This window comes from Streptomyces sp. NPDC026092, assembly GCF_040638605.1.
GTDB lineage: Bacteria > Actinomycetota > Actinomycetes > Streptomycetales > Streptomycetaceae > Streptomyces.
Window position 1 is genome coordinate 1 of record NZ_JBEZYN010000032.1, and the last position, 55,184, is coordinate 55,184.

At 69.2% G+C, this 55,184-nt stretch carries 55 protein-coding genes and 6 pseudogenes (1 of these 61 running past the window's edge); 27 read left to right on the top strand and 34 right to left on the bottom strand.

Going from position 1 to position 55,184, the window contains the following annotated elements:
- A pseudogene (locus tag AB0F56_RS33720) lies at positions 1-98 on the top strand (HAD-IA family hydrolase); the annotation flags it as partial.
- A gap of 195 nt (positions 99-293) precedes the next feature.
- On the opposite strand, the gene AB0F56_RS33725 reads toward AB0F56_RS33720, so the two are convergent.
- Positions 294-449 carry a hypothetical protein gene (locus AB0F56_RS33725; protein WP_362016891.1) on the bottom strand — a complete coding sequence of 52 codons (156 nt, stop codon included), beginning with the start codon at positions 447-449 and terminating at the stop codon, positions 294-296.
- A gap of 378 nt (positions 450-827) precedes the next feature.
- Positions 828-3,023 carry a catalase/peroxidase HPI gene (katG, locus tag AB0F56_RS33730; protein WP_362016773.1) on the bottom strand — a complete coding sequence of 732 codons (2,196 nt, stop codon included), beginning with the start codon at positions 3,021-3,023 and terminating at the stop codon, positions 828-830.
- A 304-nt stretch (positions 3,024-3,327) separates the two neighbouring features.
- On the opposite strand from katG, the gene AB0F56_RS33735 reads away from it, so the two are divergent.
- The 6 genes and pseudogenes from AB0F56_RS33735 to AB0F56_RS33760 all read left to right on the top strand — a co-directional run.
- Positions 3,328-3,777, top strand: coding sequence for a Fur family transcriptional regulator (locus AB0F56_RS33735; RefSeq protein WP_362016775.1), 450 nt, complete (start codon positions 3,328-3,330; stop codon positions 3,775-3,777).
- 438 nt (positions 3,778-4,215) lie between these two features.
- The gene (locus AB0F56_RS33740; RefSeq protein ID WP_362016777.1) at positions 4,216-4,368 is read left to right on the top strand and encodes a hypothetical protein; all 153 of its coding nucleotides are present in this window, start codon (positions 4,216-4,218) and stop codon (positions 4,366-4,368) included.
- A gap of 455 nt (positions 4,369-4,823) precedes the next feature.
- Positions 4,824-4,997, top strand: a complete 174-nt coding sequence (locus AB0F56_RS33745; protein ID WP_362016779.1) for a hypothetical protein — start codon at positions 4,824-4,826, stop codon at positions 4,995-4,997.
- Between the two features lie 218 nt (positions 4,998-5,215).
- Positions 5,216-6,490 (top strand): hypothetical protein, encoded by a 1,275-nt coding sequence (locus AB0F56_RS33750; protein WP_362016781.1) that lies wholly within the window; start codon positions 5,216-5,218, stop codon positions 6,488-6,490.
- A gap of 35 nt (positions 6,491-6,525) precedes the next feature.
- Positions 6,526-6,981 (top strand): hypothetical protein, encoded by a 456-nt coding sequence (locus tag AB0F56_RS33755; protein ID WP_362016783.1) that lies wholly within the window; start codon positions 6,526-6,528, stop codon positions 6,979-6,981.
- 475 nt (positions 6,982-7,456) lie between these two features.
- Positions 7,457-7,584, top strand: a pseudogene (locus tag AB0F56_RS33760) (IS481 family transposase); the annotation flags it as partial.
- 63 nt (positions 7,585-7,647) lie between these two features.
- Here the strand turns inward: AB0F56_RS33760 and AB0F56_RS33765 are convergent.
- Positions 7,648-8,583, bottom strand: a complete 936-nt coding sequence (locus AB0F56_RS33765) for an AraC family transcriptional regulator (protein WP_362016785.1) — start codon at positions 8,581-8,583, stop codon at positions 7,648-7,650.
- Between the two features lie 91 nt (positions 8,584-8,674).
- Here AB0F56_RS33765 and AB0F56_RS33770 point away from each other — a divergent pair, with 91 nt between their 5' ends.
- From AB0F56_RS33770 to AB0F56_RS33780, 3 genes and pseudogenes are all read left to right on the top strand, one after another.
- Positions 8,675-9,607 (top strand): NADP-dependent oxidoreductase, encoded by a 933-nt coding sequence (locus AB0F56_RS33770; protein WP_362016787.1) that lies wholly within the window; start codon positions 8,675-8,677, stop codon positions 9,605-9,607.
- A gap of 29 nt (positions 9,608-9,636) precedes the next feature.
- Positions 9,637-9,789: pseudogene (locus tag AB0F56_RS33775) on the top strand (restriction endonuclease); the annotation flags it as partial.
- Positions 9,790-10,040: 251 nt separating this feature from the next.
- Positions 10,041-10,766: a dienelactone hydrolase family protein gene (locus AB0F56_RS33780; protein WP_362016789.1), complete on the top strand. Its 726-nt coding sequence runs from the start codon at positions 10,041-10,043 to the stop codon at positions 10,764-10,766.
- Here the strand turns inward: AB0F56_RS33780 and AB0F56_RS33785 are convergent.
- Together AB0F56_RS33785 and AB0F56_RS33790 are read right to left on the bottom strand one after the other, a co-directional pair.
- Positions 10,756-11,045, bottom strand: a pseudogene (locus AB0F56_RS33785) (Tn3 family transposase); the annotation flags it as partial. The gene AB0F56_RS33780 and the pseudogene AB0F56_RS33785 sit on opposite strands and share 11 nt — an antisense overlap.
- A gap of 272 nt (positions 11,046-11,317) precedes the next feature.
- Positions 11,318-11,875: a hypothetical protein gene (locus AB0F56_RS33790; protein ID WP_362016791.1), complete on the bottom strand. Its 558-nt coding sequence runs from the start codon at positions 11,873-11,875 to the stop codon at positions 11,318-11,320.
- 446 nt (positions 11,876-12,321) lie between these two features.
- Here AB0F56_RS33790 and AB0F56_RS33795 point away from each other — a divergent pair, with 446 nt between their 5' ends.
- Entirely contained in the window at positions 12,322-13,800 is a 1,479-nt protein-coding gene (locus AB0F56_RS33795; RefSeq protein ID WP_362016793.1) for a glutamate--cysteine ligase, read from the top strand.
- A 227-nt stretch (positions 13,801-14,027) separates the two neighbouring features.
- Here the strand turns inward: AB0F56_RS33795 and AB0F56_RS33800 are convergent, their stop codons facing one another.
- The 3 genes from AB0F56_RS33800 to AB0F56_RS33810 form a co-directional block, all read right to left on the bottom strand.
- A complete protein-coding gene (locus AB0F56_RS33800; RefSeq protein WP_362016794.1) occupies positions 14,028-14,549 on the bottom strand; it encodes a hypothetical protein in 522 nt (173 codons plus the stop codon).
- Between the two features lie 277 nt (positions 14,550-14,826).
- Positions 14,827-15,234: a transglycosylase SLT domain-containing protein gene (locus AB0F56_RS33805; RefSeq protein ID WP_362016796.1), complete on the bottom strand. Its 408-nt coding sequence runs from the start codon at positions 15,232-15,234 to the stop codon at positions 14,827-14,829.
- 733 nt (positions 15,235-15,967) lie between these two features.
- Positions 15,968-16,195 (bottom strand): hypothetical protein, encoded by a 228-nt coding sequence (locus AB0F56_RS33810; RefSeq protein ID WP_362016798.1) that lies wholly within the window; start codon positions 16,193-16,195, stop codon positions 15,968-15,970.
- Positions 16,196-16,265: 70 nt separating this feature from the next.
- On the opposite strand from AB0F56_RS33810, the gene AB0F56_RS33815 reads away from it, so the two are divergent.
- Positions 16,266-16,790 carry a hypothetical protein gene (locus AB0F56_RS33815; RefSeq protein WP_362016800.1) on the top strand — a complete coding sequence of 175 codons (525 nt, stop codon included), beginning with the start codon at positions 16,266-16,268 and terminating at the stop codon, positions 16,788-16,790.
- On the opposite strand, the gene istB is transcribed toward AB0F56_RS33815, so the two are convergent.
- The 5 genes from istB to AB0F56_RS33840 form a co-directional block, all read right to left on the bottom strand.
- Positions 16,787-17,551, bottom strand: a complete 765-nt coding sequence (istB, locus tag AB0F56_RS33820) for an IS21-like element helper ATPase IstB (protein ID WP_362016802.1) — start codon at positions 17,549-17,551, stop codon at positions 16,787-16,789. The two genes, AB0F56_RS33815 and istB, sit on opposite strands and share 4 nt — an antisense overlap.
- Entirely contained in the window at positions 17,548-19,173 is a 1,626-nt protein-coding gene (istA, locus tag AB0F56_RS33825) for an IS21 family transposase (protein ID WP_362016803.1), read from the bottom strand. Before istA ends, istB begins: the two co-directional genes overlap by 4 nt.
- A gap of 133 nt (positions 19,174-19,306) precedes the next feature.
- Complete coding sequence (locus AB0F56_RS33830) at positions 19,307-19,849, bottom strand: hypothetical protein (RefSeq protein ID WP_362016805.1); 543 nt, start codon at positions 19,847-19,849, stop codon at positions 19,307-19,309.
- Between the two features lie 238 nt (positions 19,850-20,087).
- The gene (locus AB0F56_RS33835) at positions 20,088-20,858 is read right to left on the bottom strand and encodes a transposase family protein (protein ID WP_362016807.1); all 771 of its coding nucleotides are present in this window, start codon (positions 20,856-20,858) and stop codon (positions 20,088-20,090) included.
- A gap of 85 nt (positions 20,859-20,943) precedes the next feature.
- Positions 20,944-21,216: a YrhB domain-containing protein gene (locus tag AB0F56_RS33840; protein WP_362016809.1), complete on the bottom strand. Its 273-nt coding sequence runs from the start codon at positions 21,214-21,216 to the stop codon at positions 20,944-20,946.
- 58 nt (positions 21,217-21,274) lie between these two features.
- On the opposite strand from AB0F56_RS33840, the pseudogene AB0F56_RS33845 reads away from it, so the two are divergent.
- Positions 21,275-21,484, top strand: a pseudogene (locus tag AB0F56_RS33845) (transposase family protein); the annotation flags it as partial.
- On the opposite strand, the gene AB0F56_RS33850 reads toward AB0F56_RS33845, so the two are convergent.
- The 4 genes from AB0F56_RS33850 to AB0F56_RS33865 all read right to left on the bottom strand — a co-directional run bounded on the left by AB0F56_RS33850 (position 21,465) and on the right by AB0F56_RS33865 (position 24,549).
- Complete coding sequence (locus AB0F56_RS33850; protein ID WP_362016811.1) at positions 21,465-21,908, bottom strand: cytochrome P450; 444 nt, start codon at positions 21,906-21,908, stop codon at positions 21,465-21,467. The pseudogene AB0F56_RS33845 and the gene AB0F56_RS33850 overlap by 20 nt on opposite strands.
- Before the next feature lie 196 nt (positions 21,909-22,104).
- Entirely contained in the window at positions 22,105-22,500 is a 396-nt protein-coding gene (locus tag AB0F56_RS33855) for a hypothetical protein (protein WP_362016813.1), read from the bottom strand.
- 673 nt (positions 22,501-23,173) lie between these two features.
- Positions 23,174-23,677 (bottom strand): hypothetical protein, encoded by a 504-nt coding sequence (locus tag AB0F56_RS33860; protein WP_362016815.1) that lies wholly within the window; start codon positions 23,675-23,677, stop codon positions 23,174-23,176.
- Between the two features lie 242 nt (positions 23,678-23,919).
- The gene (locus AB0F56_RS33865) at positions 23,920-24,549 is read right to left on the bottom strand and encodes a hypothetical protein (RefSeq protein WP_362016817.1); all 630 of its coding nucleotides are present in this window, start codon (positions 24,547-24,549) and stop codon (positions 23,920-23,922) included.
- Between the two features lie 178 nt (positions 24,550-24,727).
- Between AB0F56_RS33865 and AB0F56_RS33870 the strand changes: the two genes are divergently transcribed.
- Complete coding sequence (locus AB0F56_RS33870) at positions 24,728-25,021, top strand: YkvA family protein (protein WP_362016819.1); 294 nt, start codon at positions 24,728-24,730, stop codon at positions 25,019-25,021.
- 329 nt (positions 25,022-25,350) lie between these two features.
- Positions 25,351-26,868: a SpoIIE family protein phosphatase gene (locus AB0F56_RS33875; protein WP_362016821.1), complete on the top strand. Its 1,518-nt coding sequence runs from the start codon at positions 25,351-25,353 to the stop codon at positions 26,866-26,868.
- A 206-nt stretch (positions 26,869-27,074) separates the two neighbouring features.
- Here AB0F56_RS33875 and AB0F56_RS33880 read toward each other — a convergent pair whose 3' ends face one another.
- The 4 genes from AB0F56_RS33880 to AB0F56_RS33895 form a co-directional block, all read right to left on the bottom strand.
- Positions 27,075-28,277, bottom strand: coding sequence for a Gfo/Idh/MocA family oxidoreductase (locus AB0F56_RS33880; RefSeq protein ID WP_362016823.1), 1,203 nt, complete (start codon positions 28,275-28,277; stop codon positions 27,075-27,077).
- Positions 28,274-29,932, bottom strand: a complete 1,659-nt coding sequence (locus AB0F56_RS33885; RefSeq protein ID WP_362016825.1) for a hypothetical protein — start codon at positions 29,930-29,932, stop codon at positions 28,274-28,276. The genes AB0F56_RS33880 and AB0F56_RS33885 overlap by 4 nt, the downstream gene beginning before the upstream one ends.
- Before the next feature lie 169 nt (positions 29,933-30,101).
- Complete coding sequence (locus AB0F56_RS33890) at positions 30,102-31,040, bottom strand: carbohydrate ABC transporter permease (RefSeq protein ID WP_362016827.1); 939 nt, start codon at positions 31,038-31,040, stop codon at positions 30,102-30,104.
- The gene (locus AB0F56_RS33895) at positions 31,037-31,954 is read right to left on the bottom strand and encodes an ABC transporter permease subunit (RefSeq protein WP_362016887.1); all 918 of its coding nucleotides are present in this window, start codon (positions 31,952-31,954) and stop codon (positions 31,037-31,039) included. Before AB0F56_RS33895 ends, AB0F56_RS33890 begins: the two co-directional genes overlap by 4 nt.
- A 749-nt stretch (positions 31,955-32,703) precedes the next feature.
- Here AB0F56_RS33895 and AB0F56_RS33900 point away from each other — a divergent pair.
- Positions 32,704-33,852, top strand: coding sequence for an ROK family protein (locus tag AB0F56_RS33900; RefSeq protein ID WP_362016829.1), 1,149 nt, complete (start codon positions 32,704-32,706; stop codon positions 33,850-33,852).
- A 446-nt stretch (positions 33,853-34,298) separates the two neighbouring features.
- Positions 34,299-34,550 carry a ribosomal protein L7/L12 gene (locus AB0F56_RS33905; protein ID WP_362016831.1) on the top strand — a complete coding sequence of 84 codons (252 nt, stop codon included), beginning with the start codon at positions 34,299-34,301 and terminating at the stop codon, positions 34,548-34,550.
- Positions 34,551-35,012: 462 nt separating this feature from the next.
- On the opposite strand, the gene AB0F56_RS33910 is transcribed toward AB0F56_RS33905, so the two are convergent.
- The 5 genes from AB0F56_RS33910 to AB0F56_RS33930 form a co-directional block, all read right to left on the bottom strand.
- Positions 35,013-35,567: a DUF402 domain-containing protein gene (locus AB0F56_RS33910; protein ID WP_362016833.1), complete on the bottom strand. Its 555-nt coding sequence runs from the start codon at positions 35,565-35,567 to the stop codon at positions 35,013-35,015.
- Positions 35,568-35,710: 143 nt separating this feature from the next.
- Positions 35,711-36,292, bottom strand: coding sequence for a restriction endonuclease (locus tag AB0F56_RS33915; RefSeq protein ID WP_362016835.1), 582 nt, complete (start codon positions 36,290-36,292; stop codon positions 35,711-35,713).
- 170 nt (positions 36,293-36,462) lie between these two features.
- A complete protein-coding gene (locus tag AB0F56_RS33920; protein WP_362016837.1) occupies positions 36,463-36,822 on the bottom strand; it encodes a hypothetical protein in 360 nt (119 codons plus the stop codon).
- Between the two features lie 151 nt (positions 36,823-36,973).
- The gene (locus AB0F56_RS33925; protein ID WP_362016839.1) at positions 36,974-37,975 is read right to left on the bottom strand and encodes a nucleotidyl transferase AbiEii/AbiGii toxin family protein; all 1,002 of its coding nucleotides are present in this window, start codon (positions 37,973-37,975) and stop codon (positions 36,974-36,976) included.
- Complete coding sequence (locus tag AB0F56_RS33930) at positions 37,972-38,565, bottom strand: hypothetical protein (protein WP_362016841.1); 594 nt, start codon at positions 38,563-38,565, stop codon at positions 37,972-37,974. The genes AB0F56_RS33925 and AB0F56_RS33930 overlap by 4 nt, the downstream gene beginning before the upstream one ends.
- 113 nt (positions 38,566-38,678) lie before the next feature.
- On the opposite strand from AB0F56_RS33930, the gene AB0F56_RS33935 reads away from it, so the two are divergent.
- Positions 38,679-39,587, top strand: coding sequence for a squalene/phytoene synthase family protein (locus AB0F56_RS33935; protein ID WP_362016843.1), 909 nt, complete (start codon positions 38,679-38,681; stop codon positions 39,585-39,587).
- A 615-nt stretch (positions 39,588-40,202) separates the two neighbouring features.
- On the opposite strand, the pseudogene AB0F56_RS33940 reads toward AB0F56_RS33935, so the two are convergent.
- Positions 40,203-40,394 (bottom strand): annotated as a pseudogene (locus AB0F56_RS33940) (kinase); the annotation flags it as partial.
- A gap of 224 nt (positions 40,395-40,618) precedes the next feature.
- Here AB0F56_RS33940 and AB0F56_RS33945 point away from each other — a divergent pair.
- Complete coding sequence (locus tag AB0F56_RS33945; RefSeq protein WP_362016845.1) at positions 40,619-41,404, top strand: alpha/beta hydrolase; 786 nt, start codon at positions 40,619-40,621, stop codon at positions 41,402-41,404.
- Between the two features lie 482 nt (positions 41,405-41,886).
- Here the strand turns inward: AB0F56_RS33945 and AB0F56_RS33950 are convergent, their stop codons facing one another.
- On the bottom strand, positions 41,887-42,558 hold the full coding sequence (locus AB0F56_RS33950; RefSeq protein ID WP_362016847.1) for an NAD(P)H-binding protein: 672 nt from the start codon (positions 42,556-42,558) through the stop codon (positions 41,887-41,889).
- A gap of 76 nt (positions 42,559-42,634) precedes the next feature.
- Complete coding sequence (locus tag AB0F56_RS33955; RefSeq protein WP_362016849.1) at positions 42,635-43,567, bottom strand: SDR family oxidoreductase; 933 nt, start codon at positions 43,565-43,567, stop codon at positions 42,635-42,637.
- Between the two features lie 106 nt (positions 43,568-43,673).
- On the opposite strand from AB0F56_RS33955, the gene AB0F56_RS33960 reads away from it, so the two are divergent.
- Positions 43,674-44,351: a TetR family transcriptional regulator gene (locus AB0F56_RS33960; RefSeq protein ID WP_362016851.1), complete on the top strand. Its 678-nt coding sequence runs from the start codon at positions 43,674-43,676 to the stop codon at positions 44,349-44,351.
- Positions 44,352-44,487: 136 nt separating this feature from the next.
- Here AB0F56_RS33960 and AB0F56_RS33965 read toward each other — a convergent pair whose 3' ends face one another.
- Positions 44,488-45,090: a DUF1349 domain-containing protein gene (locus AB0F56_RS33965; RefSeq protein WP_362016889.1), complete on the bottom strand. Its 603-nt coding sequence runs from the start codon at positions 45,088-45,090 to the stop codon at positions 44,488-44,490.
- A gap of 730 nt (positions 45,091-45,820) precedes the next feature.
- Between AB0F56_RS33965 and AB0F56_RS33970 the strand changes: the two genes are divergently transcribed.
- The 3 genes from AB0F56_RS33970 (at position 45,821) to AB0F56_RS33980 (ending at position 47,275) form a co-directional block, all read left to right on the top strand.
- Complete coding sequence (locus tag AB0F56_RS33970; RefSeq protein WP_362016853.1) at positions 45,821-46,267, top strand: hypothetical protein; 447 nt, start codon at positions 45,821-45,823, stop codon at positions 46,265-46,267.
- Positions 46,268-46,290: 23 nt separating this feature from the next.
- Positions 46,291-46,854, top strand: coding sequence for a hypothetical protein (locus AB0F56_RS33975; protein WP_362016855.1), 564 nt, complete (start codon positions 46,291-46,293; stop codon positions 46,852-46,854).
- A 112-nt stretch (positions 46,855-46,966) separates the two neighbouring features.
- Complete coding sequence (locus tag AB0F56_RS33980) at positions 46,967-47,275, top strand: hypothetical protein (protein WP_362016857.1); 309 nt, start codon at positions 46,967-46,969, stop codon at positions 47,273-47,275.
- Between the two features lie 747 nt (positions 47,276-48,022).
- Here the strand turns inward: AB0F56_RS33980 and AB0F56_RS33985 are convergent.
- Positions 48,023-48,583, bottom strand: a complete 561-nt coding sequence (locus AB0F56_RS33985; RefSeq protein ID WP_362016859.1) for an SUKH-4 family immunity protein — start codon at positions 48,581-48,583, stop codon at positions 48,023-48,025.
- A 164-nt stretch (positions 48,584-48,747) separates the two neighbouring features.
- Positions 48,748-49,317 (bottom strand): hypothetical protein, encoded by a 570-nt coding sequence (locus AB0F56_RS33990; protein WP_362016861.1) that lies wholly within the window; start codon positions 49,315-49,317, stop codon positions 48,748-48,750.
- 333 nt (positions 49,318-49,650) lie between these two features.
- On the opposite strand from AB0F56_RS33990, the gene AB0F56_RS33995 reads away from it, so the two are divergent.
- Positions 49,651-50,358 (top strand): AAA family ATPase, encoded by a 708-nt coding sequence (locus AB0F56_RS33995; protein ID WP_362016863.1) that lies wholly within the window; start codon positions 49,651-49,653, stop codon positions 50,356-50,358.
- Between the two features lie 528 nt (positions 50,359-50,886).
- Here AB0F56_RS33995 and AB0F56_RS34000 read toward each other — a convergent pair.
- A complete protein-coding gene (locus tag AB0F56_RS34000) occupies positions 50,887-51,390 on the bottom strand; it encodes a hypothetical protein (protein ID WP_362016865.1) in 504 nt (167 codons plus the stop codon).
- Between the two features lie 264 nt (positions 51,391-51,654).
- On the bottom strand, positions 51,655-51,939 hold the full coding sequence (locus AB0F56_RS34005) for a hypothetical protein (RefSeq protein WP_362016867.1): 285 nt from the start codon (positions 51,937-51,939) through the stop codon (positions 51,655-51,657).
- A gap of 309 nt (positions 51,940-52,248) precedes the next feature.
- Here AB0F56_RS34005 and AB0F56_RS34010 point away from each other — a divergent pair, with 309 nt between their 5' ends.
- The 3 genes from AB0F56_RS34010 to AB0F56_RS34020 form a co-directional block, all read left to right on the top strand.
- The gene (locus AB0F56_RS34010) at positions 52,249-53,169 is read left to right on the top strand and encodes a hypothetical protein (RefSeq protein ID WP_362016869.1); all 921 of its coding nucleotides are present in this window, start codon (positions 52,249-52,251) and stop codon (positions 53,167-53,169) included.
- 975 nt (positions 53,170-54,144) lie between these two features.
- A complete protein-coding gene (locus tag AB0F56_RS34015) occupies positions 54,145-54,423 on the top strand; it encodes a hypothetical protein (protein WP_362016871.1) in 279 nt (92 codons plus the stop codon).
- Between the two features lie 81 nt (positions 54,424-54,504).
- Positions 54,505-55,184, top strand: the 5' portion of a protein-coding gene (locus tag AB0F56_RS34020; RefSeq protein ID WP_362016873.1) for a PLP-dependent cysteine synthase family protein. 472 nt of this gene lie beyond the right edge of the window; 680 of the gene's 1,152 nt are visible here — the first part of the coding sequence; the start codon lies at positions 54,505-54,507; its stop codon lies off the right edge, out of view.

Consider the following 55,184-nt stretch of genomic DNA (forward strand, 5'->3'; position numbering starts at 1 on the left):
ACCTGCTGGCCGCCGAGCAGCTTGGCGCCAAGCCGGAGGATTGCCTGGTCATTGAGGACGCGCCGTCCGGAGTCGAGTCCGGGCTGCGGGCCGGCGTTCCTGACCGTGTCGGGTGCACGCGCTCGGCGGGGCTCCGGGGCGCATCTGGGGTCGTCAGAGTGGCGGGCCGGGGAGCGATACGTCGACAGCCCGGACGCGAAGACCGTTGCGCGCCTCGACCTGGTTCGCGGCGGATTTCCATGTGGGCCCGGCGTAGGCCGGCGGCCTTGGTGGCCGCGGATTTGCTGTTGAACTCACGGTCGGAAGACCTTCTCGGCTCCCAGGCCACCCACCCCTCCCCTGGCGCTCGCCGAGCAGCCCTGGGCTGTCGTCGGCATGGCCCGGGTGGCGTGTCCGGTCAGTCGCAGGTCCTCCGTCAGCGCGACGCGCCGGCCTTCTGTGAGCGTCATGGATCCTTCGCCTCCGGTCCTTTGAGGGGAGAGCCCACTCTCCGCGCCCCTTCCCCGCCGCGTGTCGAGCACGCGTTCACGGACATGTTGCGTTCTGTCAGGAAGATCAACTTCAGGGAGGAGTCCTGATGAAGGCGACCGGGGTGGGCAGGGCCAAGGCTCGGCGTGGGTCGGCGAGGATCGGATGTGACCCGGTGCCGGCTCGTGGTTCGGGTGCCTTGCCCCGGCGTTCCGGTCGGCCGCCGCAAGCAGCCGACCGGGACGCCCGCCTCGGGCTACGGCTGGGGCGCCCCGCCATGGACCACGGTCCGCACTCTTCGAGTCGCAGTCCGGTCGACGGCCGGTGGACGACTGGTCGTAGTCGGCGGGGGCTTCGCGTCAGGCGAGGTCGAATCGGTCGAGGTTCATGACCTTGTCCCAGGCCGCCACGAAGTCACGGACGAACTTCTCCTGTGCATCCTCGGCCGCGTAGACCTCCGAGATGGCCCGCAGCTGGGAGTTCGCACCGAACACCAGGTCCACGGCGGTGGCGGTCCACTTCGGTTCGCCGCCCTCAGCGCCGGCGTCGCGCCCCTCGAAGACGTTCTCGTCCGTGGCCGACGCCTTCCACTGCGTACCCATGTCGAGCAGGTTGACGAAGAAGTCGTTGGTCAGCGTCTCCGGCCGGTCGGTGAACACACCGTGCGCGGACCGCTTGAAGCCGGTGCTGAGGGCCCGCATACCGCCGACCAGCACCGTCATCTCGGGCGCCGTCAGGTTCAGCATGCTCGCACGGTCCAGCAGCAGCGTCTCCGGGGACAGCTTCTCACCCGCCGACAGGTAGTTGCGGAACCCGTCGGCCCGCGGCTCCAGCACGGCGAACGACTCCACATCCGTCTGTTCCTGCGTGGCGTCCGTGCGTCCCGGCGCGAACGGGACCGTGATGTCGTGCCCGGCGTTCTTCACGGCCTGCTCGACCGCCGCGCAGCCGCCCAGCACGATCAGGTCGGCGAGCGAGATCTTGGTCCCGCCGCTCTGGGAACCGTTGAATTCCTGCTGGATCCCTTCGAGGGTCCGCACGGTCTCGGCCACCTCGGGCAGGGCGTTGACCTCCCAGTCCTTCTGCGGCGCAAGCCGGATCCGGGCGCCGTTCGCACCGCCCCGCTTGTCGGTGCCGCGGAAGCTGGCCGCCGACGCCCAGGCCGTGGAGGCCAGTTGGGAAACCGTGAGCCCGGAGGCGAGGATCCGGCCCTTGAGGGCGGCGACGTCCCCGGACGTCACCAGCTCGTGGTCGACCGAGGGCACCGGGTCCTGCCACAGCTGCGGTTCGGGGATCCACGGGCCGAGGTAGCGCGAGACCGGGCCCATGTCCCGGTGCAGCAGCTTGTACCAGGCCCTCGCAAACGCATCGGCGAGTTTGTCCGGGTTCTCGTGGAAGCTCTTCGAGATCGGGGCGTAGACGGGATCCAGCTTCAACGCGAGGTCCGTCGTCAGCATCATCGGGGCGTGCCGCTTGGCGGGATCGTGCGCGTCCGGCACCGTGCCCTGCGCCGCGGGGTCCTTGGGGGTCCACTGCTGCGCCCCGGCCGGGCTCGTCGTCAACTCCCAGTCGTAGGCGAACAGGTTGTCCAGGTACCCGTTGTCCCACTTCGTCGGCTCACTCGTCCACGCGCCCTCGAGCCCGCTGGTGATCGTGTCGACGCCCTTGCCGCTGCCGAACGAGTTGTGCCACCCGAGGCCCTGCTGCTCCAGCGCGCCGGCCTCCGGTTCCGGGCCGACGTACTCGGGGTCGACCGCGCCGTGGCACTTGCCGAAGGTGTGACCGCCGACGATGAGCGCGACCGTCTCCTCGTCGTTCATCGCCATGCGCCCGAACGTCTCGCGAATGTCCCGGGCGGCGGCGAGGGGATCCGGATTCCCGTTGGGACCTTCGGGGTTGACGTAGATCAGACCCATCTGCACCGCACCGAAAGGACCGGTGAGTTCCCGGTCACCGCTGTAGCGCTCGTCTCCGAGCCAGGTGTCCTCGGGCCCCCAGAAGACCTCCTCCGGCTCCCAGATGTCCTCCCGGCCGAAGCCGAATCCGAACGTCTTGAACCCCATCGACTCCATGGCGCAGTTGCCGGCGAAAACCAGAAGGTCGGCCCAGGAGATCTTCCGCCCGTACTTCTGCTTCACCGGCCAGAGCAGCCGCCGCGCCTTGTCCAGACTCGCGTTGTCCGGCCAGCTGTTGAGGGGGGCGAAGCGCTGCGCGCCGGAACCGCCGCCGCCGCGGCCGTCGGCAATACGGTACGTTCCCGCCGCGTGCCAGCTCATCCGGATGAAGAGCGGCCCGTAGTGGCCGTAGTCGGCGGGCCACCAGTCCTGCGACGTCGTCATCACTTCGAAGACGTCGCGCTTCAGTGCGTCGACGTCCAGGGTCGCGAACTCCTCCGCGTAGTCGAAGCCCTCGTCCATCGGATTGGCCTGGGGCGGGTTCTGGTGGAGAACCTGAAGGTCCAACTGGTTCGGCCACCAGTCCCGGTTCGTCCTGGGACGAGTGCGCGCGGGGGTGGGGGCGGGGATTGCGGGGTTCTCGCTTTCGCTGCCGGACACGTCCGTCCTTCTTCCTGTCTCGGTGCTTCCATCTGTCTGCTCGCTCTTGACGGCGTCCGTATGGTCGCGCACCGCAGACCGCCCGGCAGCGAGAACACGCAGGGCTTCACCGTTCTCGTCATTTCCCACCCGGGGCGGGCGGGAAATGACGAGAACGGGAAAGATCGTACGATCATGGATATCGCTCCCGCGGGTCGGGAAAGCCCGGTATATATCACCGCCGGGTAGTCTGTAGTTCCCTTTCGACCCTTTGACCGGTCCCGCCGAATTCCTTGTCCCGCCGAACCCGAACTGGTGAACCGAGATGAGTGACCTGCTGCAGCGGCTGCGGGGGCGCGGTTGGCGCATGACATCCCAACGGCGTGTCGTCGCGGAGGTCTTCGACGGCGAGCACGTGCACCTCACCGCCGACGAGGTCCACGCCCGGGCGGCCCGGCGCCTGCCCGAGATCTCCCGGGCCAGCGTCTACAACACCCTGGGCGAGCTGGTCGCCCTCGGCGAGGTCGCGGAACTCTCTGCTCACGGGCGGGCCAAGCGCTACGACCCGAACGCGCACCGCCCCCACCAGCACCTCGTGTGCTCCGGCTGCGGCCTCATCCGCGACGTCCACCCGGTCGGGGACCCGCTGGCCGGCCTGCCCGCGCAGGAGCGTTTCGACTTCGCGGTGTCCGACGTCGAAATCGTCTACCGCGGGCTGTGCCCCTCCTGTACGGAAGGCCAGCCGCCGGCGTGCATTCGTGGCACGGGGCTGTAGGGCAGTAGGGGCTGTAGCCAAGCCCGGCAACACCTGACCTTCGCGTCACTTCCGAGTTGCAGTTCCCGCTGCACGTTCTTGGCAGCGGTCGCTGCTGCATCGACGTCGTCTCGGCGCTTCGCGCGTTGGACAAGCAGCGCGGCGAGGGCGGCGATTCCCGCGCCACTGGCTCCGCTGACCGCTGCCGCAATCGTCTCCCCCATGGCCATGGCGTGATCGTCCAGCACGCGCCCGCCAGCCACAACGCATTCGCGTTCGGTCTGGCCGAGACGTGCGGCCTGGCGCAATCCGGTTCAGCGATCTTCGTGCGGCATCGGGGGGCGATCGTCATGTTCGGGATGGAATCGGCGTTATCAGAGCATGGACGCGCCAAGGTATTTCAAGTGTGTCCCGTCGCCACCACTCGCACAGAGGTCACCAGGAACAATTACACCTTCTATGAATGCGTCGACGCCGACGGCAACACGGTGGCTCCCTACGAAATCGGACTACGAGGAGTACGAAGCCGCCGACCTCGCGCGCGACCCTCAGGACTTCGCGAGCGACCGGAACCGCAAGACCGACATCGCCCCGGACGTCTGGGACCGGTGAAACTGTCGCGATGGGGCGGGCGGCGTCCCCCACCGCACACCTCCGCCCCCGCGCCACAGCCAGAGACACAGCCCGTCAAAACGCCAGTCAACGGCTACGACGTGCCGGCCAAAGTCCCGCACTGCCCGTCTACACCTGGCGCGACGACACCGAGCCCCAGCACGTGCGCCACCTGGGACCCACGGCCCAGGACTGGAAGGCTGTCTTCGGCCTGGGCGACACCGACACCGCGATCTCCGTCGTCGACGCCCTTGGCGTCGCCCTCGTCGCCGTTCAGACCCTTCGAGCGGATGCCGACGGGAGGGCGACGTACGCCCTGCCGACGGGAGGGCGACGTACGCCATCCGTACCGCTCGTCCCACACCAGCGCGGGAAGGGGCGCGTGCGGGCCGTCGAGGACGACGGCGGCCGCGACGACGTCGCCCCCGAGCTGGTGAATCGCGGGGGCGGAATACGTGGTCAGCCGGCTCCCGTCCTCGGTCGCCGCCCACAGCGGCTTCAGCCTGCTGCCCGTGGTCGTCCTCCACCGCCCCTTCGCCGGGGACCTCACCGTCAGCCCGGCGCCGTACCGTGAGGCGGCGCTCGCCCAGTACTGGACCGGATCCGCACCCGACGGCGTGGCACAGTAGAGGGGTTCCGGTCGCCGATCCGAGCCGCCCGCAGGGTGAGCCAGAGCCCGTCGGCCAGGCTTCCTCACCACCCGAGTCCGGGCAGAACCTGCCAACGCACCCGCACTCGACGGGCGTCCGATGGCGCGCATCCTCATGACGGAGGAAACCGAGGAAAGGGGTGGCAGACTGACACGGTTCGATCACGAGGGAACCCATTCGCCCGAGGAGCCGCGCCGTTGAGCGTCACCATCGCAGGACAGATAGACATCGCGGGCCCGGTGGGCAAACTGCTCCACCGGCGTCCGCTGCAGAACAGCACGGTCATGCAGGGCTTCGGCATCGATCCGGTGTCCGGCGACATCTTCGTGCTGCAGATCATGCACGGCGACATCAAGCTGCCCGACGAGCCGGCCGCCGTCGACTACCCGACCCGCAAGACGAACGGCGATCTGTGCCTGACGCGGCTCAGCCCGGCCGGTGCGATCACCGGGTACATGTACCTGCGCGGGTTCGGACACGGCGTCAGCCTGGGAGTGGAGAACCGTGACGGGGCGATCTGGCTCTGGACCGAGACCGCGTCCTCGCCCAACAGCAACAACGAGGGCTACGGCACGGCTGTGACCAGCTTCCCGTTCAGCACCGGAACGACCATCGACCACGGCTCCTCGGCGCACACGCCGCCGTACCGGCCCGACCCGGCCTGCCGCGGCATCACCCCCACCATCGACCGCAGCGCCAACGAGCTCGTGGTCCGCTTCAGCCTCCGCGGCGTGATGACCTTCGAGCGGTACGACCTGGCCCAGGCGGCGGCCGGGGTCTGGGAGGCCCGCCAGCGGTTCACCCCGGACGTCCCCAAGGACGGCGTCGACTTCCAGGGATACGCGTCCCACGACGGCGTGCTGTACACGCTGAAGGGCCAGAGCCTCGACGCCGCCCCGCTGCCCGGCAACACGCACATCGCCGCCTTCGAGTGGGCCACTGGCGCCCTGCTCGACAACCGGCACATCACGGCCGGACCCGGCCTGGAGTGGCGCGAGGCGGAGGGCATGGCCGTCTCTGTCCGCGACGGCGTCCCGCACCTGCACTTCGGCTTCGCCTGCGAGGACCCCGGCCCGCGCACCTGCACGATCATGTCCCTGTCGGCGGCCCCCGAGACCGACGGCGTGAAGGTCCTCACGGACTGGCAGCCGATCACCCTCGCCGCTGAGGTGACCGCTGATCAGAACGCCCCTCGGGGACGCCTGATCAGCCTCGCCGGCACCACCACCCTCCAGCTCTCCGGCGGGGTCAAGGGCCCCTTCAGCGCCGACACCGTCCTCGGCACCCTGCCCGACTCCCTCACCCCGAGCGTCGTCGCCCGCGCCAGCGTGCCGCGCGACAACGCGCTCGGCGGCCCCGCCGTCGCCCGCGTCGAGGTCGGCACCGACCGCGCGGTGCGCCTCTACGGCGGACGCGCCACGAATCCCATCGCCTGGGCTCAGCTCGACAACTTCAGCGCCGTCTGGCGCTGACCCCCACACTTCTCGGTATCAAGGAGCCCACACCCATGTCGCAAAACCGCCGCAGCGTCCTCGGCGCAGCCCTCGTCCTGCCCACCGCCCTCACCATCGGCGGCCTCGCCGCCGCCACCCCGGCGGCCGCCGCCCCCGGCACGGTCGACGCCGGCGCCTGGACCCCGCTCGTCCTGGAGCCCGGCATCACCCCGAACGCGAGCGCCGTCCCCGAGGTCCGGCTCGTCACCATCGCCGGCACCACCTTCCTCCAGGCCCGCGGCCTGGTCACCTGCAACCTCACCGGCGACGCCAAGATCGGCCGCCTGGCCGACGGCTTCACCGCGCCGACCGGCTACGTGCGCGCCGCCGTGCCGCGCAACAACAGCCAGGGCATCAACGCCTGCCGCCTCGAGATCAACAGCGCCGGCTCGGTCAGCGTCTTCGGCGCCAACACCGGCAACCCGATCACCTGGGTCCAGTTCGACTCAGTGCAGACGATCTGGCGCTGACCCGTCGACCCGCGCGGGCCCCAGGCCTCAGTGAAGCTGCCGGTGTTGGCCTCGGTGAGGATGTCGAACTTGACCAGGCGTTTCAGCTTGGTGCGGGTGCCTTCGATGTTCTTCGGCGGCAGTTCGCGGTCGAGAGCCTCGCAGACGTCGCGGGCCCGTAGCGGTCCGGTGGCCTCGTTGGAGACGAGGAGGATTGCGGGGGTAGCCCGGGCGCTCGGGCAGGTCCGGCGGGGCGACCGGGAGCCGTCCGCGAGTGCGGTGACGGTCTTCCGTGTGATTGCAAGGTGTTCGAGGTGGATCTCGGCCTCCCGCATCCGGGCGCGGGAAGCGGAGGAGGACGGGCGGTGCTCGTAGTCGCGGACCAGGCGCCGGCGCTGTAGTAGGGCCTGTTGTGAGAGTCCTGGTCACGCGGGGTCTGGTGTTCATCGGGTAGTGGCGTTGTCGGTGGTGCTGTGCATGATCGGCGCGTCAGCGCAGGATCCCCGACGGCGGCGGCCACAAGGTCCTGGGCCGCCAGGCCGGCCGGGCCACCCGCAAGGGCATGGGCTCGACTACGTCCACTCAACCGTCGACGACCACTCCCGCCTCGCCTACAGCAAGATCCACCCGGGCCTGAATGTGCTCAGCCGCGTACCACCGAACGTGCCCAGGTCTGCCGCTCCGGCTTCAGCTGTTCCGCCGGTAGGCGCCGGGTGGGGTTCCGTGCGTGCGTTTGAATGCGTGGGCGAAGGCGAACTCGGATGTATAGCCCACTTGGGCTGCGATGGATCTCAATGGCGCGTCCGATGCCCGTAGCAGGCGCGCTGCCGTGGTCATCCGCCACCAGGTCAGGTAGCCGAGGGGCGGTTGGCCGATGAGCATGGCGAAGCGTCTGGCGAAGGGTGCTCGTGAGAGCCCGGCTTCCGCGGCGAGTTTCGCCACGGTCCAGGGTGCTGCCGGGTCTCGGTGGATGGAGTGGAGGGCGGCGGTGATCGGCGGGTCGTTCAGGGCGGCAGCCCATCCGGTGGTGTCTTCTCGGGCGGACTGTTCTTTGAACCAGATGCGCAGGATGTACAGCAGGAGCGTGTCCAGGAGCGCGGGGACGACTGCGTCCGTGCCCAGGCGCGGGTTGTCCAGCTCGGCGGCCAGGAGTGCCACGGCTGAGCGCAACTCGGGGTGGCGGTCCGAGAGTGCTGGCACGTGGATCAGATCCGGGAGGGTCAGCAGCAGTGGGTGAGCGCGGGACGGGTTGAGCTCGTAGGCCCCGCAGAGGACTACGGTGACCGGACCGCCGTCTCCGCTCCGGTCGACGTTGTCCGAGGCGTAGGCGTCGTACATCTCGTGGTCGTCTGGGCCGCAGACAGGCGCCGTCACCAGGGATTCGGGGCTGTCGGCCAGGGTGTGCCCGTTGCCGTGGGGAAGGAAAACCACGTCACCCGCGCCCAGTCGTACGGGCTGTCCGTTCGAGGGCAGCAGCCAGCAGGAACCCTGAAGGATTGCCTGGAAGCCCGCCGACCCGGGAACGGAGGTGAACTCCTGTCCCCACGGGGCATGCCACCGCACCTGCACCGACCGGGGCCGGCCGGTCCGCGTCACCGCGACCACGTCGCTGAGCACATCCATGCGCCCGAGAGTACGTGTACGAGACGAACGCACATCAACTAGGCAGCCTGACGCATGGATCGTCTCCATTTGCGGTCCGTAGATTCGCGGCATGACGTTGATGAAGACCGCGCGTATCCACGAGTACGGCGCTACCTCCGTGATCCGCTACGACTCCGTTCCCCGTCCGCAACCCGCCTTCGGTGAAGTACTTGTCCATGTCGCCGCGACCTCGTTCAATCCCACCGAGGCAGCTCTGCGCGCCGGAATGCTGCAGGCGTTCTTGCCCGTGGACCTGCCCTACACGCTCGGCTGGGACGTCGCCGGCACCGTGGCCGAGACCGGCGCTGGTGTGGAGGGCTTCGCCGTCGGCGACCGGGTCATTGGGCGGCTCGACAGCGGGGGCGCGGCAGCCGAGTACGTCCGAGCGCCCGCCGCCTTGCTGGTCGCGGCGCCGGCGTCCATCCCTCTCGCGAACGCTGCGGCCCTTCCCGTGGCCGGTCTGACGGCCTGGCAGGCGGTGTTCGAGTACGGGAAGGTAGCCGCTGGTCAGCGAGTGCTGGTAATCGGTGCGGGTGGCGGCGTCGGAGGCTTCGTGACGCAGCTTGCCAAGTACGCGGGTGCGGAGGTGATCGCAACGGCCAGTCCTCGGAGCACCGAGGTTGTCCTGCGGCAGGGGGCGGACCAAATGATCGACTACACCGCCGGGCCGGTGAGCGCCGCGCTCGACGGTCCGGTGGACACTCTGCTCAACTTGGTCCCGCTGAGCCCGCAGGCCGCCGCAGCTCTGGCGCCTCTGGTGCGGCCGGGCGGGAGGATCATTTCGATCGCAACCCCGATCGAGCCGGCTGCCGACACCGGGGTGAGCACGATGCACATGGTCGCCCGCAACGATGTCGTACATCTTGCGGCGCTCGTGGAACTCGTCGACGCGGCCACGCTCAGCATCGACATCAGCCAGTCACGTCCACTGGCCGACCTCACCGAGGTCCATCACCTCAGCGAAACCGGTCAAATCCGAGGCAAGGTCGTCATCATTCCCTGAGCCCATGGCGGCCGGACCTTAGCCGAACTGCCCGACAGGTCGGGCGTCAGGGCGACCGGGCTGCAGACGTCATCGGCGACAGTCCGAGACGTGGGCGGGTCGTGGTGCAGGCCGAGCACCCCAAGGTCGGCGGGAAAGTCGGCTCGCACGTGATGTACCAGGTGAAAGGAACCGCCGGTCCGGCTTCGGTTCGGGGATGACCTGCTGGTGGCGGCTGGCTCAGCCCTTGGAGTAGACGATGCTCGAACTGGATCGGAGCCGTCGTCAGACCCCGGTATCACTGGGTTCATTGGACGCATGCTGCCCCTGTCGTCATTCGATCGCTTGACGACAGGCGGACGACGCGTCCGGGTGATGCAGTCGGGACTGGCTGCTGTCTGCCATCGGTGAACACCAACCCGAGCGGGTCCAACGGTCGTTACCGTCAAGTCGTATGACGACGGTGACAACCCGTACGGTCGAATACCCGGCCGACAAGCTGACGATGGTCGGATACCTCGCGCTCCCAGCCGGTGTCGAGCGCCGGCCCGCAGTCCTGATCGGACCCGAGGGGATGGGGCTCAGCGATGTCGAGCGCCGACGGGCCGAGGCTCTGGCCGAACTGGGGTACGTGGCGCTGGCCTTCGACCTCCACGGCGGACGCTACTTGGAAGACCCGGAGGAAATGTTGGCCCGCTGCATGCCGCTGCTCGCCGATCCCGACCGAATGCGAGGAATCGGTCACGCCGCGCTCGACGTGTTGCGTGCCGAACCACGGGCGGACCCCGACCGGACCGCCGCCGTCGGCTACGGCACCGGGGGCGCAGTCGCACTGGAACTCGGTCGCGATGGCGTCGACCTGCGCGCGATTGGGACAGTCAACGCACTGACCACGGGCCGACCGGGCGAGGCGGCACGCATTCGCTGCCCGGTATGGGCCGGGGTCGGGTCGGAAGACCCCATCATGCCGCCCGTACAACGGGAGGCGTTCACCGCAGAGATGCAGGCCGCGGGCGTCGACTGGCGCCTCGTGGTCTACGGCGGAGCCCTTCACGCCTTCCACCACCCAACGGTCGACCACACCACGCCTCCCGGCGTCGGCTACCACCCACGGCACGCACAGCGAGCCTGGAGTGACATCGTCGCCCTGCTCGCCGAGTGCCTGCCCGTCACTGCTTGATCGGATCGTCTCCTGACACTCGCTCCTGCCCGGCGTCGTCGTCTTCGTCCAGTTCTGGGGCGTCCGGGTCGCGCGGCGGGCACAGGACACCGACGGCCGGGGGGAGGCGGTGAAGCTGTAGCGGCCGAGCATGTTCAGGTTGCGGGGCTTGAGCGGCGCCAAGAAGCCCATGTCCTCGTCTCGGACCGCGTGGCCTTCGGCGTGAAGCTGGGCGATGGCGGCGTCGATGTACTTCGTGATCCACAGCACGATGGCGTTGAGGACCAGGCCGAGCGCGCCGAAGCTGGGCTGAAGATGCGGGAGGTGCGGCGAAGCCACCTCTCGAAGGGCACGGGACGTGAACGCTCCTCCAGCAGCCTCTCTGCGATGACCTTACGGATCCCTTTCACGGCGGAGGACTTGGCCCGCACCCGGCTGGCCCCACGGCCGCGCCCCATGCTCGAACCGGAGATTGGGGCACCGCCCGCCGGAACGGCTGAAGGTGCACCAGCACCGGCGCTGTCGAGGACCTGGGTGGACAGGCGTACAGCGCGTGGGGACAGGTCCCTCGATCAGTGAGCACCCGGACGCGCGGCTTCCCGGTCCCCGTGGACGCCGCCGACGAGCCCGGCCAGCGCGTCGGCGGACTCGGAGGTGAGCCGGTAGAAGCCCTGGAGGCTCACGGAGCGCTCCAAGCGGCCGTCCACCACGTACTTCAGGTTGCGGGTCTTGCCTCGGGCATTGCGCCAGGTGAGGGCCGGCAACAGGTCGCCGGGTATCGGAGTGTCGAAGCGTACGGGTGTCGCGTCCACGTGCACCGCACTGGCGCCGCAGCCGCCGGCGCCGAGCATCCACCAATCGTCGTGCCCAGGGAACGGCGGATCCTGCCACGTCGCCTGAGCGGCGCCGCAGCAGTCGCCGCGTTCCATGTCGACCACCCGCATGCGGGACACCTCGCACCGGTTGACGTGCAGCGCATACACCTCGTCACCGGCACGGGCTCCCGACCAGGTGGGCAAGGACTGGTGGACGCCGGAGTAGGCGACCGGCGGCCGTTCGCCCACGCGGCCTTCCTTGCGCAGGGAACGGCATGTGTCGTGGGTCCACAGGACGGTGAAGACATCAGACATGGGGTGATCGTAAGAACGAGGACTGACAGTGCCCTGCCGGTGGCTCGGAGCAAGTTCGCAAGGGAGAGGTCCGGTCGTGCGAGGAGGTGCGAAAACCTCTGCCACAGGAGGTCACAGTCCTCGTGGGCAAGAACTACGCGGGCATGACCACAGTGGTCGATGCCGTGCGCCTGCCGACCGATCCGCCGGCCGGGGCGCCGGTCCCCCGGCATGTCGAGGAGTCGCACGTCTTGAAGGCTGCTGCCCACCCGACGCCGCCTCCTCCAGGGCGCTGCCGGTGTGGGGCGCAGCCCGGAGGCTGTCGGGCTTGCCGTGCTTCATCGCCAGGAGAGGAGCGGGGTCCGCTCCCGGCGGTCTCGGTGGTCCCGGCGGTCTCGGTGGTTGGGGTGTGGCCCAAGTGGGACGCTATGAGTGAGGGGCCGTGCCGAGGAGATCGGGAGGGCCGGATGGGACGCGATGTCCCGGAACTGATGTTCACGCGTGACGACCGTCGTCGGTTCCGGAACAAGATGCACACCTGCCTCGACGTGTTCGCGCGGATGCTGCGCGAGTCGAGGTTCGACTTCGAGCGGCCGCAGGTCGGGCTGGAGATCGAACTGAACGTCGTGGACGCCTCCGCCGAGCCTGCTATGCGCAGCACCGAAGTCTTGGAGGCGATCGCCGATCCCACTTGGTCGACCGAGCTGGGACAGTTCAACCTGGAGATCAACATCGACCCCCGGCGGCTGACCGAAGGCGGTCCCGACTCCTGGGAGCAGGAGATCCGCAACGCGCTCAACCACGCCGAGGAGAAGGCTGCGGCGATCGGCGCGCATCTGGTCATGATCGGGATCCTGCCGACGCTTCAGCTCAAGGACACCGGGCTCGCGTCGCTGTCCGAGAATCCGCGATACCGCCTGCTCAACGAGCAGATCTTCTCCGCGCGAGGAGAGGACCTGCTGATCTCGGTCGACGGCGTGGAACGCCTACGGACCTACACCGACACCATCGCGCCGGAGGCGGCCTGCACCAGTACCCAGTTCCATCTGCAGGTCTCACCGGACGAATTCGCCGACTACTGGAACGCCGCGCAGGCCATCGCGGGGGTGCAGGTGGCCCTGGCGGCGAACTCGCCGTTCCTGTTCGCCAAGGAGCTGTGGCGCGAGACGCGTATCCCCCTGTTCGAGCAGGCCACCGACACCCGGCCGGACGAGATCAAGGTGCAGGGAGTACGGCCCCGGGTGTGGTTCGGCGAGCGGTGGATCACCTCCGTCTTCGACCTCTTCGAGGAGAACACACGGTACTTCCCCGCCCTCCTGCCGCTCTGCGACGACGAAGACCCACAGGAGACACTCGACCACGGCGAGATCCCCGGCCTGGCCGAGCTCACCCTCCACAACGGGACGGTCTACCGCTGGAACCGCCCCGTTTACGCCGTCGTCGACGGCGTGCCGCACCTGCGCGTGGAGAACCGGGTCCTGCCGGCGGGCCCCACCGTGACCGACGTACTGTCCAACGGCGCCTTCTACTACGGACTCGTCCGCGCCCTCGTCGACGAGGACCGGCCCGTCTGGACGCGGATGTCGTTCGCAGCAGCAGAGGACAACCTGCACGCTGCCGCTCGGCACGGCATCGACGCACCCCAGTACTGGCCCGGGATGGGCGAGGTCCCCGCGACCGAGCTCGTGCTGCGACGACTGCTACCGCTGGCCGACCGCGGGCTGGAGCGGCTGGGCCTGGACGCGGCCTGGCGGGAGCCACTGCTCGGAATCATCGAACAACGATGCGTCACCGGCCGCAACGGCGCGGTGTGGCAGTCCGAGATGTTCCACCGCATGCACGACATCGGCCATGTCGACCGGCACGAGGCCCTCCGACGGATGACACAGCAATACATCGCCTACATGCACCTCAACGCCCCCGCACACACCTGGCCCGTCGACTGACACACGCCCCCTCATCACCACGCCGGCTGACGACTGACAGACCACCCCACGGCCGGACGGCAAGAGAGCGGTGCGGCAGCCGCGAGGCGGACGAGGAACACGGCTCAGAGGTGCAGCGGACCGGCCGAACAAGCGACCCCGGAACCCCAACGGACCGTGCCCCCCCCCCAGGCTTGGCCGGTCCGATCAGGTTGACCAGCCGCACTGATCAGGCCGGTTGGGTGGCTTCACTCGTAGACGCGGGCCGCACCGAGCTGCCAAGCCACGGACGCCCAGGTCACCGGTTCGATCGGTGGGACACCCGGGAACGCCGGTGACCTGCTGAGCCTGGCCTCGAGCCACGCCTCCCACGGCTCCAGGAACTGGGCCACCGAGCCGCTCGCCCAGCCGCCCCCGTCACCGGCCCACACTCCCCTGGCCAGCCTGTCTGCCGTCCATGCGCGGTCCCGGGCAAAGTCGGCGGCCAGGGCCAGCAGCAGGACTCGTAGCTCTCCAGGAGACGCGACCGGCGGCTCGTCTCCAAGAGGCGCGGGCTCAGCGAGCCCGGCCGAGGGCGCATCCAGCGCACGGAGCAACTGGTCGGCCAGGCCTGGCCAGCCGGGCTCCGGCCCCTGGCCAGGAAGGGCACCGGCCCAGCGGAGCAGGAGGTCGTCGATCTCCGGCGCATCGACGCCGAGAGCCTCGAAGCGTCGGCTGAGGCACCGCAACAGAGCACGGAAGTCCTCGCCGGTCGCCACGTTGTTCGTCACCGCGCGAGAGTAGGTCTACGAGGTCCGGCCCGTCGAGGCTGATGTTCAGGGCGGTCAGGCACTGCCGCGGCGCGCCTCCCGTCTGCGGCCGGAGACATCGAGCTGGTGGGGAACCATCTGGCGTATGGCCTGCGGAGTTCTCTGATCGTCGACACCGGGCGCGAGTTCGTCGGCCCGACGAAGGTGAGGCGACGCCGGGCTGTGGTGTACGCGGGCACAGGCAAGGTCCCGCCGGCGGCGGGGGCCTTACCTGTGAGTGGTTGTTCGGCAGGGAGTCTCAGTACCAGCCGTGGGTCTGCCAGAAGGCCCAGGCGGCGTTCGGGGAGCCGTAGCGGGCGTCCATGTAGTTCAGGCCCCACTTGATCTGAGTGGCCGGGTTGGTCTTCCAGTCCGGGCCGGCCGAGGCCATCTTCGAGCCGGGCAGGGCCTGGACCAGGCCGTAGGCGCCGCTGGCGGTGTTGGTGGCGTGGAAGTTCCAGCCGGACTCGTGGGAGACGATCTGGCTGAAGGAGGCGTACTGGCCGGCGGGGACGATCTGGCGGGCGACCTGCTGCGGGCTGCCGCTGTCCGCCGACGCCGCGCCCGTCGTGCCCAGGACCGCTGCTGAGGCGCCGAGCAGGACGGCCGTAGCGGTGGCGAGGGCCTTCTTGCGGGTGGTGATTCGGGTGGAGAGCGAGCGAAACACGGGATGTCCTCAGGTGGGGGGCAGGGGGTGTGCCGGGCGTTTTCGGCAAGCCTGAACCACAGCCCCGGGTGAGACCGGGAAACCTGCGGGGGATTCGGCTTGGCCGTGGAGCTGCTGCGGGTGCTGCTGCCTGGCGACATCACCCACACAACCAGGCCCGTCGTGGGGTTGCAACAGCCTGTTGAACTAGTGCCGGTCGCACCCCCGGAACAACGTCCCGAAACCCGATCCCTGGGTGTTTTGGCAGGTCACGGCAGCCAGAAGGCGACCAACGCCTCGCCCGGCCGTCTGCTACCGGGGATCGTAGAGGACCTTCGCACTTGTGACTCAGATCACATTCAACGCCCTTTGGGGGTCGAAATGAGGCTGCCTCTTTATGGGGCCCGGTCCTGGCGGACGACAGTACTGGCACCAGGACCGGAGGGGTGTGCCGCCAAAGCGGAACCGCACCCCCGGCGGGTGCGGGACCCCGGCACGGCTGCGGCAGCCCTGGCCAGGGGCGTTCCCCCGGGACCGGCCGTGCCTTGCGTGGGGAGATCGACAGGCTGCGCGCTGTGCTGCGGGGAGACACGCCGCCGACCGTGGAAGCGCGCGCCTGCTTCGCCGAAGTGCGTCGCGGTCGCAGTCAGGAGCTGAGCCCTGCCCCGTGCGGTGGGAAGCTGCGCCGCGTACAGACTGAGAGGGAGGTTCGTGAGTTGATGTCCGCTTCTCGGTGAGGCTGGGGCAAGGCTGCCTACGTCCGCTGGTCAGCCTCGTCCATCAACTCGTCCAGGGCCGCACGCGCGAGAGGAACAAAGCGCCGCTGCATGTCATCCACGTGAAGGCCCGTTTCCGCAGCTGAGGAGCGATAGCGATCCTTCTGCTCATCAGTCAGCGGCCCCCTGCTCAGGTCCATCAGGCATTGAATGGGCGGGTGGATGTGCTGATCGATGGCTTCGGCGTACTCGGTGTGGACGGTCACGTAATTCCCCAAGGGCTGTGGTCAGGTAATTCCCCAGGTCCTCGCTGTGTGAGGGGCTAGGTTGGCGAGCATGGAGACCCGGGGGCGGACGTATCGGTATGTGGGTCCGGCCGAGCTGAAGAAGCTCGTCCGAGCGGGTGGCGAGGGCCGGAGCATGCGATCGGCGGTCGACTTCGGCGTGTGGGCCTCCGAGCTGACCCCGGATGAGCTGGCCGAGCCGTTCACGTTCGTCGTCGATGCCGGCGGGGTGTTGCGACTGGCTCCGCGCCGCAGCGAGCACGTGGTGTGCGCCGGCGGCGAAGAGGTGCTGAGCGCCGGCGAGATGAGCTTCCATGAGGAGTCCGGGCGGTGGGATGTCGAGGAGGTCAGCAACCAGTCGACCGGATACTGCCCGGACGTCATCTCATGGCCGGCCGTGGCCGAGGCCCTGGACCGGATCGGGGTCCATCGCCCGTCCGGCTTCACCCACGAGGTGGTCTTCCGCCGCTGCCGCTCCTGCCGGGAGCTCAACATCGTGCGGGAGGAGGACTTCGTCTGCGTCTTCTGCGGCGAGGACCTGCCTCGGGAGTGGAACGTCGCCGAGCTGGATCGCTAGGTGGTCGGCGGCTTGTCGATGGGGTTCTTGGGCCGCTTGTTCGGCCGGTAACTGGGGCCGTTCATGATCACCTGGTGGCTGGTGTTGATCAGCCGGTCCAGCAGTGACTCGGCGACGACGGGGTTGGGGAAGAGGGGATACCAGTCGCTGGGAGCCCGGTTGCTGGTGATGATCAGCGAGCGGCCCTGCCGCTCGGATACGAGTTCGTAGAGGTCGTCGGCCTGGGCCGCGCTCAGCTGCCGCATGGCGAAGTCGTCCAGGATGAGGACGTCGGGGCGGATCAGCTCGCGCATGCGCTTGTCCCAGGTGCGGTCCGCGTGGCCGCCGGCGAGCTCGGCCAGGACCCGGCTGGTCTTCGTGAAGCGGACGTTCGCGCCCTGGCGGACGGCGAGGTGACCGAGGGCCTGGGCGACGTGCGTTTTGCCCACCCCCACCGGCCCGAACAAGATCACCGACTCGCCCGCGTGGAGCCAGCGCAGGGCGGCCAGGTCGCGGATCTGGGCTGCGGGCAGCTTCGGGGAAGCGGCGAAGTCGAACTCCTCCAGGGTGACCTGCTGTTCGAACTTCGCTTTCTGCAGGCGCCGTTGGAAGGCGACGGTCTCGCGGCGGGTGATCTCGTCCTGGCAGAGGACCTGCAGGAAGTCCAGGTGGCCGAGTTCACCACCGTGGGCCTGGATCAGCCGCGCGTCCAGGGTCTCCAGCATCCCGGACAGCCGAAGCGCCTTCAGCGACTCGCGCAGGGCGGTGTCCATCACGCTCATCGGGCGGCCTCCTCGGCGTCGTCAGCGTCAGCGCGGCCCGGGGTGCCCTCAAGCTCGCCGGAGGTCTGGGAGGGGATGCTCGCGGCGAACAGGCCCTCGGGGCCGTGGAGGAAGGCCGCGGCCCCGGCGTCGCCGGTCTCCGGCTCGGGGTCGGTCTCGGTGCCCGCGATCAGGATGCCCTTGATGGTGCGGTAGGAGGGGTCACCGACCGCGATGGCCTTGGTGCAGGCCGCCTCCAGCCGCTGGTCGCCGTACTTCTTCCGCAGCCCGAGGATCCCCTGGGCCGCGCGGAGCCGGTAGAGCGCGTTGACCTCCAGCAGCTGGTCGATCACCTCGCGGCAGGCGTCGCCGACCTCGGAGGACTGGCTGCGGCACCAGATCGGGGTCTTCATCTGGAAGGCGATCTTCTCTGGCGGGTAGTCGTTCTTGTCGGTGCGCTTGCCCTGGTCGAGGGCGGCGTGGGTCTTGACCAGCTCGCCCTCGTGGAAGACCTGGACCATGGTGGCGGTGGAGCGGACGTCGACCTTGCGGCCGATCAGCTTCCATGGCACTGAGTAGAGGGTGCGGCCGACCTTGATGTGGATGTCCGGTCCGACCGCGGCGGTGGACCAGCGGGCCAGCACGAACGGTTTGTCCGGCAACGGCAGCAGGGCCTTGGCCTCCACCGCCTCGAACACCGACAGCGGACTCGCACCGCCCAGCGGGCGGCACTGCCTGCGACCGGCCGTGCCGACCGACCACGTCAGGGCCTCGGCCTGCATCTGCTCGACCGAGGTGAACTCCCGCCCGCTCCAGAACGAGTCGCGGACATACGGCATCGGCCGCTCGACCCGCGGCTTGTCCTTCGGCTTCGCTGCCCGGGCCGGGTCGACCAGGGCGCCGTAGTAGGCCGCGAGCTCGGCATACGACTTGTTGATCTTCGGATCGTAAAGGTCCGGCCGGTCCACCGCCGTGCGCAGGTTGTCCGGCACCAACCGCCGCGGGACACCGCCGAAGAACCGGAACGCTTCGACGTGGGACTGAGTCCAGGCGTTCTGGTCCATGTGAACCACCGGGCGGACGAACATGTGCCGCGAGCAGGGCAGCACCATCACGAACGCCCAGATCCGGTGCCGCTTGCCGGTCGACGGGTTGATCCACTGCCCCAGGAAGCCGTAGTCGATCTGGGCCTCCGAGCCCGGCTCGACGTCGTCCCGCAGCACCGTCACCTTCGACCGGGCCGACTCGTCCGGGAGATTCTCGGTCACCCACCGGCGGAACGTCGACAACGACACCGCCAACTTCCCCTCGTCTCTGAGGCGTTGATGGATCGTGGTCACCGTGGTCGTCTCCAGCAACCCCTTGACCAGGTCGCGGTGCGGCTCGATCTCCGCCCACGTGACCTGGTTCAGCCGGCGCCGGGCCAGCTCCGGGAACCAGCTCTTGATCAGCTTCCCCCAGTCCGCCTCGCTCATCGGCGGCCCACCCGGTGCCATCCCGGACGCCTCCGCCGGCGCCAGATACTTCCTGATGGTCTTGCGGTCCACCCCCAACGAGGCCGCGAGCTGGTTCTTCGACCGGCCCGCGTACCAGTGGACGTAGATCTCGACGATGTCGACCACGGTGAACGTTCTCCTTGCCATCCAGAGTGTCCGTCGACCTCTCGGCCTGTCGGTCGAGGGACGGTGACGACTCCGAGACGGTCAGGACCCTCAACCCGGCTCGGGGATGCCCAAGGGGAACCTGAACGATTCGGATGGAACGATCACTCGCAGGTCAAACCACCTGATCTGGGGTATTCCAGGCTTCCATCGTGGTCAAGTTCCCCTTGGGGACTCGTGACCACGGCCCTGGCCAATTCCGTGACCACGAGGCCTCAGAAGTAGGGGAAATCGCTGACCGTTCACACTCGGCGCCAGCCTGCGCCACAGCAGCAGGTCCTTCGAGCTCAACCGTAGTCGCAGCCTGCCGAGTTGCCCGTACCGCATCGATGGCTGCACCACGCCATGTGTCATAACGATGCTGGTCATACGGCTCCAGGGTCAGCCGTGCCAGTTGCCAGATAGCCCCCTGCGCTTCATGAGCTGCATCCATCAAGCTTTTGTAAGCAGCTTGGCGGCGGTCCCGGCGCCACTTCTGGTGCTCAACCCGCATTTCACGAAGCGCAGCGCGATCTTGTGCGGCCTCTTGGCGTATCTGCTGCCGCTCTAGAGCCTCATTCTTCCGCCGCTCAATCCGATCGGTTACAAACGCCGTCAGTGCGCTGCCCAGCAGCGTGCCGACAATCGCAATGGCCGTGGTCATCCAGGTGCTCGTCACAGGGAGACATTGTGAAGCACGGCCTCGCACCCATCCGGGCGATCAGCGCAAAGCCCTCCTCCGTTCAAGCACCCCTCAGCTGGAGGCTGTACTCGAACCCGTCCTCGCCCTGCCGATGCCGTTGCACGCCGAGAACAGATCCTGAGAGGAGATTCGTGGGTTGATGGCCCTGGAGTCCTAAAGCGTGTTGCAGAAGGTTGTGTTCGAGCAGGTCGGTGTGGGTTTGCGGCGGGTCTGATCATGCGGCGAGTGCGAGGTTGTGCATGTGGGCGACGGCTTGGACTGCGTGGTGGAGGCCGGTGCCGCGTTGCCTGCAGTCGCGGAGGATCTTGTAGTGCTTCATGCGGGCGAAGGCATGCTCGACGCGGGCCCTCACCCGTCGGTGCTCGGCGTTGTCCTCTTCCTCGCCTGGCAGCAGGTCCCGGCCGGGACGTTTACGGTGCGGGATGACGAGGCCGGTGTTGATGTAGGCGCCGTCGCCCAGCACGGTGACACCTTCGCAGTGCTGGGCGAGGCCGGAGTTCCGCCAGACCTGGGCATCGGCCCTGTTGCCCGGGGCCGGCCGTGCCGCGGCGACCACGAGCTTCGTGTCGGCATCGATGATGACCTGCACGTTCGCCGAGAAGCGGTAGTTGCGCGAGGACGCGCCGACCGTGCGGTCGCGCACCGGGATCAGGGTGCCGTCCACGATCCACAGCCGCTCGACCGCGTCAGCGGGCCGAGAGGCCGGCTCGATCGCGAGCAGCGGCCGCAGCCGCTGGATGACCCGGCAGACCGTCGCGGGCGAGACGCCGAACAGCGGCGCGAGCTGCCGCATGGTGAGGTCGGTGCGGTAGTAGACAGCCACCAGCAGCACCCGGTCCTCCAGCGGCAGGCACCACGGCCGGCCGCCGCCCGGCCCATTTCCGCCCCGCTCCCGGACCACCTTCACCAGCTTCACGAACCGGTCCATCCGCAGCCCCGTGAACGTCTCCACCCACAACGGCTCAGCCCTCAACACCCCACACATACAAGGAAAATGCCCAGATCACATCCTTCTGCAACACGCTTTAAAGGCTGTCCCGTAACTGTGGTCGCGGACAGGCGCAGCCGTGTCAGGCAGTCGGATTCCTCCAGAGATGCCGCTCGTCGAGGGTCCCGAACCGTACATCTCCGCGATCAAGGTCGACGAGGATGGGCCAGCAGTCCAGCAGCATCTGCCTGTCGTTCCGCGACGCCAGGTACTGCACGGAGTTGTAGGGCACGATCAGCAGCCGGCCACTCTTGCGGACTCGCTCTGCGTCGACGGCAAGGGGCGGCTCGTCCGCCCGCTGGCTGCGGGCGAGGAACGCCACGGCGAGTTGCAGGGCTTCGTCCTGCTGCATCATGCGTCTCCAGTTCGTTGGCTCGATGAGAGGCACCATATTGGCCTGGGATGATCTTCGTGTGGCTGGTGTGATCACGGCGTCGGAGCCGTCTTGGATGGCCCCGTTCACCAGGCTGAGCCCGCGACAGTTCGGGAAGCTGCTGACGGTGCTGCGGCATGAGGGTGCGGATGCGGTCCGCAAGGGCCGGCCGTGGAGCCTTCCGCTGGAGGACCGGGCCCTGCTGGTCGCGGCGTACTGGCGCACAAACCTCACGATGCGGCAGATCGCTGCAGGTCGCGGAGTTCCAGGGTCACCGCCGCGACAAGGCGGCCCGGTGGCCTGACACGTGTTCCAGGCGCCACCGGGCGGCGATGGTCGCGAGCGCGAGGGTGGCCTCGATCATGCTGAGGAGTCGCCGATGCGGTCGCCCTCGGCGAAGGGGAGGAAGGCGTGGCGCGGCGGCTGGGGGGCGGCAAGGCCCAGCGGTCGGGGGTGACGACTTCGGAATCGCGGTCGAGGTCGGGACGGTGGTGGATGACGTAGGGGCGATAGGTGACGCTGGTCCCGGCCGGCAGCGGGTACCCGCCGAGGTACGTGTCGGCGGTGACCACACTGGTAGTGAAGAACCAGCCGGGCGGGCGCAGCCGGACGGTTTCGTTGATGACGCGCTCGGTCAGCGGCAGGTGTGGCGGGTCTTGTGCGTGTTCATCCATCTCCCGTAGATCCCGGCCGGATCGACTCCCTCGCGGAGCAGCTCTGGGCCGTCGGCGCCGTCACCGTCCCTCTCTCCGTCCTCCTGCACAGGGCCGTGGCCACCCCGGGCATCCGTCGCCTCGACCCGCCTGCCCCGACGCTCCCCCACCCCGAACCCGGCCGGTGGTGAAGGGGTGATCGGGGTGATCGGGGTGATCAGAGGATGGTGAACGCATCCCCGGGTGCCTCGTCCAGGACGAAGCCGTTGTCGAGACGGACCCGGACCGTCACCCGATGCGACGCTTCCCGGTAGGCGTTCCAGGCGGGTTCCAGGGAGGCGATCTGCTCCTCCAGCTGTTTCCTGCTGCCCGGGGGCATCTGGTGGCCGAAGGCGTCGAAGAGCGACGTGAGCCGTTCGTACTCGCGGACCTCATGGCTCTTCACTCGCTGGTGCTCGCTCACCTGCTCGACGGTGCCCGTCATGCCCGCGCCCAGTGCGAGGAACCCTGCCGCCGAGTCCGCGTCCTGCTGGGCTCCGTCGGCTCGGGTGACGTGCCCGGTCAGTCGCAGGTCCTTCGCCAGCGTGACACGCCGGCCTTCTGTGAGCGTCATGGGTCCTTCGTCTCCGGTCGTTCGGGGGAGAGCCCATTATCCGCCCCGCTCCCCCGCACGTTTCGAGCGGCGTTCACGGACATGTGGCGTTCTGTCAGGAAGGTCAACTCCAGCGAGGGGCCCGGATGAACACGAACGGGGAGGGTGGGAGGACCGGGTGGGCAGGGTCAGGCTCTGGCGTGGGGCGACGAGGATCGGACGCGACCTGGTGCTGGCGAACGGGCCGGCTGGGTTACTCGGGTGCGGTCTGACTCTCTATCTTCAAGACGGCCCAGGTGGCGGGGAATCGCGGATCGGGGTGCCGGTCGCCGTCCTCGTCGGGCCGGCCCTCCTCGGGGTGCTCGCCGTCGGGCTGGCGATCGCCAGGAGGCGAAGGACGCCCGCTCGGGACCAAGACACTTCCAACCGCTCGGCGTGCCGGACGACGTGGCCCCCACGCTGGAGCTGCCCGATGTCGGGACCGAGGCCCTGGATCACGGCGCGGTGGACGACGATGTAGCCCCGTCGGGCATGCGTCCCATCACTTCCTTCCCGCTCTCCCAGGATCGCCGGCGCGTGCCCATGCGGCCGCTCCGCGCGGACACGCCGCGAGCATGGCGGAAGCCCCCAAGGGACTTGGGGGCTTCCGACGTGGGCTGACATGCGGGCCCATCGGACCGCCGGTCTCCGGGGCTCATGTGCGCAGGAGCCTCTCCGTCACCTCGCGGTAGGTCTGGAGGGTGAGCCGGAGCCGTTCGGTGTCGGGGCGCGGTCCGTTCGGGTCGCCGCTGCGCTGCCATCCCGCCTGGAGCGCCGCCCGACGGTCCCGGAGGGAGTCGACCAGTTGCTGCTCGACCTCTTCCAGGACCTCTGCCGCCTCGGCGACCGCGTCGTGCGGCGCGTCGACGAACCCGGCGAGCGCGTGGTGCAGCCAGCCGGAGAGGCGGTCGCGTTCACTGGCGCCGAGCAGCTGCCCGGCCGGGTGGTCGCCGTGGCCGGCGTGGCCGACATGTCCACCGCCGTCGGCTTGCCCGCTGTCACCCGGCCGGTCCGCCGCCGCCCGTCCGCGAGGCGCGGCGGGGGTCGCGGCAGGAGCGTTCGTGCGGCTCCCGCCGCTCCGGCCCGTGGCGCCGGGGTCTTCGGAAGGGACGGCGGACTGCGGAGACCGCGGAGACTGCGGTGCCTTGGAGAGCGGCATCGCCGGCGGCGGTACGTGCGGCGGCGGGCCGGCCTGCGGTGCGGCCTGCGGGGGAACGGTCGCACCCGGGACCGGCGGCGGAGGAGGCGGCGGCGGCGGCACGGGGTGTTCCGTACGCTGCGCCGGGACAGCCCCGGCAGGGATTCCCCCGCGCTCGCCGTTCGGGGGCGGCACCCCGGGAGTTGCCGGGGGTGTGGGTGCGTGTCGCCCCGTCGAATGCTGGTCCCGGTTGTCGCGTGCCATTACGCGCCACTTCCCTTCGGGTGGAGGAGATGTCCACGGCCGCGCCCGGACACCGGACGGCTTCGGGTGTCGGCCCCACCGGCCTGCCCGGGTGCCGTCAGGTCCTCGAACAAGGCGCGGGCGTGCACCAGTGCTTCCCGCAGCTGCTCCGTGGTGGCCGACTCGGTGTGCGCAGCACGGCGCAGCCCGCGCAGGCCCTCAACGTGGTGCGGATGGTGCACCGACAGAGCGGCCAGCAGGTCCGCGCGCCGCTCGGGATCCGGGAAGCCTCGAGTCGCCGCGACGCGGGTGACGAGGTGCTCGGCGTCGGCGACGGCCTGGCGGGGCGCGTCGACGAAGCGCTCCTGGAGCGTGGTCCACTGGACGACGTACTGCTCCCGGACCGCCGGCTCCAGCGGCATCGGCCGGAAGCGGCCGTACAGTGCGACCCGCTCGCGCAGGTCGCGGTGGGCGGCCTCGCTGTCGCCGCCGTGCTGTTCGAGGGTGCGGTCGTACTCGGGGCCGAAGCGCCGCTTGAGGGAGCGCGTGCCGCTGTCCGGGCCCGTACGGGCCCGGAGCAGGACACCGGCCACCAGTAGCGCCGCGACGACCACCGCCGCGATGATGAGAACTGTCGTCAGGGTCGACATGACTGCCTTCCTGGAAAGTGACTCCTGGCTGGCTGTTCGTCACTGCTTGTTGGGGCGCGCCTGACGGTTCGCCTTGCCGCTTCTCGTACGGTCAAACCAGGCGTGCCCCCGAAGGGCCGTTCCGGCGAGGAGGAAGAATCGAGGCGCGCACGGCGCGGGACCGGGTAGGAGAGCGGACATGGACAGCTCCCTTTGGCTGATCGTGGCCGTCGTTCTCCTCGTCGCCGTGGCGGTGTGCGCGGCCATTCTGCTGGTCCGCGTCTTCCAGGCCCGCAGGCTGCTGCTGGAGGCCGGTGTCCCGCTGCAGTCCAAGGCTCTCTTCTGGGCAGCGGTCCTCTACACGGTCTCGCCGATCGACCTGATCCCCGACCCGGTCTACCTGGACGACATCGGGATCCTCCTGGTGGCCCTGAAGGCGCTGCACTCGGCGGCGGCCCGCAGCGGGGCCGACGGCAAAGGGCAGCTCGGCTGAGTCTCTCCGATGATCGCAACCTGGTTCCGCGGGGAGGGATTCGTCATGGATGAGCCCGAGGGTGAGCGGTCCGGGCCCGAGCGGTCAGGGTCTCGGCGGTCCGGAGTGAGGCGCTCGGAGCTGGTCCGCGGGCCGCCGCGGGGCGGCTCGACAGATCGCCCGGGCAACCGCTGGGGCGCGGGCGCGGCCCTACCCCAGCGGGGTACCTCGGAGATCGTTGCAGTGCACGGACGGGTGGAGTCGCGGGACGATGGGATGGCAGACGCGGCGCCGGCCGTCGTCCGCTCCGGCACAGCACTCCGCATCGGCGGCCGAAAGGAGCCTGAGGAATGGGAGCCTCCGAACCCGTTCAGGGCGATCCCGGCGCGTCGGGTGTGGAGCCGTCAACGCCAGGTGGCTTGTTGGACGTGCTGAATGTGGCCCCTGTGCTTCTCGATTCCCAGGGCCGGATCGATCTTTGGAGCCCTCAGGCGGAGATCCTCTTCGGCTACAGCACCGAGGAGGCGCAGGGCCGGTACGCGGGGAATCTGCTGATCGACGACGAGCACCGCGATGCGGTGCTGGCGCTGTTCGCGCAGGTCATGCGGGACGGTGAGAGCTGGGCGGGCGTCTTCCCCGTACGGCACAAGGACGGGAGCACGCGGCTGGTGGAGTTCCGCAACATGCGGCTGCAGGACGACCAGAGCGAGTACTGGGCCCTGGGGCTGGCCACGGACCAGGCGACGCTTCGGCGGGTGGAGCGGAACCTGGCGCTGTCCGCCCAGCTGGTGTCGCAGTCGCCGATCGGTCTCGCCATGCTGGGTACCGACCTCCGGTACATCTCTGTGAACCCTGCGGAGGAACGGATGAACGGTGTGCCGGCCGCCGAGCATGTCGGCCGGCACGTCCACGAGGTGCTGCCGTTCCTCGACGAATCCTTCACTGGAGCCATGCGGGAGGTCCTGGCCACCGGGACGCCGATCCTGGACCACACCATCGTCGGCCGCACCGCGGCCGACCCGAACAACGACCACGCCTGGTCGATTTCGTTCTACCGGCTCGAGGCCCCCAACGGGAAAGTGCTGGGTGTGGCGACCTCCAGTGTCGACGTCACCGATCGCCACCGCGCCGTGGAAGAACAGCGCCACACCGCACTCACCCTCCAGCGCAGCCTGCTGCCCCGCCCCCCTCCCCAGCGACCGGGGCTCACCATCGCCTTCCGCTATCGCCCCGCACAGGCCACGATCGAGATCGGAGGCGACTGGTTCGATGTCATCCCGCTGAACGGCGACAAGACGGCCCTCGTCGTCGGCGATGTCATGGGGAGCGGCGTCGCAGCGGCGGCGTCCATGGGACAGCTGCGCACCGCCACGAGGACTCTGGCCGACCTGGATCTGCCTCCTGCCCAGGTCCTGCACCACCTCGACCACATCACAGACGGCCTCGGCACCATCGCGACCTGCGTCTACGCCGTCTTCGACCCCGGCGCGGCGCGATGCCACATCTCCCTGGCCGGGCATCTGCCGCCCGTACTGCTCCACCCGGACGGTACGCGCGAGCTGCTCGACCTGCCCACGGGCGCACCGCTGGGCGGCTGCGGCATTCCCTTCACCACGACCTCCATCGGCGTCGGACCGGGCGACCAGCTCATCCTGTACACCGACGGCCTCGTCGAAGCCCGCGACCAGGCGATCGACGCACGCCTGAACGCTCTTCTCGACGTCCTCGACGACCCGCACCGATCGCTTGACGCCACATGCGACCTTCTTCTGCGTTCTCTGCGTAGCGAAGGTGACCACGATGACGTGGCTCTGCTCATCGTCCGGGCGAGTCCCGGGCCCGCGAGCAGCGCGACCGACGAGCGCTGAAGCGCGTCGCGGAACCCGTGAGGCGGGGTTTCTCACCTGCCAGGGTCACCTTCGGGCATGCTTGGCCCGGCCGTGCCGCCCGCCGACGACGTGGGCCGTGCTCCGGTCGGCCCGGCAGCCCCCGGGGGCGGGGATACCGGGCCGGAGACTGCCGTGCAGCCGTCAGGAGGCACCGTGTGACCACGTCAGGAGGCCCCGTGATGCCGTCATGGGTGGGGCGTTCGGGCCGGGGTCGGTCGGTGCTGACCGGATGCGAAGTAGGTGATGAGGGTGGGGTCCAGGGGTGGTACGTCGTGCGCCGTACCACCCTCGCGCAGCGAGCGGGTTGCCATGAACCCCGCAGCCACGCTCATGCGGGCGGCGACAGGTGAGGTGTCCGTCGCTCCGCCCTCGCGGGCGAAGCGGCAGAACTCCTCGATGATCTTTTCGTCGGCGCCGCCGTGGCCGCCCGTCGCTTCGGGCACCTGGTGGACCGCGTCGGCGCCTGGCCGGTACTCGCTCGGACCGGTGTTCCAGACGCGGACCTCGTCGCCCGGCCGGTCGCCGAAGTTCTCCAGTCGGCCCTCGGTGCCGATGACCGTGTAGTTGCGCCAGTAGTCGGGGCTGAAGTGGCACTGCTGGTAGGCGGCGACCACCCCGTTGTCCAGCCGCATGTTCATCACGGACACGTCCTCGACGTCCACGATGTGGTGCAGGTTCCTGCGCTCGCCGGGCGGCCACTCGAACTCGCGCAGCCAGCCCTCCGGCCGCGGGGTGCCGGGCTCACGGCGCGGTAGGTCGCCGTAGACCATCAGGTCCCCGAGCGCGTTGACCCGCTCGGTGTACCCGCCGGCCAGCCAGTGGATCACGTCGATGTCGTGCGCGGCCTTCTGCAGCAGCAGTCCGGTGGTACGGCGACGGTCGGCGTGCCAGTCCTTGAAGTAGTAGTCGCCGCCGTACGAGACGAAGTGGCGTACCCACACGGTCTTGGGCTCACCGATGTCGCCGCGGGCGATGATGTCGCGCATGAGCCGGACGACGCCCATGTGCCGCATGTTGTGCCCGAGATAGAGGCGGCTGCCGGTCTCGTGGGCCGTCCGCAGGATCCTGTCGCACTGCTCGACGGTGATGCCCAGCGGCTTCTCCACGTACGTGGCCTTGCCCGCCTGCAGGGCGTCGCAGGCTATGGCCTCGTGGGTGTCATCGGGGGTGGCGATGATCACGGCGTCGATGGTGTCGTCGTCGAGGAGCGCCCGATGGTCGGCGTACGCCGTCGCTCCGGGGAAGCGCGTGGTGATCCGGGCCCGTACCGCGGGGTCGGTGTCGGCGACGGCGGCGACGACCGATCCCCGGCCGGGGCGGTGGGCGGAGACGGCGAGGTTGCGGCGCAGTCCGAGGCCGATAACGCCGATGCGGAGGTCTTCGGTCACTTGGCACCGCCCTGGGCGATGGCCTTCTCGAACTCGCGGCGCGTCGCGTTGCCCGCGGCCCGCTGCCACCCGGGGAGGATCTCCTTCTTGAAGGAGGACAGCGGCTTGCGGCCGGCCACGAGGTCTGTGATCGCGCTGTAGAAGTCGCCGGTCGCGGAGGCGCCCTTGTTCGAGTTCGTGTCGGAGAAGAGACCCGTGGTCGGGTTGACGCGGGCGAGCTTCATCAGCTCGACCTCTGTCTGATGGATGGCGCTGGTGACCTGCGGTTTGCCCGGCAGGTACAGCGCCTGCGGAGAATTACCGAAGTACGTGATCGCCTGCCGGGTGGTCAGTACCTCGGCATTGCCCTTCGTGTTGAGCCTGACGTCTCCGTCCTTCGCGCGGGTGTGGTGGGTGCCTTCCAGGCCGTAGTCCAGGAAGAGGCGCTCCTCGCTACCGAAGGGCGCGCAGAGGTAGTTCATGATCTGGAGCAGCGTCTCGATGCGGTCCTTGGGGACCTTGTTGTTGATGGCGGTGAATCCGACGGATCCGTAGCCGAAGTTGAAGCTCGGCTCGGCGCCCGGTTCCGCGGCGAAGGGGACGATGACCTTGGCCGGCCAGTCGTACATGGCGCTGTCGTTGAGAAAGCCGGGGAAGGACTGGACGTGGGCGCCGAGGAAGCCGCCCTCCAGCTTCTCCAGGGTCGTGGCGAGGTTGGGGTCCGGCCAGAAGAGCTGCGCCTGCTGGCACTTGAGGGCGAATTCGAGTCCGGCGAAGAACTCGTCCGTCTCGAACGCGTGGGTGAGCTTGTCGCCGTCCAGCCGCCAGCCGTTGGGAGCGCCGTACCACAGGGCGAACTGATTGAGGTGGTTGACGTAGGCGGGCTCCAGGACGTACTTCTTCCGCTTGGTGTCGAGGAGTTCCTTGGACTTGTCGAGGAAGTCCTGCGCACTGTCGAAGCGCGCGCCTCCGACCGGCTTCCAGAAGTCCTCGTTGGCGACGTAGACCTGGCCCATGCGGCCGTACGGGACGGCGACGCCCCAGATCTTGCCGTTCAGGACGGCGGTCCGCCACGCGAAGTCGGGTATGTTCGCCAGATTCGGGTACTTCTTGACGGCGTCGCCGCCGAGGTACGGCGTCAGGTCGTGGAACTTCGCGGCGAGGAGGGCGGGGACGTTCTTCAGGCCCTGATTCGGCGGGAACCACATCAGGTCGTGCAGGTCGCCGCCCGCGACGGTCGCGTTGAACTTCGCACGGTAGACGTCCTCGGCTCCGAGACCGTTGACGATCGTCATGTGCAGCTCCGAACCGAGCCGCTTGTTGAGCTCCTGCCAGTAGGCGTTGCGGTTCATCGCCGGGGCCGCGGTGGTGAACGTCTCCGTCAGGACGGTGACCGGCTGTCCGTCCCCGGGGATCGCGGAGACGCTGCGGGTCGGGTCGGCGGGGTAGCGCAGGTACGCCGGGTCCAGGCCCTGGCCGTTGCCGGCCAGGTCGGGCGCGGCAACCTTCGCCGGCACGTAGGTCGGAAGCCTCAGCCTGGCCGAGGCTTCCGCACCGCCGACGGAGGTGCCCGTTCCGCTGGTGCAGGCGGCGAGGGCGCCGCCTCCCGCGACGGTGAGGCCGGCGACACCGGCCGCGCCGAGGAATCCACGACGGTTGAGGTTTCTGGAGGACATGGCTCTCCTTGAGCGAGTTTCGGCGAACGCCGAGGGGACGGGAGAGGGGTGGGGCGAGGTGGGGCGAGGTGGGGCGGGGTGGGGGTGGGGCGGGAGGGGGCGACGCGCCAGGGGCGTGCCAAGGAGTACAGGGCATGGGAACAGCCGAGGCCGAAGGCAGACGGCTGGTTCAGGCCTTGATCGCGCCGGTGAGAACGCCCTTGGTGAAGTACTTCTGCAGGAACGGGTAGACCGCGACGATCGGCAGGACGGCGAGGATGAGCACCGCCATCGACAGCGATGTGCTCGCCGGGAGCACGCTGACGCCCATCGCCTTGGCGTTGAACGTGTCGCCCTGGAGGACGTAAGAGCGCAGGACGACCTGGAGCGGCAGCTTCTCCGGGTCGTTGACGTAGAGCATCGCGTTGAAGAAGCTGTTCCAGTAGGTGACCGCGTAGAACATGCCGACCACGGCGATCACCGCCTTGGACAACGGGAGCACGATCTTCAGCAGCACCTTCAGGTCGCTCGCCCCGTCGAGGCGGGCGGCCTCGTGCAGTTCCTCCGGGACGCCCTGGAAGAAGGCCCGCACGACGATGACGTTGAAGGCGTTGAGCATGATGGGGACGACCATCGCGCCGTACGTGTCGAGCAGTCCGAGGGCCTGCGCCACCAGGTAGTTGGGGATGATGCCCGGGGTGAAGAGGAAGGTTCCCACCACGATGAGGAGCAGTGGCTTGCCGGCCAGGGTCCCGGGGCGCGAGAGTCCGTAGGCGAGGCATACCGTGCACACCAGGCTCAGTGCGGTACCGACGGCGGTGATGCCGATGCTGACCAGCGCCGCGCGCGTGACCACGCCGCCGGAGAGCACCACCCGGTACGCCTCCAGGGTCGGATCCGTGGGCAGCAGCACGTAGCCGCCGTTCGCCGCCAGTTCGGCCTTGGTGGCCAGGCTGGTGCCGATGGCGAGGAGGAACGGATAGCCGACGGCGACGATCATCGCGACGATGACCAGCAGCTTGAGCCCCTGGCCCCAGGTGGTGGGCCGTTCCATCCACACGGGGCGCTCGGCGGATCGGCGGCCGCGTCGGCTCCTGTCGAGGATCGTCGAGATCGACAGCATGCTCATCGGTAGACCCCCTGTTCGCCGAGGCGGTGGGCGAGCTTGTTCGCGAGGACGATCAGGATGAATCCGATGACGCCCTTCATCAGGCCGGCGGCGGTGGACATGCCCCAGTCGCCGTCCACGACGCCGTGGAAGTAGACGTAGGTGTCGAGCACCTCCGCTGCCTCGGCGCCGACCGCGTCACGCTGGAGGAGCATCTGCTCGAAGCCGACGGAGAGGATGTCGCCGAGCCGCAGGATCAGCAGCATGATCATCACGGGGCGAATGCCGGGCAGGGTGATGTGCCACATGCGGCGCAGTCGGCCAGCGCCGTCCATGGCGGCCGACTCGTAGAGCGAGTTGTCGATGGAGGCCATCGCCGCGAGGAAGATGATGGCGCCCCACCCGGCGTCCTTCCAGACGGCCTGGGAGGTGAGCAGCAGGATGAACGTATCGGGGTTGTTCATGATGTTGCCGACGGGGATGCCGTTGTCGTTGAGCAGGCTGGTCACCGTGCCCGCGCCGCCGAAGACCTGCTGGAACATTCCCACGACCACGACCCAGGACAGGAAGTGCGGTAGGTAGACCACGGTCTGCATGAGCCTGCGGGTCCTGGTGCTGATCAGGGAGTTGAGGAAGAGCGCGAGGGCGATCGGCGCCGGGAAGTAGAGGAACAGCTGGACGAAGCTGATCTCCAAGGTGTTCCACACTGCGGACCAGAACTCGGGCTGTTCCAGGAGCGCGATGAAGTTGGCCCAGCCGACGAAGGGGCTCTGCCGGTAGCCCAGGTAGGTCTGGTAGTCCTGGAAGGCGATGACGTTGCCCGCCAGCGGCAGGTAGAAGAACACCGCGAAGTAGAGGATGCCGGGCACGCAAAGAAGCAGCAGCATACGGTCGCGCCTGAGGCGGTCGCGGAGGCGCCGTCGGGCTACGGGCAGACGGTCGGCCTCTCGGGCCTCGTCGCGTGAACGTGCCTGTCGGTCTGGCGGTGGAGCGGGGTGCGGCGTGGCCGGACGGGGCGAAGCCGATGGGGCGGCCGACACATTCACCTCCTGCGGCGAGTGGGAGCGGGGACGGGAGCGGGAGCGGGAGCGGGGAGAACTCCGGCGGGTGGCCGGAGTGTCGTGGCGTGGGCGAGGAGAGGGACGCCCGGGGCCGGCGGCGCTTGCGTCGGCCGTCGGGATCCCGGCGGGACGCGCGGGCCAACGAGGTCGCGGGTCACCTCCGCCCGGCCTGCGATGGGCCGACACCCCGGCGGCTCCGTCGGGAGGAGCCTTGTCGTGCCTGGGCCGTACCGGGTCGCGGACGCGTTCGTCGTTCTCATCACAGGTATCGCTGCCTCAACCAATCCGGGAGCGGGTTGCCACCGATCGCCTCGCCGGTGACCAGCGGGCCGCCGCCTGGAACGCGGCGTCGGCTCGACACGTTCGGGCTCGGTGCCGATGCGGCAGGAGTCAACAGGGCGGGCCGCGGCATGGTCAAGACCTATACGCAAACACTTTTGCTAAGTAGCCCCGAACCTCGCTGGGCAAGCGTCCTCTACGGTCACGGCTGGGCCCGTTGCGGCCTCCAACACCCGTGCGCGCCCTGCCCTCTGGAGGCTCCCAGGCTTCGGCTCGGGTAGCCGATCACGAAATCCGCAGCGCAAGACGTTTCCCTGCGAACTTTCGTAAGTAGGATGCCTGGCATGAACCAGCACGGCGGTGACGCCTCCCTGTTGCGACGGTTGAACTCCGCCGCCGTCCTCCGCGTTCTGCGGCGCAGCATGAAGGCCGCGACCCTGACCGAGCTGGCCCAGCAGGTGCAGGTCTCGAGGCCGACGGTCGAGACAATCATGGACGAGCTGCTTGAGCAGGGGTGGGCCGAGGAGTGCGGCCAGGAGCGCGGTCAACGCGGCCGGCCCGCAAAGCTCTTCCGGTTCCGCGCGTCTGCCGGAAGCGTGCTCGGAGTGAGCGTGGGCGCCTACCGGCTGCAGGCCGTCGGGGTTGACCTGGGCGGGCAGGTCAACCAGTCCCGCAAGGCGGCGATATTCCCCGACATGACCCTGGACGAGCGCCTGGACGCGATCGAGCGCTTCATCGCCGAGTGCTCGCAGGAACTGGGCCGGCGCCCCATGGCCGTCGGGGTGGGCACCACCGGAGTGGTCGACAGCACCGGGCGCGTGGTGAAGAGCTCCGTCCTGCCGGGATGGTCGGGCCTCCCCCTGCAGGACGAGCTGTCGGGCAGAATCTCGGCGCCCGTCGTCGTCGAGAACGACGTCCGGCTCGCCGTCCTGGCCGAGCAGTGGCGCGGCGCGGCCGTCGACCGCATGGATGTGCTGTACCTCTTCGCGGGCAACCGGATGTCGCTGGGCATGCTGATCGGAGGCAAGCCGTACCGCGGGGCCCACTCGGCTTCCGGCGAGATCGGGGAGCACGCCACCGGGCTGTGGCAGGTCTTCGGTTCCGTCATGGACTTCGCCACGGCGGTCGAGCCGGGAGAGCTGCGCTCGCCGGCACAGGCCGCGGAGTTCGCCTTCGGGCAGGCCACCGCGGGCGACGCACGGGCCGCGGAGGCCGTGACCGCGCTCGCCGTCGGCCTGGCGGAGGGCCTGGCAACGGTCGTGGGCCCGTTCGACCCGGAGATGGTCATCATCGGAGGCTCGCTGGCGAGCGGTGGAGCCCTGCTGGTCGAGCCGATCCAGGAACACCTGAACCGCGCCTGCCTCTACCCGCCCCAGGTCGTGGCGTCCGGCCTGGGCAACGACTCGGTGGCCATCGGCGCGGCAAGACTGGCGCTCGAACACTCCGAATCCGACATCGCCTTGGCCAACAGACCGGACGTCACGATCGCATAGCGGCCGCGTCTGGTACGAGGCAGCCGTCGCGGCGCGGCGCCGCCGAGGCTTAACTCTGGCAGATTCCATAAAGTGCGGCCCTCACCTAACGGGTCGCGTACCGGCGGACTGAGGGTCGACAAGCCGGGCAGGTGGACGGAGTTACCGTTTCGACCGCAGCACCTCTGCGCGGGCACCGCATTGCCAGGGCCAGGGGTACTCCGTGGTTGGGGAGCAGGGCGCGCTCCCCCGCGCCTTCTCGCCAGGACCGCCTCGACGTGCACGCCGACGGCTGCCCGGACGGTTCCGGTGCTGGCGGGGAGTCTGCGGCTGGCGGACGCGGTGGTCACGTTCCTCGATACGATCGCGGTGACGAACGCCCTCGTGCGGCCTGCGGTCCCGCTGGACCGGATGGTGCGCGACTTCGGCGCGGACGCCATCGGCAGACTGTGGAGGAACCGGACACGGTGAGCGAATCGTTCTTGCTGGTCTGCGACGACCTGCCGCACACAGTAGTTCTGACAGACTCTGGCCCCCGGGCCATCGAGGTCGTGAAGCTCCTTCACAGGCGGACCGGGCTGAGTCTGTGGCACTGCAAGTCCCTCGTCAGCCAGCTGCCCGCAGCCATCCTCGAGAACCTGCCAGAAGAAGTCGCCACCGCAATGGTTGACGAACTCCGCGAAGCCGGTGCCGACGCTCACGTCCAAGTGAGTGAGTAGGCGCTCGGCACCCCCAGGCTGTTCATTCGGCTCAACCAGCGTCCTGGCACGATGGCGCGGTGGAGAATCCTGGTCTTTCAGCGCGTCGTCGCATGCTGATCGATGCGGTCGTCGTGGTCGCAGCGCCTGCCCCGGATCAGGTGGCTTGGCTGGCCCATACGACCTGCCGCCGGGTGAGATCGCCGTGGGCTTTGATGATGCCTTCTCCACCCCACTGCGCCTGGTCAATAGGGTCTGCTCAGTCGTGATGTGTGGCCCTCGCCGCGGCTGATCAATGACGTTTGAGGGGGAAGTCCCTGGACACCGTTCACGCAAGAACGCCAGCAACGGTTCAGTCCCCCTCCGGCGCAGCCCTCTCGGCAGCCTCCGTGGGCCGGGGAAGACGCAGCGCGGGCCAGGTCGGCTCCCACGTCCAGGCCGCCCACCTCTGAGCCTGCGCGAACAGGCCGGTGCGGTCGGCGATCATCGCCAACACCTGGTCGCGGGCGGCGTCCACGGCCCGGGCTCGGTGTCGGAGACGATGCCGAGACGGCGCACATGGGCGTAATCGTCTTCGTCCTTCCACTCCCAGCGGGTGAGGTCGGGCGTGACTACCAGGTCCACGGTGAGGTCGAAGGTGTCGAACCCGGCCTCGGTACGGTGGGCGGGGTGCTCGAAGTTGACGTACCAGTTCCGCAGCCGGCGCCCGTCGCCTTCCGGGACGAAGAAGGCGTTGACGCTGAACCAAGTCGCCGGAGGCTTCCACAGCAACAGGTCGGTCTCCTGCCACACCGCTGCCGCGAGCTCCCACTCCCCCGCCGCCATCGCCTCGAACGCCTCGGTACGCACCGAACGGTCCCCGTCGTCGCGGGCCTTCGCGTACAGGGCGGGCCAGCGAGCCTCCGCGCCGTGCACACAGGCGGCCACCAGCACCTCGCTCGTGTCGGCGACGACCCGCAACGCCTGCTCGCTCCACACCCGTCCGGAACGATGCACGTCGCGCCGTACGACCGTCTGGCCCGTCTCGAAAACGCTCACCGCGTCCTCCTCCACCGGCCACGGCCGGGATGTCCGGCCGGACTTGCGCACCTCAGCGTGCCTCGGCCGGCTAGGAAAGCCACCCTCCCCGGCACCCACACCGGCTTCAACGCCCTGATGAGCGAGGCGGGGCGTCGAACGGTTCAGGTGTCCGGGGTCAGCTTCCGGTTGGTTCCGGACCGGCCGATGTCCAGGTCGAGGAGCGCGGCCAGTGGCGTGCCGCTGTTCCAGAAGCCGAGAAGGTCCACGTCTATGAGGACCAGGTGGTGGCGGGCGGCGAAGGCCCTGGCCTGCTTGGTGTACTTGCACGAGGCGACGAAGAGCGGGATGTCCGCTCCGTGTTCGCTGCGGGCGGTGCCGTTGAACTTCTGGAGGTCCGGGCTGCCGACGGTGCGGTGCTTCGCGTAACGCTTGCACTGCACCACGATTTTCCGGCCGTCCGGAAGCCGTCCCATCACGTCCGCTCCCAGGTCGTTCGCGCCACCGACCCGGCGGACCTCTGTGCAGCCGTCCCGGCGGCACAGATCCGCGACGTACTCCTCGAACTCGCGGTCGCCCATCGCCCAGACCGATTCCATCGACCGTGCGGCCTGGACCCGCGCCTGCTCCGCCAGCCGGACCTTCTCAGCCTCGGCCTCACGCCGCCCGGCACGCACCAGGACCCCGACCACGCCCCCCGCGCCCAAGACGGCTAACACCACCAGCACCACCGTGCCCGTTCCCATGCTCCGGCCCTCCCCCACGTCGCTGTCAGCCAGCAAACTCCCCAGCCACGCAGCGCTCTATCCCCGGGTCGGGGTATCGGGCAGTCAGATCGGCGGAACGGCGCCGTGATTACACAAGCCACGCCGGGAGAATCGCTCCGCAGCGTGCCCCGCCAGCAAGCTTCCCCGCCTCAGCGGAACTCGTGGACCACCTGGATCTCGCCGACCATGTGGGCGTTGAACTCGTCCAGCTCCTCAGCCGGAACCCAGAGCTCGAGGATCGTCCGGCCACCCGCCTGCTGGATGGGATACCGGCTCAGGAACTCCGACTCGACCTTGAATCGGGTGACGAAGCCGACGCCATCGTGCTTCACGTTCCAGTCCCGCGCGATCCTGATCGCGTAGTCCTCGTTGAGGACCGGGTAGAAGATCGGCTGCTCGGGCAGCCGAGGCGGCCACGCACGCCAGTTCAGCTCCCGTACCAGATCCAGCTCCTTGGGGCCGGTGGGGCGCCACAGGGCCGTCGTCACTTGCTGGCTGGTCATGTGCATCGCTCTCTGAACGTACGCCGCCTGCAGGGCGGGTCGGGTCGGGTCGGGTCGGGGTCGGGTCGGGAGACCGGACGATACCGGCAGCACGAACTCGGCAGCTACGGAGATTCCCACCTGGCCACCTCCGTGACCAGCAGTTACGGGACACCCCTCACCGTGTCCCGAGTACCGGAGCGAGGGCGGTCAGCAGGCGGGTGCCGAGGTCGCGCCTCGCGGCTTCGGTGGCCGCGTGGGCGGCGTCGTCAAAGCCCGTCCAGTCGGTCTCGTGGACGGCGTTCTCGAGCATGGCGAGGTTCAGCGGCTCGTTCGGGTAGCCCGGCCACGCGTCCGCCTCGCGGAGCACCGTCTCCAGGAGGGCGAGGGGCAGCGTACAGCTCTCGGCGAGGAGGACTGCGTCGTACAAGTCCTTGGCCTGCGGGTACATGTCGCAACTCAGCCACATGAGCTTCCAGGCCAAGGACAGTTCCCGGTCCGCGGCCTGCAGGCGAACGCCTGCAACCTCGGTCGGGCGGGGCGGGGTCGGGAGGCGTTCTTGGAACACGAAGTCGAGCTGGACCTGGCCGCCGGGCAGCCCGGGTGCCGTCCACGGCAGGACCAGACGGTGGCCGGGCACCCGCTCGTAGGTCCAGATGTACTCGCAGACGCTGCCGGCCGCCGAGATCGACAGGTCCGTACCCCTCTCGGCGGCGAGGCGCTCCGATGCCTCGGCGATGCCGTCGAGCATGGCGCGGGTACGAGGCTCCTCGATGCGCCAGGTCTCGGGGACGACGACGAAGTCGATGTCCTTCGGGGCGCGGGCGGCCTTGCCGTACCAGGCGGACATCAGCATGCTGCCACGCAGCACGAGGGAGTCGGCCCACGGTGAGCCGGCGACGGCCGCGAGAACGAGCTCGAGGGCCGCGCGTCGGGTCGTCTGCCAGCGGGTCCGTACCTCCGGGTCTTCGACGACGCCGTCAGCGGGGCGGTATGCCTGGTCGAAGTGTTTGAGGGCCGGGTCGAAGACGCGGTGGCGGGCGGCCGGGTCGCCAATGCCGGCGGTCAGGGTGTGCGGGAGCTCGTCCTTGCGGCGCACGTAGTCGGCGCGGGGTTCCGCGCCGGTGCCCGGCCCGTAGGGGATCGACGGAGCCAACGGCTTGTCGTTCATATCATTCATACGGCTTCCTCCAGCCAACCTTGGTCCCATGACAGGTCGCTGTCGGAGAGAACGAACTCCCGCTCCTGCGCGATCAGTTCGCGCCCGGCGGCAACCAGTGCGGCGACGAGCGCGTCGCAGGCGCGTCCCGCCGCGTCCACCGGCCCTGGGTGCCGCTGGGTCACGAAACGCTCGTGCCGACCGCTCTGGCCCGGCAGGACCCGGCGGGCGTTCCAGGAGACATGGGCGCCGTGCGGGGTGACGAGGGCTTCCAGGGCGGTCCGGTCGTACGGTGCGGGCAGCGTCAGTTTGAGGTGGTGCTCGTAGTAACCCCCGCCGGGGCCTGCGGGCTCCGTGCTCCAGGGCACCGTCTCGACCTTGACCCGCACCGCCTCGAAGCCGGCCTCCCGCAACGCGGCCACGACCGCCGGGTGGCTGGTCCGGTCGGGCAGCGTCAGCATCGGCTGGACCGGGGTGCGGCCCCGGGCCAGGACGATGGTGGTGAGCTTCAGTCCCCGGTCCGCCGCCCACGCGCCGAGTCGGGCCCGCTCCTCCTCGGTACGGCACCGGACCGTCACATGCGTCTCATAGACATTGTCGACCTCGTACATCTCGAAACCCTTCGTACATCGAGAAGAGTCTGGCAGAGGGGTGCCGGGGGCTCATCCGGGTTTCCGGGACGGGCCCCCGTAGGCTCGCTGCCGGCGACGATGGGAGAAACATCATGTGGAGATGGGCCCTGGACCGGGCCGGGGTCAGGGAGCCCCGCTTGCGGCGGGACTACACGGAGCAGCGCCGGGCGGTGCGGAGGTTCGCGACGGCCGAGTACGCGGCCGCGCGACTCCTGCTCCCCGCCGCCCTGTTGCCGCACGTCGTGGCCGCCGTCGCGTTCATGCACGAGACCGACGACCGGATCGACCGCGGGGCGATCGATGAGCGGGCGGCCGCGCTCGTGGAGTGGGACGGCCTCGTACGGAAGGCTTTCGCCGAGGGTGACTCCGCCTTGCCCGTGCTGCGGTGTCTGGTGCGCACCGCCGAGCGTCACCCCGACGTGCGGGTCTACGTGGAGGGGTTTCTGCAGGGCTGCGAGCGTGAGGTGACGTGGCGGGCCATCGCGGACGAGGAGGAGTTGGAGGAGTACGTACGGGAGTACTCGCTGCCCGCGCTGATGCTCACGGCCTGTCTCCTCGCGCCCGCGGACGCGGCGGCGCGGGCGGTGTTCACGGACGGCTGCCACCGGCTCATCCGCGCCATGCAGCGTATCGACTTCCTGGAGGACCTCGCCGAGGACGTGGCCGCGGGCCGGCCGGGCGTGCCCGCCGATGCGGTGGCACGCCACGGCGCGGACCTGAGCCGGCCCGGCGTGGCGCTGGACCGGCTTGTCGGCGAGCAGGCGGACCGGGCGGCCGCCGATCTGGCGGCGGCCGGCCCTCTCATGGGCGTGGTGGACGCTTCGTACCGGCCCTTCGTGCGGGCCTTGGTGGGCGTTCAGGGACTCCGGCTCGACGCGGTACGGCGCGCGGGTGCGTCGTTGGCGACGCGGGGCTCCGGTCCGTCGGCTCGGGCGGCCGTCGTACTGCTGTTGCGGGAGGCGGTGGCGCGGGGGCGGTGGGTTCCTCGGGTTGGGTCCTGAGGGGGTGACTCGTCTATCAGGGTGGGGGGAGGGTGGTGGTGTCTGGGGTCGTGGGGGCGCTGGGCGGAGGGGATCGCCTCTGCGGGAACCCCTGTGCTTGCAGTCGGGAGGAGAGTTCCGCCTCCTGTTTCCGCGTGAGGGCCACCCCATCGTGAGTTTCCCGAGTTGCCGGCGCTGAAGAAGAGCTGGCTTTCTCGTCGGGCTTCGGCGTGGATCGTGTGTGGAGCCAGGTCGTCCCGTAGCTGTTTGAACTATTCGTCGTCGCGGACGTCGATGCCGATGCACAGCCCCGGGCTCCGGCGCGCCGGGAGTGCCCTCTGCCCCTGCCTCACGGGCCAGGGACAGTGCTGTTCGTACGAACAGAGCACGGTGGGTGGCCAGGGACCGTCGCAGGCAGGCGCCGACGTAGGCGGCGTCGATGCCGGGCCGCAGCACGCGCAGTCCTTCGCGGTGGTGCGTGGGGGCTCAATCCACCGCGGCTCGGGCGCGATGGTCGTTGATCAGATGCTGGGCCTTCCCACATGCGGTTCTGCCGCGTCTTTGGTGGGTGGCTGGCGCCGCGAGCGGGAACCGCGGGGCGGCGCACCCCGCCACCCGTCGCGGCGGCCTGTCCGGTCAACGGTCCAGTGCGGGCAGGTGGGCCAGGCCGGTTTCGAGCATGATGCGGCCGACCGTCTCCTCCAGGGAGCTGTCGGCGCCTATGACGGTCTCGAGCCCGTCGGCCAGGACATCGCGCGGCCGGTGCCAGTCACGCAGTTGTGTCTCGTCCACGTCGTCGGCGATCGGCTTGGTCGCATGCCGGCTCAGGCGAACAAGCGCTCTTCGTTGCCACCTACGCAGCCATGCAGGGGGCCGAGCAGCGCTGCGTCGACGACGCCTCACCCCATCGCGGGCTATTCCGACATCCGGTCATTGCCGCTTCGCCACCCCCTGACCAGTCGTCAGCAGGATGGGCCCGCCTCGGGAGATTGACGCCGACATGGCCGGGCTCGGGCTGGCACGGGACCCGGCCGCCCGCCCAGACTGACCCCATGGAAACCACGGTGCCGGTGGACGGCGGCGAACTCTGGGCGGACGACACCGGAGGGGACGGACTGCCGATGGTCCTGGTCCACCCCGGCGTCGGCGACTCCACGATCTGGGACCCGGTCCTGCCCGCGCTCGACCCACCGCGCCGGATCATCCGCTACGACGCCCGCGGCTACGGACGTTCGCCCGCGCCGGACGTGGCGTACTCGCCAACCGCGGACCTCAGGGCGGTGCTCGACCACTTCGGGCTCGCGCGGGCGGTCCTCGTCGCCTCCAGCATGGGCGGAGCCGCCTCCATCGCGCTGACCCTGAACACCCCCGAGCGGGTGGCGGGCCTCGCGCTCCTCGTCCCCAGTGTCACCGGCTACGACAGTCCCGCCGACAGGCAGCTCTATCAGGACATCGGGGAGCTCGCGAAGACCGGCGACATGGAGGGCATCGTCCGGCTCGGTCTCAGCCGGTGGGGCCAGGCCGCCGGCGGCAGCCCTGAAACCGACCCCGTCGCGGCCGCCCACTTCAGAGCCGTGCTGCCCGCCTGGTTCGCCAACATCGCCCACCAACAGACCGATCCCCCCACCTTCGACCGCCTCGGCGAGATCACCGCACCCACGGTCCTCGCGCTGGGCGAACTGGACCGACCAGAAGTCGTCCGCTGCAACGAAGAGATGGCCGAGCGGATCCCCCACTGCCGCCTGGTCCGCCTCCCCGACTCCGACCACTACCCCACACTGCGGGAGCCGGAGAACTGCGCCCGACTGATCCAGGAGCTGTACTCCCAGGCACGCTGACACCCGAACGGCGCGCCACCCGGGCGTTGCGGGACCGCGGAGAAGGTGACGGGGACCGTACCGCCGACGTGCGCGGGTACCCGTCGGGAAACGGAGTACGGCGCGAGGTGCAGTGGACGACGGCGGTCGCGTACGTCCGCGTGTACACCCGGAGCGCGCCCGGCCTCGTCCCTTGTCCGCGCTCAGGCCCCTGCAGAGTTTGGTGGCTGTCCACTCACCGACGTAGGGGCAGCGCGCGTCAGAGCAGAAGAACACCTCAAGGTCCTCGATGGGCCTGGCCCCGTGAGCCCCCCGGTGCCGGTCGCACGCTGACGGGAGCTCGATGTCGATCCGCTCTACGTCGGTGCGTTACGCATCGAGGCCATGCGTCCGGGTGTTGTCGGCGCGGAAGGACATACAGCGAGGCCTTCCGCAGCGACGCTGGAGCAGCTCTGGGCTTGTACGTATGAGGCTCGGGCGGCGGAATCCGGTCGGTCAGGGGGTCAACTCCCCCGCAGTGCCGTTTGGTTGATGTCGGGGCTGTGCAGGATGCGGGGGCCCGCTCCAGCTTGGGTGGTGACGGTGAGCATGGCGAGGCCGATGTTCTCGGTCGTCGTGACGTACCGTGGCGCGACGCGCCTCAGGAGCGGGTAGAGGAGGGACAGCAGGGGGTAGAGCCGGCGGTAGGCGGGGGTCCGGGACTGTTCGCCGTGGGAGGCGAGGATGAAGCCGGGCCGGAACATGTAGGCGTGGAACGGCATCGCGAGAAGTTCGTTCTCGGTGCGGCCCTTGACCCGGGCCCACATACTGCGACCGCGCTCGGTGCTGTCGGTACCCTCGCCCGAGACATAGACGAAGGTCAGCCCGGGATCGGCGGGCAGTGCCCGGGCGGCGGCGAGGGTGTAGTCGTGGGTGATCGTGCGGTATTCGTCCTCGCGTTTGCCGGCGGAGGTGACGCCCAGGCAGAAGAAGCACGCGTCGACGGCCGCGAGCTGGTCGGCCACGTCGGTGAAATCGGTGAAGTCCTTGTGGACGAGCGTACGCAGCTTGGGATGTTCGGTCTCGAGCGGTCCGCGGACCACGGCGGTCACGCTGGTGACCCGGTCGTCGAGGAGGCACGCGCGCAGGACGCCCTGACCGACCATGCCGGTCGCACCGAAGAGGAGCACGTTCATCGGGGGTCTCTCCATCGTGGGGGGGGCTGGGGTGGTGTAGCGGCGGGGATTGAGGTGGAGCCGGGGGGGGTGGGTGTCAGGCCGTGGGGAGGGGGAGGCGGGCGCCGGTGAGGTGTTCGGCCTGGGTCCAGAGGCGGGTGTTGGTGGCGGTGTCGCGGGCGCGCTTGGTGGTCCTGGCCGGGCCGGTCGGTCCGACGAGGCCGAAGCGCTTGCCGGGGCCGTAGTAGCCGGCGGGCTCGGCGTCGGGGCTGGTCGCGGCGTAGAGGAGCGGCTCGGCTCCCTGTTCGACACCCTGGGAGGGCAGGAGGTACGCGGCCTCGAACAGCGAGCGCCTCGGCTTGTCGCGGCCCAGGCTCGGACCGGAGCTCTGGAGGTTGGTGCGCGTGAACCCGGGGTGCGCGGCGGTGCTGAGCAGATTCCAGCCCTGCTCGGCGGCGATCACGGCGAGCTGCCGGGTCAGGATGAGGTCGGCGAGCTTGGACTGCGCGTAGGACAGGTTCGGGCGGTAGCGGCGGCGCTCCCACTGCAGGTCGTCGAAGTCGATGCGCCCGTAGTTGGCGGTGCCGCTGCTCATCGTCGCGACCCGGGGCGCGTCGGCGGCGAGCAGGGCGGGCAGCAGGCGGACGGTGAGCGCGAAGGGGCCGAGGAAGTTGCTGCCGAACTGCAGCTCGAAGCCGTCGGCGGTGGTCATGCGGGTGGGTGGCGCCATCACTCCGGCATTGTTGACCAGCACGTCGAGCGGGGTGCCGTCGGCGATGATCCGGTCGGCGAAGTCCTGGACCGAGGCCAGATCGGCCAGGTCGACCCGGCGGACCTCGAGGTTCGCGGCGGGGTGCCGGGCCAGGATCTCGGCGCGCGCCGCCTCGCCCTTGGCGGGGGTGCGGACGGCCATCACGACGCGGGCGCCGGCGGCGGCGAGGCGCCGGGTCGCCTCCTTGCCGGTGCCGCTGTTCGCGCCGGTGACGACGACGAGCTTTCCGGTCTGGTCGGGGACGTCGTAGTCGTTCATGGGGACTCCTCGGATCGAATTTAAGAGACTGTCGGTCTCTTGTAATTCCAAGCTAGCAGACCTCTGGTCTGTTAACAAGAGACCGGGGGTCTGTAGGATGTGTCGTATGACGAACTTCCAGCGCGCGCGCAGCGACGAGCAGCGGGAGATGCGCCGCCGGGCCATCCTGGACACCGCGGCGGCGATGCTGACCGAGATGCCGGTGAACCAGCTCAGCCTCAACGAGCTCAGCCGGCGCGTGGGCCTGGCCAAGTCGAACGTCCTGCGCTACTTCGAGTCACGCGAAGCCATCCTGCTGGAGCTCCTCGACGTCGCCCTGCGCGCCTGGCTGGAGAAACTCGACACCGAACTCGACGCCGCGATCGACACCGGCGCGCCCGCGGACGCACGCGCCACCCAGGTGGCCGACACGATCGCCGGCTCGCTCGCGGAGCAGCCGGTGCTGTGCGACCTCGTCAGCGCCCAGGCCGCCGTCCTGGAACGCAACGTCTCCCCACAGGTCGCCGCCCAGTACAAGCACGCCGCGCTCGCCGGCGTCGCCACCATGACCGCACTCGTACGCCGCCACCTCCCCGAACTCGACGAAACGGCCGCGTTCCGGTTCACGGCCGCCGCCGTCATGGTCACCGGCGCGGTCTGGACCCACGCCCGGCCCTCCGCCGCGATGCTCGCCGCCTACGCCGCCGACCCCCAACTCGCCGCCCTGCGCATGGACTTCGCCCCGACCCTGCGCGACCTGCTCGACGTACTCCTGGCCGGACTGCTCACCGGCGCCCCGCACTGACACGACAGGGCGAGGCCATTACTACGCGCGCTGTCGCCAGCCGCGCCGTCGCCACCGTCCGGCACGCGCCCCGCCGGGGCGGCTAAGGGGTCCCCGCTCAGCCTTGCCCTTACGGGACGTCGGGTGACGGTCGGCGTCAGCGGCCGTCGAAGAGGTCAGCCAGCCGCGACGGCACCAGCGCCATACGGTCGAAGCCGACGACGCAGCCCTCCCCCACGGGCGACTGGACCCCGATGCCGACCCGGAACCGGACGCCTGGCTCACCCGGGAAGGCGAACTGGCGCGCCAGACGCCAGGAATGACCGTCGGGCGACACATGGAAGACGAAGGCGCCGTCGACGCGGCTGACGCGCAGCCATACCGAACCGCGGTCAAGGGGCCACCCCACCGCATCGTCCGAGAACCCGCGCGTGACGACCGAGTACAGCGTGGGCCGGCCGTCGGGCGACAGTTCGAAGTTGAGTTTGGCCCACAGATCCGGCGCCGCCCAGACGATCAGGGCGCCCGCGTCCCACGGCGCCCGGAAGTCCACCCGGACCCGGGCCGAGAACTGCCAGTCACCCGGAGGCGGATCCAGCAGCGCACGAGCCGCGTCGTCACGGACCTCACCCGTCAGGGGGTTGGTGAAGACGTCCGTGCCCGCACCCGCCTCCACGGTCAGGACTTCGCCATCGAGCGCGAGGTCGGCGGGGCGGACCGCCCAGGTCGACGTGTTCGCCAGGGTGGATTCCAAGGTCATGGCGTTCACCCTGCCGACGCCGGACCGCCCGCTCAACCCACTTCGACGAAGATCCAAGAGGCGGCCGCGGAAGTCCACGTACCGCCGACCGGGCACGGGCGCGCTTCACCGGCCCGCCGGCCATCCACCGGGCCCGAACCCGTCCGGGGGCATGGGGCCGGTGGCCGTGAGGGCTGGTCGAGCGCAGCGCCCGAGGAGACACCCGTTGCCGAAGAGGGCCGGTCGGGGTGCCGTGCGTGTCACTGGCGGCGCGGGAGTATGCCCTGTTCGACTCCGCGTAACGCGGCCGCCGCACGGCGTCTGGCCGGTACGCGCCTCCTTGCGGGCCTTGGCTCGCGACGCCAGGCACACCGGCGTGGGTACGCGGCCTCGCGCTCCGGGACCGGCCCGGGGCCGGACCGGCATCGCCCGTCTTCGTCGCGCGCCGGCAAGCGTCCCGTTCCACCCGCGCGACCGACGGCCGCCCGGCGCCCGACCCGGCGACGCCTCTTGGGACGCCAGGGCCCGGACCGGAGCAGCCCCTGCGCGGGGCACTCCGTGTGCGAGCGGACCGGGCGGGCGCCTTCGCCGCTGCAGGCTCGGGTGAGGGGACGCGGCGGCGGAGTTGGAATCGGGTCCGTCCCGGGGGTTGCGCACATGAGGGAATCGTTCAACAATCCTTCACAGTACGCGAGTTACCGAGTGATGGTTCCACGTCTGCGGCAGTCGGCCGGAGAAGAGGGGGAATGTCATGGGGGATCTGCGAGAGGGCGCGCGCTTCGGTGTGTGGGCCGTCGGCGGGATCGTCGGTCTGGCGGTCGTCTACGTGATCGGTGTGTTCGTCTTCGGTGGCGCGGGCTGGATCACCGCGCCGTTCCGGGGCGAGGTGGAAGAGCGGGAGAACACCGTCGGGTCGGGCACGTTCCGGCTGACCACCTACGAGGAGTTCTTCGGCCTGTGCGAGGCCGTACAGAACGCCGAGGGAACGATCCGGGTGCTCCAGCAGGAACGCGGGGCGGCCACGCCCGCGCGCAAGAGCCAGATCGACCAGTCGATCACCGCGCTGCGGGCCAGCCGGATCGAGTCGGTCAACGAGTACAACTCCAAGGCCGCCCAGGAACACCGAACGCCGTTCCTCGACAAGGGCCTGCCGCACCGGCTCGACGCAGACGCCGAGAAAACGACCTGCACCGACTGACACCGGGAAGGAGACAACCGACCATGCACACGATCACACGCGTCGTCGTGGCCGCCTTCTCGGCGCTCGCCCTCGGCACCGGACTCACTGCCTGCACCGCCTCCAGCCAGGACAAGGAGACCAAGGCCAAACAGGACAACTACGACCAGCTCGTGGCGCAGCAGCCGGCAGGCCGCATGGAGTACTCCCCCACCCGCGAGGCGATCAACCAGTGGGTCGAGACCTGGGGCAAGCGCGGAAAGCTCAGTTACGTGTACATCCAGAACGCCAAGGGCGAGTACGGGTACTTCGTCATGAAGGGCCTCCCGGTCCCCCGCTGCAAGATGCTCACACCGACGGAGAGACTCGAGGACACCTCCGACGGCAAAGCGGTCCTGCCGCAGCCCGGAATGGACGGCACGTACTCGACCGGCTCCACCTGCAACGCCTACTACGGATTCGACGCCACCACCGGCGCCTACATGGAATTCACCGTGGGCACCAACCAATCCTTCTTCCTCTTCGACCAGCCCATGACGATGCCGGAGTACGCCAGCGCCACACAGCTGGGCCCGACTTCGGTGAAGGACGTCCCGAAGCAGCCCTGAGCCCGTGTGCCGCTCCGTATGTCCACGATCACGCCCCCGCCCCACATGGGGCGGTGTGGGTCACGGACATGGTGTTCGCGTCGCCGCGTGCGGATGGCGACGCGAACGCTTCGTGGGGAGCCTGCCGGGGAGGAGACCGCCGCCTACGGCCACTGCCCTGCTCTCCCCACAGGAGCTCGCCGAGCGCCTCGCAGCGACGCTGCTGTACGACACGGAGCACACCGTCGTCCCGGTCGGGGAGCACACCGGCCCCTCTCTGCTGGAACTCATGGACGACAACTACGGCGACGCCCTCGACGGCATCGGCCTGCGCCTGGCCACGCGGGGCACTGGACGTACGCGGTCGCGTACGGAGGCTGGCAGGGCGAGTTCGGCCCACTGGCACCGGCCTCGCACGGCGACGCGCACCTCTGCCTCCTGAAGTACGAGGAGGAGAACGGCAAGCCGGTCCCGCCCCAGTTCGAGTACTTCCACGACGGCCGGCTCCTGAGCGGCTGCAACCTGCACCTGGACACCTCGTGGGGCTACCAAGGGATCGAAGGCGACCCCACAACAGCAGCCCGACTGCAGGAGCGGCTGACGGACGCCGGCCTCCCGGCCCCGGAGCGGGACCAACGAGAGGTTCACGGCGCCACGCTGGGCGTGGTCGAGGAGTTCTTCGGGCTCGCGTTGCCACAAGGTCCGGTCGTAAGCGGGACGCTCCCGGCCGTCCTGCTGGAACCGGCCTGATCTTCGCCCGCACCGACGCGAGGAGACAACGCGTATCTCCTCGTCTTGCAGCATCCACCGGGCGGCCTGCATTCGCACGTGCCGGAACTCGCCGACAGCCGTTCCTGGTTTCATCTACGCAACCAGCCGTACCGCCCTGGGGGCTACCACTCCGGGTGGGTACCCCGAGAAAAGGCCTCGGCCTGTGCACCCTCTCACCGTTGGCGTCAACGGTTGCTGAAGGTGTGGGCAAGGCGAATCTCCAGGGGGCAGGCTCACCCACGCAACAGGAGACGAACACCCGGCATTCTGGCAACCGACCCGCGGCCGGGCGGGCGGGCTGCGGACAACCCTCGCACCCAGCCCGACCACCTCGGTGGCGGCAAGACGTACTCGCCGTGGCGTGAGCCTGGCATTTCTGCACGGTCCAGACCTACGGCCCTGGATCTGCCGGCCGAGGTCAGTAGAGCCAGCGGTCCAGGTGCCCTGGCCAGAGAAACCCCTGGTAGCCCTTGAAGGCCGCCAGGTCGATCTCCTTCAGGTCATCGGCCAGCCGGTTCAACTCGGCGAAGGCCCGCTCCTCCTCAGCTTCAGAAGGATCCTCTACAGGGCCGTCCGGCTCGCTGAGAAACTCCGAGGTCCTGACGCGACTGCCGTAACAGTGAAGGACGTTGAGCCACACCCCGACACCCGAGTTGGCGAACCACGCCTCCCGATCCGGCATGACGAAATGGACCGCCCCGGTCTCCGGTTCGACGCCGAACGATGACCGCTCGGCCTGATCATCGGGATCCGCATGGTCGGTGAGACGGTACAGCGGGCCTCGGGACGTGAGCAGGACTGGATCAGCCTCGCTCTGCATCACGACTCGTTCGATGAGGCGCGGAGTCACAGGGATGCCCACCTCGACGAGCTGGGCCTTCATGAAGCCTGGGATCCGCCAGCCGGCCACAATGTCCCGTCCGGCTCGCCTGACATGCCCCAGACCGGCCCACTCGGTGAGCTGGTCGTACGTAGCCATCGAACGATCTTCTTCCGTCGGCTGTGGTCCTGCCCCTATCGAGCCAGTCTCACGTCAGGGCACGACCGCGCTTGCGGGACAGCCCATAAGACCTGTCCGGACAGGTCCGGGCGATCATGTGACCGAGGCAGATGGAGAAGGCGGTCTTGCTGTTTGCTGACGACTTACAAAGACGCCAACTCCACCCTGCCTGTGAATCGGCCACCCACCTGATCGGCGAGCCAATGGACGCGGGCGAGCTGGTCGCCGTTCCGGTTCTGGACGTGCACGTGGATGGTGTGATCCTGCGACGGCTCGTCCTGGTAGAGGTCGCGGGAATTCACTGTCAGCGTGAGGTACGCGTACTTCTGCGAAATCTCCTCCAGCCCCGCTTCGGGAACCGCAGGCCATGCGTTCAAGTCCCACCGAACAGCTGCGGGATCCGGCCCCAGAGCGGCGATGAGGGGCTCGGCTCGGTCCAGCGGACGACACCAGTCGAACACTCGGATCGGCAGGCAGTCTGCAGGGTTGTCGCCGGCCTCCGACGAACCGTGCTCCTTGCCGGCCGAAGCCTGCCATTCGAGGTCGGGCAGTACGTGACGTACTCGGGCCAGGACATCCGGCGACCTGATCACGGCTTCGAAGTCGACTTCTCCCTGATCGATGCCTGCCATGCGCAGCAAGGTCCGCACCGCACGTATCGCTTCAGTGAGGTCAGTGGTCGTGAGGACTGCAGCCGCGGCAGAGTTACTCATCCCGGAACCATAAGACGGCACTCGCCGACCGGCCCGAGCGGGTGCCGACCCGTCTCGCACTGTCAGGACCGGAGCCACATGCAAGTGACCTGCAGTGACGGTGCCGAGGAAGACGTCACCCCACCAGGTGGGCTGCTCCGGGCGCTGGGCTACCCACAGCGTCCAGCTCGCCCTGGTTCGACGGCTCGGCGGTGCGCTGGGCCGAGTAGGTACGTCGGTGGTGGGAGGAGGAACACGAGCGTCAGGCGGCCGAGCAGCGGGCACGGTTCCAGGGGGAGGCGTTCCCGGTTGCTTGCGGGGATGGTCGAGATGCCCCGTGAAAGACTCGCCGACATGATTGTCGAACGTGCATACGCGCATGTGGGCTCGCGCGACGACGCCGAGTGGCCGTGGTCCGTCCCGTGTGTGCGCGATCTCATGGCCGACGGAGTGCGCTTCACCGCTCCGGTGACGTTCCTCGTCGGGGAGAACGGCTCGGGTAAGTCGACTCTGGTCGAGGCACTTGCCGAGGGCTTCGGCCTGGACTCCTGGGGAGGCTCGCACGACTGGCGCTATGCCAGCCACCGTCCCAAATCGTCGCTGGGTGAGAGGATCCGCTTCGACGCGGCGCCGCGCGGCCGGGCCATGCTGGGCAGCTGGGCCGCCCGGAAGGGGTTCTTCCTGCGCGCCGAGACCGCCCTGGACGCGCTGGACCGGGAAGGGTTCTCCCCGGACTCGGTCAGCCACGGGGAAGGCTTCCTCGCCGCCTTCCGGGGCAAGTTCCTCCAGGCCGGGCTCTACGTGATGGACGAGCCCGAGGCAGCCCTGTCGTTCACGTCCTGCCTGGAGCTGCTCGGACACATCGACCAGCTGGTGAAGAACGGAGGCCAAGTGATCTGCGCCACCCACTCACCCCTGCTGACCGCGCTGCCCGGAGCGGACATCATCGAGGTCGGCGACCACGGGCTCCGCCGGACCACCTGGGACGAACTCGCGCTGGTCGACCACTGGCGGCGCTACCTCGCCGACCCGCGGTCCTACCTCCGGCACGTCCTCGACTGAGCATGCCGACACGCTGGAACCGCCAGCAGCCGAGCGCGAGGACGGGGCCGACGGCGAGGATGAGCGCGGGGCGGCAAAGCCGGCGGGGTGATTCGTCCCGTTTCCGCACCGACGAGGGCCGCGGCGGTCAGAATGCCGAGCAGGCCGGGAAGCATCGCAGGGCCCAGGTTGACGGCGGTGGTCCGGAGCCCGGGGGCCAGGCCTGCCCGGACCGGCCATGGCAGACCTTGGGGGCGAGCGCGGGACGGACCTCCCGCAGGTTGGCCTCTGACCTGGGAAAATGAAAGATCACCAAAGCCGGGGTTCACACTCCCGGGTGCACCTCCGGTCCCCCGCCGGAAGCAACCGTCCAGACAACGGTTCAGCCCCCACCCGGAACAACACCCTCGCACCCTCCACCACGGCGACCCCGGAGGCTGTCCCGTTCGGCGGACAGGTTCCCTTGCGGTCTCCCCGGGTTGGGGACCACCCCGACCCACTTCGCCCGCCGACTCCGCAGCACACCGAGCGCCCGGCCAGACATGTGACCTACTGCCACAGGTCCGCGCCGTCGCGTCCACTGGGGTCCATCGTCAGCAGGTCCTCGTGAAGGCCCGAGAGGAGGCGACCGGTGGGAGAGCCGTCCTCACCGGACTCCACGACCGCCCAGCCGACATCAGTACTGGACACGTTCACGTCCCCGCCGCAATCGAGCTCGTCGACCACAGCGAAGACGGCTTCGTAGGCAACGGCCCGAGCCAGGAGCACCAGGTCGTCCTTGTCCGCACCTGCATCCAGCAGGCGCCGAGCCGCCGCCACTTGTTCCAGAGCTCCGGGGCCTGCCCAGCCGTCGATCGCACCACGCCACAGGGAACGGAGCAGCACGAAGCGTGCCAGCTGCGGCTGGTTGTCATCGATCTCCGACCTGGCCCAATCCGGAGCGTCAGCAGCACCGAGAGCCTCGAATCGCGTCCGAAGCGACTCCGCTGCGGCCCGCTTTGAGGGAGCAAGTCCGGACAGCCACGACTGCCATGTCGCCTCGACATCATCCATCGCACCAGGATGCCGCACCAGCCACCCACGACCGACGAGGTCAACAACTCACGCAAGCGCGGTCAGAGCCATTCTCGCGGAGCGTCCTCCGCGTTCGGGCAGGACCTGGGACTGGAAGAGGAGTTCGGCCGCCCCGGCGGTCAGGTCCATGCAGCCGTGTTCGTCGATGCGGAGCAGCAGATCGACGCGCGGATGCGGACAACCAGCCGCCGCGGTCCACCGAGGAGCGCCCCACTTCAGTTGCCGGGGCGGCCGGAGCAGCCCCTACGCCCCTTCGAGTCGTGCCAGGGCGAGGGCCAACGGAAGTGTGACCGCGGCGACCGCGACCCCCGCCGCGGCCAGCCCTCCGCGGATCTCGCGCTTACCACGAATCCCCAGGTAGGCCGCGATCAACGGAAGCACACCGCACAGAAGCAGGCTGAAGTGCCAGCCTTCCTCACTGAGGAAGAAGACCATCGCGCCCACACAGACCGGTACCGACGCAACCGTCAACACACGGCTGCGCGTAAGGAAGAGTTCGAGGTCCTCGACTCCACTGAAGAAACTCACGACCCGACCCCTGCCACCGTCACGCCTGTCACCAGTCATCGTAACGACCGCCCGTCCTGACGAGCTCTTGCGGCCCACCGGTGGCCGTCCCCGGCGTCAATCAGGAGTCAACAGGCCACGCTCACGCAGGCGCGGAGGTCGCTGGGATGGCACCAGGTAAACGGACGGCGGTGAGTTGTGCCGTGGCCGGTGGGGCGTGGGTGAACAGTCGCCGGACTGTCCGTCACTGCGGCGAACCGGCATTCAGGATAAGGACGTTCCCGAATCCTGGAGGGGTCCATGCCACGCTGGAGAACCGTTCTCACGACTGTGTCCGCTGCCGCTCTCGCCGCTCTGTTCCTCGCGCCGACACCTGCCCAGGCGGCGCCCGGCGATCACGAACTCGCGTACCGCTGGGCCCCCATCCACTACCAGGACAGCTCGTCGTCCAACTACCGGGCGGACTATCTCGCCCCCGTCGACTTCGACGGCAACTGGAACACGCTCGACAACTGGGACAACCTCGGGGCCCATGCCGCCGGGTTGAAGGGAACGGTCTACTACTCGGTCGCCGAGACCAGCACCCACTGGTATCTGACGTACGCCTTCTTCCACCCCCGGGACTGGAAGGACTCCCCACTCAACTTGTTCTCGCACGAGAATGACATGGAGGGGCAGGTGGAGGTCGTACGCAAGGATGGCAGCGCGTACGGCAGGCTGGAGGCCGTCGTCACGCTCGCCCACGACAACTTCTACTCGTATACGCCGCCCGGCAGCCCCTTCACCGACGGGCAGGAGAACATCGATGCCTCCCTGGTCATGCAGGGCTTCGACGGCGCCGACCACCCGACGAGCTTCCAGGAGGCTCGCGGCCACGGCGCCTACGCCTGGGACGGGGCGGAGTTCCCCGGCGGTGACGGCATCGTCTACCGTCCGAGCCGCGGAGAGGGCTCCGTACCGGCCGGCGGCAACGACCGCGCCGCGACCTACGGGCTCGTCGACCTGACCGGCGCCGGGAGCCTGTGGGAACGGCGCGGCAACGCCGAGACCTATGCCTCCTGGGGCACGTTCCGCGGCGACAACGGCAAGGACAACGCGGCACACGCGCCGTGGGCCTGGGACGACGGAAACGACGGCAGCGCGCTCCAGGCGGGGGTGATCGTCACCGATCCCGCACTGCTGGTCTCCACGTACTTCGACAACACCGGCGCGCTGGACCTGACCTACCTGCGCAACCCCTTCCGTTCCTGACGCCGCACCGAACCGAACCGGACGCCCGGCAACCGCCATTGTCGAGCGGGGTTGCGTTGAGCTCGTTCCACAGAGCGTCGAGTCCAGCCCCAGAGCGTCCAGTCCAGCTCGGAGGGCGCGATGAAGGCGCTGGAGGAGCTCGCCACGGGGGCATTGTTGAAGCATAGATTTTATTCCTAGGTGCTTAGTGGAGAGCTTGTCCGACCCCTCCACATCAGACAATCGAACGGGCGTCTACACGAATTGTTCACGCCATGTTTCGGATGGGATCCCGAACCGCTCCGAAGAGATGGTTAAGATCACGGCGTGATTACAGCCCGGTCGCGCTCGAGTGCGCCGCACCACCGCTCGTCAGCGGGGTTGTGGCGTCTACTCGGCCTGGCCGCGCTGCTGTTCGGCCTGATGGTCGGGCACGGAGTGGACGTGGACGGAGCCGCGGTTGTCGCGTCGCACGCGACGACCAGCGCTTCCCACAGCGTTGAGGGAAATTCCGGTCACCATTGTCCGGCGCAGCCGGCACACGAATGCACGCCAAGGCCACCGGCGGGAACACTGGCACCCCATACGCCGTGCTCCTCGCGACAGTCCGATGCGCCTTGCCTTGCCGCGCCCGCCATCCGGATCGACACCCATGCGGTCGAGGCGCGCACAGCGCCGTCGACCGCCCCGAGAGCCTCGACCATCCTTCAGGTGTAGAACGCCCCGCCGCCCACTCCCCGCTGCCCCGCGCGAACGCGCCCCCGGGCGGCGAGCCGAGCGGCGCGTTCGATCCCATGCCCTGACTCTCGCGGGTACCGCTCCCTCCACCGACATGGAGACCGAGACGGTACGGCCCCACCCGGAGGAACTGTGCCTCGCCATCCCCATACGCAGTTGCTCGCCACTGTGATCGGCGCTCTACTGCTGTCGGCATTCCTCTGCTTCACGCCTCTCGGGGAAGCCGGGCACCACCACTCCGTAGCCAGTGGTGGTGCCGTGGCCACCATGACCCTCAGCCACGATGCCGAGCAGGCGGAACACCGGCCCCCGCAGCACCGGCACCACAACCACGGCGCCGATTGTTCTTCGCCGGGCGTCTCGTCCCTGACCCACCTCGGGACGCGGCACGTGCCCGCTGCCATCGCGCTCCCCGCGCCCTTCGGCGAGACCGCGATCGCGCCGGCCACCCAGGGCCGGAACCCGCCCGGCGACCTAGCGCCGGCGGCCCGACCAGGGCGCTCGACGCAGATCCGCTTCTGCATGTGGCGCATCTAGACCGTTCGAATCCCGGCCGTGAACGACGCGGCCGTCTCGCGAACGAGTACTCGACGCGCACCACTGACATGAGAGCGGAACATGCACTCCTCGACCACCGACGTCACACCCCCCACCCGCTCCGCCCTGTCCGGGCTGTCCGGGCTGGTCGGCAACACTCCTCTCCTCCACGTCTCGGAGCCGCTCGCCCCGGCTGGCCGCGGCTTCTGGGCCAAGCTGGAGGGCTTCAACCCCGGCGGCATCAAGGACCGCCCGGGCCTCCACATGGTCGAACGGGCCCGCGCCCGTGGCGACCTGCGCCCCGGCGCACGGATCATCGAGTCCACCAGCGGTACGCTCGGACTCGGCCTAGCCCTCGCCGGCATGGTCTACGGACACCCCGTCACCCTGGTCACCGACCCGGGCCTGGAGATGTCCATGACGCGACTGCTGACCGCGTACGGAGCCCAGGTCAACGTGGTCTCCGAGCCGCACCCCACCGGCGGCTGGCAGCAGGCCCGCCGGGACCGGGTCGCCCAACTCCTCGCACGGCACCCCGACTCCTGGTGCCCGGACCAGTACAACAACCCGGACAACACCACCGCGTACACCCCGCTCGCCCTCGAACTCGCCACCGAACTCGGCCACATCGACGTCCTGGTGTGCAGCGTGGGGACCGGCGGGCACTCGGCCGGAGTCTCCCGCGTCCTGCGTCAGCTCTACCCGGACCTGACCCTGGTCGGTGTCGACACCATCGGCTCCACGATCTTCGGCCAGCCCGC

Excerpts from the sequence above, each read along its gene's own strand:
- AB0F56_RS33725 (WP_362016891.1), bottom strand. The coding sequence starts at position 449 with ATGACGCTCACAGAAGGCCGGCGCGTCGCGCTGACGGAGGACCTGCGA.
- AB0F56_RS33735 (WP_362016775.1), top strand. The coding sequence starts at position 3,328 with ATGAGTGACCTGCTGCAGCGGCTGCGGGGGCGCGGTTGGCGCATGACA.
- AB0F56_RS33740 (WP_362016777.1), top strand. The coding sequence starts at position 4,216 with ATGAATGCGTCGACGCCGACGGCAACACGGTGGCTCCCTACGAAATCG.
- AB0F56_RS33755 (WP_362016783.1), top strand. The coding sequence starts at position 6,526 with ATGTCGCAAAACCGCCGCAGCGTCCTCGGCGCAGCCCTCGTCCTGCCC.
- AB0F56_RS33765 (WP_362016785.1), bottom strand. The coding sequence starts at position 8,583 with ATGGATGTGCTCAGCGACGTGGTCGCGGTGACGCGGACCGGCCGGCCC.
- AB0F56_RS33770 (WP_362016787.1), top strand. The coding sequence starts at position 8,675 with ATGACGTTGATGAAGACCGCGCGTATCCACGAGTACGGCGCTACCTCC.
- AB0F56_RS33780 (WP_362016789.1), top strand. The coding sequence starts at position 10,041 with ATGACGACGGTGACAACCCGTACGGTCGAATACCCGGCCGACAAGCTG.
- AB0F56_RS33790 (WP_362016791.1), bottom strand. The coding sequence starts at position 11,875 with ATGTCTGATGTCTTCACCGTCCTGTGGACCCACGACACATGCCGTTCC.
- AB0F56_RS33795 (WP_362016793.1), top strand. The coding sequence starts at position 12,322 with ATGGGACGCGATGTCCCGGAACTGATGTTCACGCGTGACGACCGTCGT.
- AB0F56_RS33815 (WP_362016800.1), top strand. The coding sequence starts at position 16,266 with ATGGAGACCCGGGGGCGGACGTATCGGTATGTGGGTCCGGCCGAGCTG.
- istB (WP_362016802.1), bottom strand. The coding sequence starts at position 17,551 with ATGAGCGTGATGGACACCGCCCTGCGCGAGTCGCTGAAGGCGCTTCGG.
- istA (WP_362016803.1), bottom strand. The coding sequence starts at position 19,173 with ATGGCAAGGAGAACGTTCACCGTGGTCGACATCGTCGAGATCTACGTC.
- AB0F56_RS33835 (WP_362016807.1), bottom strand. The coding sequence starts at position 20,858 with ATGTGTGGGGTGTTGAGGGCTGAGCCGTTGTGGGTGGAGACGTTCACG.
- AB0F56_RS33840 (WP_362016809.1), bottom strand. The coding sequence starts at position 21,216 with ATGATGCAGCAGGACGAAGCCCTGCAACTCGCCGTGGCGTTCCTCGCC.
- AB0F56_RS33850 (WP_362016811.1), bottom strand. The coding sequence starts at position 21,908 with ATGGATGAACACGCACAAGACCCGCCACACCTGCCGCTGACCGAGCGC.
- AB0F56_RS33855 (WP_362016813.1), bottom strand. The coding sequence starts at position 22,500 with ATGACGCTCACAGAAGGCCGGCGTGTCACGCTGGCGAAGGACCTGCGA.
- AB0F56_RS33860 (WP_362016815.1), bottom strand. The coding sequence starts at position 23,677 with ATGCCGCTCTCCAAGGCACCGCAGTCTCCGCGGTCTCCGCAGTCCGCC.
- AB0F56_RS33865 (WP_362016817.1), bottom strand. The coding sequence starts at position 24,549 with ATGTCGACCCTGACGACAGTTCTCATCATCGCGGCGGTGGTCGTCGCG.
- AB0F56_RS33870 (WP_362016819.1), top strand. The coding sequence starts at position 24,728 with ATGGACAGCTCCCTTTGGCTGATCGTGGCCGTCGTTCTCCTCGTCGCC.
- AB0F56_RS33875 (WP_362016821.1), top strand. The coding sequence starts at position 25,351 with ATGGGAGCCTCCGAACCCGTTCAGGGCGATCCCGGCGCGTCGGGTGTG.
- AB0F56_RS33885 (WP_362016825.1), bottom strand. The coding sequence starts at position 29,932 with ATGTCCTCCAGAAACCTCAACCGTCGTGGATTCCTCGGCGCGGCCGGT.
- AB0F56_RS33890 (WP_362016827.1), bottom strand. The coding sequence starts at position 31,040 with ATGAGCATGCTGTCGATCTCGACGATCCTCGACAGGAGCCGACGCGGC.
- AB0F56_RS33900 (WP_362016829.1), top strand. The coding sequence starts at position 32,704 with ATGAACCAGCACGGCGGTGACGCCTCCCTGTTGCGACGGTTGAACTCC.
- AB0F56_RS33915 (WP_362016835.1), bottom strand. The coding sequence starts at position 36,292 with ATGGGAACGGGCACGGTGGTGCTGGTGGTGTTAGCCGTCTTGGGCGCG.
- AB0F56_RS33920 (WP_362016837.1), bottom strand. The coding sequence starts at position 36,822 with ATGCACATGACCAGCCAGCAAGTGACGACGGCCCTGTGGCGCCCCACC.
- AB0F56_RS33925 (WP_362016839.1), bottom strand. The coding sequence starts at position 37,975 with ATGAATGATATGAACGACAAGCCGTTGGCTCCGTCGATCCCCTACGGG.
- AB0F56_RS33930 (WP_362016841.1), bottom strand. The coding sequence starts at position 38,565 with ATGTACGAGGTCGACAATGTCTATGAGACGCATGTGACGGTCCGGTGC.
- AB0F56_RS33935 (WP_362016843.1), top strand. The coding sequence starts at position 38,679 with ATGTGGAGATGGGCCCTGGACCGGGCCGGGGTCAGGGAGCCCCGCTTG.
- AB0F56_RS33945 (WP_362016845.1), top strand. The coding sequence starts at position 40,619 with ATGGAAACCACGGTGCCGGTGGACGGCGGCGAACTCTGGGCGGACGAC.
- AB0F56_RS33950 (WP_362016847.1), bottom strand. The coding sequence starts at position 42,558 with ATGAACGTGCTCCTCTTCGGTGCGACCGGCATGGTCGGTCAGGGCGTC.
- AB0F56_RS33955 (WP_362016849.1), bottom strand. The coding sequence starts at position 43,567 with ATGAACGACTACGACGTCCCCGACCAGACCGGAAAGCTCGTCGTCGTC.
- AB0F56_RS33960 (WP_362016851.1), top strand. The coding sequence starts at position 43,674 with ATGACGAACTTCCAGCGCGCGCGCAGCGACGAGCAGCGGGAGATGCGC.
- AB0F56_RS33965 (WP_362016889.1), bottom strand. The coding sequence starts at position 45,090 with ATGACCTTGGAATCCACCCTGGCGAACACGTCGACCTGGGCGGTCCGC.
- AB0F56_RS33970 (WP_362016853.1), top strand. The coding sequence starts at position 45,821 with ATGGGGGATCTGCGAGAGGGCGCGCGCTTCGGTGTGTGGGCCGTCGGC.
- AB0F56_RS33975 (WP_362016855.1), top strand. The coding sequence starts at position 46,291 with ATGCACACGATCACACGCGTCGTCGTGGCCGCCTTCTCGGCGCTCGCC.
- AB0F56_RS33985 (WP_362016859.1), bottom strand. The coding sequence starts at position 48,583 with ATGGCTACGTACGACCAGCTCACCGAGTGGGCCGGTCTGGGGCATGTC.
- AB0F56_RS33990 (WP_362016861.1), bottom strand. The coding sequence starts at position 49,317 with ATGAGTAACTCTGCCGCGGCTGCAGTCCTCACGACCACTGACCTCACT.
- AB0F56_RS33995 (WP_362016863.1), top strand. The coding sequence starts at position 49,651 with ATGATTGTCGAACGTGCATACGCGCATGTGGGCTCGCGCGACGACGCC.
- AB0F56_RS34000 (WP_362016865.1), bottom strand. The coding sequence starts at position 51,390 with ATGGATGATGTCGAGGCGACATGGCAGTCGTGGCTGTCCGGACTTGCT.